The organism is Flavobacterium soyae, assembly GCF_045348165.1.
Classification (GTDB): domain Bacteria; phylum Bacteroidota; class Bacteroidia; order Flavobacteriales; family Flavobacteriaceae; genus Flavobacterium; species Flavobacterium soyae.
In genome coordinates, this window is record NZ_CP150845.1 from 4498376 (window position 1) to 4556046 (window position 57671).

Annotated in this window: 30 protein-coding genes (1 of these 30 cut by a window edge); 6 read left to right on the plus strand and 24 right to left on the minus strand. The window is 35.9% G+C overall.

What is annotated here, in order from left to right; genetic code table 11:
- Positions 1-46: 46 nt before the first annotated feature.
- Entirely contained in the window at positions 47-4222 is a 4176-nt protein-coding gene (locus AABD74_RS18800; protein ID WP_406843917.1) for a two-component regulator propeller domain-containing protein, read from the minus strand.
- A 573-nt stretch (positions 4223-4795) separates the two neighbouring features.
- On the opposite strand from AABD74_RS18800, the gene AABD74_RS18805 reads away from it, so the two are divergent.
- From AABD74_RS18805 to AABD74_RS18815, 3 genes are all read left to right on the plus strand, one after another.
- A complete protein-coding gene (locus tag AABD74_RS18805; RefSeq protein WP_406843918.1) occupies positions 4796-7882 on the plus strand; it encodes a SusC/RagA family TonB-linked outer membrane protein in 3087 nt (1028 codons plus the stop codon).
- Positions 7883-7905: 23 nt separating this feature from the next.
- Positions 7906-9393 carry a RagB/SusD family nutrient uptake outer membrane protein gene (locus AABD74_RS18810; protein ID WP_232680299.1) on the plus strand — a complete coding sequence of 496 codons (1488 nt, stop codon included), beginning with the start codon at positions 7906-7908 and terminating at the stop codon, positions 9391-9393.
- Between the two features lie 654 nt (positions 9394-10047).
- On the plus strand, positions 10048-10647 hold the full coding sequence (locus tag AABD74_RS18815; protein ID WP_406843919.1) for a hypothetical protein: 600 nt from the start codon (positions 10048-10050) through the stop codon (positions 10645-10647).
- A gap of 291 nt (positions 10648-10938) precedes the next feature.
- Here the strand turns inward: AABD74_RS18815 and AABD74_RS18820 are convergent, their stop codons facing one another.
- On the minus strand, positions 10939-11670 hold the full coding sequence (locus AABD74_RS18820; protein ID WP_406843920.1) for a carbonic anhydrase family protein: 732 nt from the start codon (positions 11668-11670) through the stop codon (positions 10939-10941).
- 126 nt (positions 11671-11796) lie between these two features.
- Positions 11797-12624, minus strand: a complete 828-nt coding sequence (locus AABD74_RS18825; protein ID WP_232680293.1) for a Ca2+-dependent phosphoinositide-specific phospholipase C — start codon at positions 12622-12624, stop codon at positions 11797-11799.
- 447 nt (positions 12625-13071) lie between these two features.
- Here AABD74_RS18825 and AABD74_RS18830 point away from each other — a divergent pair, with 447 nt between their 5' ends.
- Both AABD74_RS18830 and AABD74_RS18835 read left to right on the plus strand, forming a co-directional pair.
- Positions 13072-14106 (plus strand): hypothetical protein, encoded by a 1035-nt coding sequence (locus AABD74_RS18830; RefSeq protein ID WP_406843921.1) that lies wholly within the window; start codon positions 13072-13074, stop codon positions 14104-14106.
- Positions 14107-14186: 80 nt separating this feature from the next.
- The gene (locus AABD74_RS18835; RefSeq protein ID WP_232680288.1) at positions 14187-15221 is read left to right on the plus strand and encodes a hypothetical protein; all 1035 of its coding nucleotides are present in this window, start codon (positions 14187-14189) and stop codon (positions 15219-15221) included.
- 25 nt (positions 15222-15246) lie between these two features.
- Here the strand turns inward: AABD74_RS18835 and AABD74_RS18840 are convergent, their stop codons facing one another.
- From AABD74_RS18840 to AABD74_RS18935, 20 genes are all read right to left on the minus strand, one after another.
- Positions 15247-16755, minus strand: a complete 1509-nt coding sequence (locus AABD74_RS18840) for a family 43 glycosylhydrolase (protein WP_406843922.1) — start codon at positions 16753-16755, stop codon at positions 15247-15249.
- A 188-nt stretch (positions 16756-16943) separates the two neighbouring features.
- Positions 16944-17408 carry a hypothetical protein gene (locus AABD74_RS18845; protein WP_232680284.1) on the minus strand — a complete coding sequence of 155 codons (465 nt, stop codon included), beginning with the start codon at positions 17406-17408 and terminating at the stop codon, positions 16944-16946.
- 8 nt (positions 17409-17416) lie between these two features.
- The gene (locus tag AABD74_RS18850; RefSeq protein ID WP_406843923.1) at positions 17417-19501 is read right to left on the minus strand and encodes a beta-galactosidase; all 2085 of its coding nucleotides are present in this window, start codon (positions 19499-19501) and stop codon (positions 17417-17419) included.
- 21 nt (positions 19502-19522) lie between these two features.
- Positions 19523-20293: an SGNH/GDSL hydrolase family protein gene (locus tag AABD74_RS18855; protein ID WP_406843924.1), complete on the minus strand. Its 771-nt coding sequence runs from the start codon at positions 20291-20293 to the stop codon at positions 19523-19525.
- A 33-nt stretch (positions 20294-20326) separates the two neighbouring features.
- Complete coding sequence (locus AABD74_RS18860; RefSeq protein ID WP_406843925.1) at positions 20327-22120, minus strand: alpha/beta hydrolase-fold protein; 1794 nt, start codon at positions 22118-22120, stop codon at positions 20327-20329.
- Positions 22117-23919, minus strand: a complete 1803-nt coding sequence (locus AABD74_RS18865; RefSeq protein WP_406843926.1) for a glycoside hydrolase family 2 protein — start codon at positions 23917-23919, stop codon at positions 22117-22119. The genes AABD74_RS18860 and AABD74_RS18865 overlap by 4 nt, the downstream gene beginning before the upstream one ends.
- A 903-nt stretch (positions 23920-24822) precedes the next feature.
- A complete protein-coding gene (locus tag AABD74_RS18870) occupies positions 24823-26742 on the minus strand; it encodes a glycoside hydrolase family 97 protein (RefSeq protein WP_232680273.1) in 1920 nt (639 codons plus the stop codon).
- Positions 26743-26993: 251 nt separating this feature from the next.
- Positions 26994-29417 carry a glycoside hydrolase family 2 TIM barrel-domain containing protein gene (locus AABD74_RS18875; RefSeq protein ID WP_406843927.1) on the minus strand — a complete coding sequence of 808 codons (2424 nt, stop codon included), beginning with the start codon at positions 29415-29417 and terminating at the stop codon, positions 26994-26996.
- A gap of 326 nt (positions 29418-29743) precedes the next feature.
- Positions 29744-31552 carry an alpha-L-fucosidase gene (locus tag AABD74_RS18880; protein WP_406843928.1) on the minus strand — a complete coding sequence of 603 codons (1809 nt, stop codon included), beginning with the start codon at positions 31550-31552 and terminating at the stop codon, positions 29744-29746.
- Between the two features lie 42 nt (positions 31553-31594).
- Entirely contained in the window at positions 31595-34753 is a 3159-nt protein-coding gene (locus AABD74_RS18885; RefSeq protein WP_406843929.1) for a glycoside hydrolase family 2 TIM barrel-domain containing protein, read from the minus strand.
- 338 nt (positions 34754-35091) lie between these two features.
- Positions 35092-36987 (minus strand): glycoside hydrolase family 44 protein, encoded by a 1896-nt coding sequence (locus AABD74_RS18890; protein ID WP_406843930.1) that lies wholly within the window; start codon positions 36985-36987, stop codon positions 35092-35094.
- Positions 36988-37042: 55 nt separating this feature from the next.
- A complete protein-coding gene (locus AABD74_RS18895; RefSeq protein WP_406843931.1) occupies positions 37043-37396 on the minus strand; it encodes an L-rhamnose mutarotase in 354 nt (117 codons plus the stop codon).
- Between the two features lie 74 nt (positions 37397-37470).
- Positions 37471-39123, minus strand: coding sequence for an alpha-L-fucosidase (locus AABD74_RS18900; protein ID WP_406843932.1), 1653 nt, complete (start codon positions 39121-39123; stop codon positions 37471-37473).
- 237 nt (positions 39124-39360) lie between these two features.
- Complete coding sequence (locus AABD74_RS18905; protein ID WP_406843933.1) at positions 39361-40563, minus strand: glycan-binding surface protein; 1203 nt, start codon at positions 40561-40563, stop codon at positions 39361-39363.
- Positions 40564-40581: 18 nt separating this feature from the next.
- Positions 40582-42156 (minus strand): RagB/SusD family nutrient uptake outer membrane protein, encoded by a 1575-nt coding sequence (locus AABD74_RS18910; protein ID WP_406843934.1) that lies wholly within the window; start codon positions 42154-42156, stop codon positions 40582-40584.
- A gap of 19 nt (positions 42157-42175) precedes the next feature.
- Positions 42176-45391 (minus strand): SusC/RagA family TonB-linked outer membrane protein, encoded by a 3216-nt coding sequence (locus tag AABD74_RS18915; RefSeq protein ID WP_406843935.1) that lies wholly within the window; start codon positions 45389-45391, stop codon positions 42176-42178.
- A gap of 577 nt (positions 45392-45968) precedes the next feature.
- A complete protein-coding gene (locus AABD74_RS18920) occupies positions 45969-50006 on the minus strand; it encodes a two-component regulator propeller domain-containing protein (protein WP_406843936.1) in 4038 nt (1345 codons plus the stop codon).
- A gap of 184 nt (positions 50007-50190) precedes the next feature.
- Entirely contained in the window at positions 50191-51729 is a 1539-nt protein-coding gene (locus AABD74_RS18925) for an alpha-N-arabinofuranosidase (protein WP_406843937.1), read from the minus strand.
- 86 nt (positions 51730-51815) lie between these two features.
- Entirely contained in the window at positions 51816-53411 is a 1596-nt protein-coding gene (locus AABD74_RS18930; RefSeq protein WP_232680248.1) for a GH39 family glycosyl hydrolase, read from the minus strand.
- Between the two features lie 563 nt (positions 53412-53974).
- Positions 53975-55255 carry a glycosyl hydrolase family 8 gene (locus AABD74_RS18935; protein ID WP_406843938.1) on the minus strand — a complete coding sequence of 427 codons (1281 nt, stop codon included), beginning with the start codon at positions 55253-55255 and terminating at the stop codon, positions 53975-53977.
- A 386-nt stretch (positions 55256-55641) separates the two neighbouring features.
- Here AABD74_RS18935 and AABD74_RS18940 point away from each other — a divergent pair, with 386 nt between their 5' ends.
- Entirely contained in the window at positions 55642-57111 is a 1470-nt protein-coding gene (locus AABD74_RS18940; protein ID WP_406843939.1) for an MFS transporter, read from the plus strand.
- Positions 57112-57362: 251 nt separating this feature from the next.
- On the opposite strand, the gene AABD74_RS18945 is transcribed toward AABD74_RS18940, so the two are convergent.
- Positions 57363-57671 carry the end of a RagB/SusD family nutrient uptake outer membrane protein gene (locus AABD74_RS18945; RefSeq protein WP_406843940.1) on the minus strand. 1185 nt of this gene lie beyond the right edge of the window, so the window shows 309 of its 1494 coding nt (coding positions 1186-1494); its start codon lies off the right edge, out of view; the stop codon is at positions 57363-57365.

The window sequence follows — 57671 nt, forward strand, 5'->3', positions numbered from 1 at the left end:
TTTTTTAATTAAATCAGGTTCTCAAAACATTGTTATTTTTCTCCCCCTATTTCTCAGGTTTACCTTCTACAAATTGTGTAGGAGTTAAACCAAAGAGCTCCCTAAAGGTTTTAGTAAAATAAGCCGAAGAGTTAAAACCGCACATATGGGTAATTTCTTTAACCGAATACTGTTTGCTTAATAATAATTCTGAAGCATATTTGAGTCTTATCGTTCTTATAAAATTACTTGGGTTCTGCCCTGTAATAGAACTTATCTTTCTATAGAACTGTGACCTTCCAATGCTTAGTTCCTTAATTATATCCTCTAATGCAAAGTCTGGATCTGAAATATGATGCAGCACAATTTTGGTTGTTTTATCTAAAAAAGCCTCATCTAGTGAATTAGTAGCAATTTCGCTGGAAGGCAGTATACTGCCAATAGAAGCAAACCTTTCCTTTGCTCTTTTTCTTGCTTCGAGTAAATTTTTAATTCTTGCCTTTAATACATTTATATTAAATGGTTTTGAAAGATATTCATCTGCACCTGTATCATAACCTTCAATCCTGTCTTCTTCAAGACTTCTTGCCGTAAGCAGTATAACAGGAATATGACTGGTTTCTAAGTCATTTTTTACCTGACGGCATAATTCAAAACCGTCCATCTCAGGCATCATAACATCACTGATAATAATATCAGGAAAATATTTTTTTACCTTCTCCAGTCCGATCAAACCATTAGAAGCCTCTTTAACCTGGAATTGATTGCTGAGTTCATTCTTTAAATGGCTTCTCAGCTCTTTATTATCCTCTACAATTAAAACCACCGACCTGTTACCTTCTTTATCAATATCTACCGAAACAAACGCTTCATCTTCATTAGATATGGCAATTTCATATTCAGCCGAGATTAAAGAATTTCTATCAATTTCATAGTTACCTGCCTGATGCGAATTAACTAAAGACTTTTTATTAACCTGAAGATCCGCAGGTATTCTAACAATAAATGTGGTTCCAACCTCGTATTCGCTTTCTACTAAAATTTCACCTTTATGCAATTCGACTAAACTTTTAATAAAATTTAATCCAATTCCTGTTCCCGTTTTAGTACTATCAGGATGAAAAAATCGCTGAAACACTTTATTAATTTCTTCTTTTCTGAGTCCAATTCCTGTATCTTTAACTTTCATTTCCAAAACTCTTTCCATTTTTGATTTTTTAAAAAACCATAATAAAGAAGTTGTTTTCTCTTGCATTGATTCTGAAAGGGACAATGTTATTGTACCTCCTTTATCAGTAAACTTAATAGCATTTGAAAGTAAATTACTTAGAATTTTTTCAATTTTATCAGGATCAAACATTCCGTAGAATTCTTTTTTTGGAGAATCAAACACAAACTGAATTCCTTTAGCCTTGGCCAAATCTTCAAATAACAAGAAAACATCTTTGCTAAACTTGACAATATTTATCCTGCTGATTTCTAATGGTGTTTTACCCAGATCCATTTTCCTTAAATCCAGAAGCTGATTTACCAGATGCAGCAGGCGCCTGCTGCTTCTTTGAATAATCAACGCCGACTTTTTAACTTCTTCCGGATCATTAAACGAAGAGAGAATCTTATCAACAGGGTTTAAAATTAAAGTAAGAGGTGTTCTGAATTCATGAGATACATTGATAAAAAAGTTCAATTTCATCTGATCCAGTTCCTGTTCTTTTTCTTCCCGGATTTTTCTGGTATAATAATTCACCCCAAAATATAAAAGCGAGCTAAATGCTAAAATATAAAAACAATAGGCCCACCAGGTTTTCCAAGGCGGTGAATCAACTTTTAGACGGATAGCCGTTTTTTTTGCCTGATCCCACTGCCCATCAATAGCTGCGATGACTTCAAAAGTATAATCGCCCGGTTCCAGGTTAGAATAATTAGCAATCCTGCCAGAACCTGCATTAATATATCCCTGATCCAATCCATCAAGTTTATAGGCATACTTAACTCTCTCAGGATTCTGGTAATTGAGTGCCACGAAACCAAACGAAATATAACCCTGATTATATTTGAGTTCTATTTCTTTAATTTTTGTTATTGCCCTGTCTAACAATACCCTGCCATGAATAACTTCTCCCGGACTCACTTTTTTATTAAACAGCCGGATTTCGGTTATTACAGGATTCACAACATTTGATTTTAACGAAATATCATTAGGATTAAAAATATTAAATCCATTTATTCCCCCTACTATAATACGCCCGTCCTGCGTTTTATCAATAGATTTACTCTGAAATTCAGTACCTTGTAATCCATCATGGGTATTAAAATTTTTAAAAACCCCTGTTTTAGGATTAAAGTATGACAATCCGCCTTTGGTGGTAATCCATAAATTTTTATTATTATCTTCCTCTACACCTACAACTAAGTTATTTGGTAAACCATTTAATGAAGAATAAGAATGTTGTAAATTTAATGCAGTATCCAATTCATACAATCCCATATCAGTCCCTACCCATATGTTCTTTTTGTAATCTTCAGTGATATAGTTAATACGATTTCCCTGAATATTTTTAATTTTAATTTCATTAAAATTAATTTTATCAGGAATCCGACCTTTTATAGTATTCAGACTCATAACACATAAGCCCTGGGAAGTCCCTACAAAAAGCCTGTTTTTAGAATCAATAAAAAGTGAAAACACAAAATTACTTATCAGACTTCTGAAATCTCCCGGCTGATTCTTGTAGTGATAGAATTTTTCAGATACAGGGTCAAACAAATTTAATCCGCCAGTGGAAGTTCCCAGCCATAAATAACCATTTAAATCTTTTTTGGCACACCAAACCGTATTTTGTCCAATGGAAAAAGGATTCGTTTTACTGTATTGATACGGTTTGACCTTACCTGAATCTGTATAAAACTTATTGAGTCCGCCATCCCAGGTACAAACCCACAAAACACCATTATCTCCTTCGACTAAATTTACAATTTTATCTGAACTTAGCGCATTTGGATCACCTGCCCTGGCTCTGTAATGCCTGAAAGTTCCTTTTTTTTCATCAAAAAGATTCAATCCGCCGCCATCAGTACCTATCCAAATTCTTTTTTTACTGTCCTGAAGAACAGATTGTGCTATCTTAGCGCTCAAACCTTCATTGCTCTCTGACTTATAAAAATAATGTCCGAAAGAAGTTTTAGAAATAGCCAGCTTGTTAAGTCCTGTGTTATAAGTAGCAATCCAGTAAATTCCATTTTTATCCTCTAAAACTTCAGAAGCCTGATTATTAGACAAAGAAAAAGGATTAAAAGGATTGTGCAGTAAATGCTGCAGTAAACCTTTGTTTTTATCCAGAAGAAAAATACCATCTCCGTCTGTTGAAGCCCAGACAACACCTTTTTTATCCTGATAAAGATGAAAAATCGGAACACTTTTATTTAAAGGAGAAACATTCTTAAAAGTCCCTGCATGTACATTAAAGAGAAACAAACTCGAAATATCATTGCCTATCCAAAAATCCCCGTCTTTGTCAATTAGAATTCGCTTTGGAAGATGATTCAAATATTGGCTTCCTTTAAAATCAATAGGAAACCTTGTAAAATTATTGGTCTGAGGATTATATCTGTGCAGATGATTTCCTTTCGTTCCTAACCAAATATTTCCTTTCCTGTCTTCAATAACACTCGTTACATCATTGCTGTCCAGTGATTGCGGATCTTTTGAATTATAACTGTAATGAGTAAACTTAATCTTATCATAAGTCCCGCTCTGGGTATCATCTAACAATAATTTGGTAACACCATTTTTGGCGGCAACCCAAAGTGAATTATCAATCTTATGATACAAAAGCCCGTTGATTTCTTCTCTAAAATTTGCGCTTTCTTTCTTTTTTTGATCTAAATTAATCTTATAAAATTTCTCTGTATCCCTGTCAAAAACATTTAAACCATTACTGGTCCCAATCCAAAGGCGTCCCTTGTTGTCTTCTGTTATTACCGTTATTCTATTATTGCTAATAGAATTGGGATCATCAAGGATATTACGATAAATTTCGAAATCATATCCATTATACTTGTTCAGTCCATCTATAGTTCCAAACCATAAAAATCCTTCATGATCCTGAAAAATATCAACACAGGTACTACTGGAGAGTCCTTTTGAAGTATCAAAGTTCTCAAACTTAAGATTTGAATACTGAGCATGTGATATGAAGGCTGTCAGTAAAAAAAGGCATCCTGTAATTATTTTGCGTTTCATAGCATATGCTATCAATTCATTAAAATTTAATTTTATTTTTTATCAAAGTCTTCAAAAATAAGGAATAAAAAAAGAAATATGAAAACTCAAAAAATTTAATTTTACTATTCAATACCGCTTTTCACTAAAAAATACAATGGCGCTGTCGCATCTAAAGTTAAATTATTTCTTTGCTTTTTTTAAATTCTTAAAATTAATGGATACAAAAAGGAAAGGAGGAACGATTATTTCAACAACGGGATAGGATTTTTTATCTATAACTAAAAATAAAACAATGCTTTAGGATGTCTTTAATTCTTTTTTACTATGCCTGACAAACCTAATGATTACTTTAGGCCGAAAAGAATGAGGCTGTCTCAAAAGTCGAGACAACCTCTTTTTTATTCGGATACCTATCGGAGAAATTTTCCATTTACGCGATTCTCAACAGCTTGATTTTACTTTTGAGACAGCCTCTTATTTTCTACAGCAGTATGAAACACTCTTTAACAAACAGTTCATAACAGCTCTTAATAAAATTATACATACGTTTGAAGAACTAAAGCAGATTGAAAAACTAACTAAACTAAAACCATGAAAAAAGAAAATGAAAACAACCTTATTCCAAATCGGTTGAGCAGAAAATGGTACCTGGCCATACTAGCAATGACCGCAGCATCAACAAATTTTATTCAGGCAGAAGGCCGATTAATCAAATCTTCGTTTGAAATTACTAAAATAATACAGCAGGAAAAAACAGTAACCGGGAAAGTAGTCTCGGCAGAAGATAATATTGGAATTCCCGGTGTAAATATTATGATAAAAGGAACTACTAAAGTTGTCACAACAGATTTAGACGGTAACTTCAGTATTAAAGTAGAATCAGATCAGGATATATTAGTTTTTACCTCTGTAGGACTGGCATCGCAAGAAATAAAAATAAATGGCAGATCTGTAATTGATATTGTCATGGTTTCAAGTGCAGAGAACCTTGAACAGGTAATTATTATAGGATATGGTTCACAGAAAAAAGCGGACCTAACAGGAGCTGTTACAACTATAAAAGCAAAAGATATTAACGGTATCAGAGCAGGAAATGCTGCTGAAGCGCTTCAAGGCAAAAGCGGTCTGACTGTTGTATCAGCAGGTGCACCTGGATCTAGTCCAACGGTAAGGATTCGCGGAATAGGAACCAACAGTGATTCTTCACCTCTATATGTTGTAGACGGAATGATGACAAATGATATAACCTGGCTGAATCCGAAAGACATTGAAACAATGAGTGTTCTAAAAGATGCATCTGCAACTGCCATATATGGTTCCCGAGGAGCAAACGGTGTAATCGTTGTTACCACTAAAAAAGGCAGGCTCGGAAAAAGCAGTATTACTTACTCAGGAAATGTTGGGCATCAATACGTTATAAACAACTATAAAACAGCCAATGGGTCACAATATGCTTCACTGATGAATACTGTGGCAGCAACAGCCGGGCAGCCTGCTCCCTATACAAATCCTTCGCAGTTTGGAAAAGGAACAGACTGGATGGATGAAATCAGCAGGACCGGCCTTATGTCTGATCACCAGATTTCTGCCTCAGGAAGCACCGAAACTGTAAGCTATAATATAAGTTTAGGTTATTTCGAACAGGAAGGCGTATGGAACAATACCGATTATAACCGCTGGACGCTGCGTATAAATAACGATTATAAACTGAACAGTAAAATAAAAATCGGGCATAATTTCAACCTAAGCAATTCTAACACAGGCCAGGCACTGACTTATAGAACTGTACGTTCAGTACTTTCAGGTTCTCCTCTGATAACTCCAAAAAATGATCAGGGAGAATGGAATCCAATGCAGAACAATGATCTTATAAACCCCGCAGCCGAGCTTGAGTTTAATAAAGATGCTAATACAAACGATCTGCGCTTTGTAGGTGACCTATGGGGAACATGGGATATTGTGCCGGGACTTCAATTCAAGACTTCATTTGGAGAAGACTGGATGCTTACACGCTTTGACCAATTTCTGCCAAAGTACAGTATTAACCCTTCTTTCCAATTTAACAACCCAAGCAGTTATACTGAAAATTACAGTACTAATAACACCTGGCTGTGGACCAACACCCTTACCTATGATAAAACCTTCAAAGAAATCCACCGGGTAAACCTGCTGGCTGGACAAAGTTCTGAATCTTCTCAATGGCGTGGGCTTGGTGCCACAGGAAGAAACTACGCAGTTGACAATTTAGATTATGTTTCTATATATTCTGCAAGTATTAACAATAGAACTGTAAATGCATTTCTTCCGGCAAAATCATCCAGGGCCTCTTTTTGGTTCAGAACAAATTATGCTTTAAAAGACCGTTATCTACTTACGGCTACAATCCGCGCCGACGGTTCCTCAAAATTCGGTCCTAACAACCGATGGGGGTATTTTCCTTCTGCAGCACTAGGATGGAGAATCAGCGAAGAAAATTTCTTAAAACATCTAAGCTGGCTTAATAATCTAAAAGTAAGAGGAAGCTGGGGTATGACCGGAAATGATAAGATTTTTAACAATGTTGCCTATTCACTGGTAACACAGAGTGATGAATTTCATGCCGTATTTAACAATCAGGTAAATCCAGGTGCAGGTATTGTAAACGCTAACAATCCTAATGTTAAATGGGAAAACAATGTTCAGGCAGATTTTGGACTTGAAATGAGCGCACTAGACAGCAGACTAACATTTGAATTTGATTATTTTAACCGCAAAACGAAAGACTTATTGATGATTCTTCCTATTCAGGGAGGATCAGTTGGTATAGCGCCTACATACAGCAATGCCGGTTCTGTACAAAACAAGGGGTATGAAGTGATGCTGGGATGGCAGGATAATAAAAATGATTTTAAATATGGCATCAGCTTTACAGGGAGTTCTTTTAAAAATAAAGTGATAGACTGGAACGGCCTGACCACAACCAATACGACATTCTCTACCAATCTTCAGACCCGCATACAGGAAGGCAAACCTTTCAATTACTTTTATGGATATAAAACTCAGGGAATATATCGTACTCAGGCAGATATTGACTCTTGGAATGCATATGCTGTAAGTAAAGGAAAAGCCGCTTATCATACTGCTGCAAAATTAGGCGATATGATATACACAGATACAAATGGAGACGGACAAATTACTGCTGATGACCAAACTAATATAGGAAATCCATTTCCTAAATTTACAGGCAGTATAGCTTTAAATGCAGAATACATGAATTTTGATTTTAACCTTGATTTTACAGGAAGTTTCGGTGCAAATGTCATGAATAATTCATACAACGATTTTACATCTCCAAACAACAATATGCATACTGACTGGCTTGATTCATGGACACCTTCAAATACAGAAGCTTCAATGCCACGTCTGGCAGCAGGCTCAGTAAATACGAACAGAACTATTGATATTATGGTCTTCAGCGGAGATTATGTAAAATTAAGAACAGCAACACTGGGCTATACCCTACCGGATAGTATTATTGAAAAAACAGGAATCAGCCGTCTGCGTTTTTATTTGACAGGTGCTAATCTTCTATATTTCACTAAATATAAAGGTTTCACTCCAGAGTTAGCTGACGGACTTGATTACAACTCTTTTCCAATCTCTGGAAGTATTCAATTTGGTGTAAACCTTAATTTTTAAATAATTATTAAACCTTATTAAGCATGAAAAAGCTAAAATATATATTAATTATAGGAGGGTTCAGCCTTTTAGTATCGTGTGACGACTTCCTTGATGTAACACCTCAGGCACAGCTAACCACGGATGTTTATTTTTCCGACGAAGAAAGCATAAATGATGCTGTAAACAGAGTATACTCTTCTGTAAACTGGCGTTTTTTCAGACTTGGGACAATGTATTTTACTTCCCATGAGTTCTCCTCCGATGATGTAAAGATGAATACTGCCGATGTTAACTTTACCTCAGCGTACACCTTTACCAATAGTCCGTCAAACATTTACATAGAACGCCTTTGGGAAAGATGGTACCAGTACCTTAACGACTGCAATCAGGTATTAAAGCTCACAAGCAAATACAGTGGCCCAAAAGCCACCCAGTATAATGCACAGGCACGCTATTTCAGAGCGTACTGGCATTTTGATCTGGTAAATGTATTTGGGGATGTAGTAATAAGAGATCATGTCCCTGCAAATGAGGAATTCAATATTCCTAAAAGTCCTCAGGAAGATGTCTACAAACTTATCATAAGTGATCTGGAATTCGCAGCTGACAACTTGCCGACCCGTCAGCAGTGGGGAGCAGCAAATCTTGGACGTGTGACTAAAGGTACAGCTCTGGGGCTTTTGGCTAAAGTATATTTATACAGACAGGACTATGCCAACGCTTATAAATATGCAAAACTTGTAATTCAGAGCGGTGAATATCAGCTTGATCCTGTTTTTAGAAATCTCTTCGCAATAGAGGGCAAATATTCAGTTGAAAGTATGATGCCGGGGCATTATATCTATCAAAATATAGCTGGAAGAACTAGAAATCCATATGTAGAATTTCAAGGCATACCAGGGTCAGGATTAGGAAGCGCCTTTTTTGCCCCTTCTGATGAACTTGTCAACAGCTTTGAAGCTAATGATCCGCGTAAAGCAGCATCCATTTTTACAAAAGGTGAAACAATAGAAGGCTACACCGGTACTTTAAACTGGGCAGCCGGATTTCAATATGCTAATAAAAAAGTAATCTGGCCTACTGCACAGTGGCCTGATACTGATTTTTTTAAACAACAGCTTAATCTTCCTTTCCTTCGTTATGCTGACTTACTGCTTATATATGCAGAAGCCGCAAACGAAACTGGAAACAGTACAGACGCCCTAAATGCATTGGAACAAGTCCGCTATAGAGCACGCGGTAATAAAACTTTTGATGAGGCTGGGGTTCTTCCACAAATTACTGTAACTGACAAAGCACAGTTACGTCTTCTTATATGGAAAGAAAGAAGAGTTGAACTTGCCATTGAAGGTAACCGCTGGTTTGATCTTATACGTTATGAGAAAGTGGTTCCTGGTTATACAACCAATATCATGAATAACTTAGGACGAACAAACTTCAGTTATCAAAAAAACAGCAAATTTCCAATTCCTTCCACTTACATTACAAATTCAAACGGGGTATTGACACAAAATCCTAATTGGCAGTAATTAATCATCTATCCGTTTTTTCTGGGCAGTTGTCTGCAATGCAGCGACTGCCTTTTTATAGATTATTTAAAATTGAATTTAAACACACTATTCATAACAGGTACTCAATATATCTGAGCAAAGCAGTAACTAGTTTGAGTCTGAAAATTCAGTTATTTTTTGATTACCTGTACTTGAATATACTACTCTTTCAATTTTAATTCTGATAAACCTACTTACGAATTAAAATATTTTTTTATACACTTTAAATATCTAAATACTTCCCAGATAAATGAAAAGCTTCAGAGAAATCTGAGGCTTTTTTATGAAATAAATCTGCTTCTTACACTCCATTTATAATAAGTGAATTTGAGAAACCTCAACAACAATTACACAACATAAATTTTGCATTTTTAACAAAGGATTAATCTCCACAGATAAGTCTCCTCCTGCATATTAACCTTACGCTATTTCAAAACCCTTTTTTAGAATAATTCTTAAGAATCAAAAAACTTTTATTAGATTTATAAGAATAAAAACTGCACGGGGTCAGAGGCATTTACACAGCTTTTATAAGAATTCTTCAGGCTGCAAGGAAACATTACCTGTAAATGCTGCTTTAAACTGAAAAAGTACCTCATTTTTTGAATGCCGTAAACATAAATTAAAAAAATTATGACACTAGCAAAACCTATCATCCGGCTGAAACTAAATTTTATAGTCAGCTGCTTTGTGCTGACTTTATTCCCAGCTTTTATAATTGCACAACAAAACTCAAATCCCGGGCTGAAAAGTATCTCAGATCAAAATGGACAAAAAGATTTTGATTTTGAAATTGGGAAGTGGAACACAAAACTTAAAGTTCTTAAAAATCCCCTTTCTGGATCTACAACCTGGAATGAATACGAAGGGACAACAAATGTCATAGGAGTTTGTGATAATCGTTCTAATCTGGTTGAACTCAACGTTAAAGGTCCGGCGGGACAAATTGCTGGCGTGAGTCTGCGTCTTTTTAACCCCAAAACAAACCAATGGAGTCTCAATTTTGCAAACATCAGAGACGGAAATTTAGTTATACCATCAATTGGCAGCTTTAAAAATGGACGCGGAGAATTCTTTAATGAAGATATTTTTGATGGAAAGAAAATTCTTGTTCGTTTTATTATCTCAGCAATCACACCTAATTCTTGCCATTTTGAACAAGCATTTTCGACTGATGGAGGAAAAACATGGGAAGTAAACTGGATTGCTGATGATACAAGAATAAAATCTTAAAAAAAACTAACTATTTTCCTGTTAGGGTTCTAAAAAAAAGCTCCTGATTTCTCTGGAGCTTTTTCTATATATTTATTTCTTTGAAGACACAAGTGCAAATTTGTGCAGCCACGTCTAAATTTAAAATCATTTTACTCAATTAAAGCTATATTCTCCCTAGTTTTTGACTAAGATCATACCCGAAATACTTGATTTCCTGTAAATACTTTATGAACTAATTAGTCCTCAGCACATCTGGAATATTATCTAAAAATTAAAGATGATATAAAATAAAAGGTTTTGTATTAATATTTATAAAAATACTACAATACCAGTATGAATATCATAATATCCCCCTATAATTTTTATATCTCCCTTTGATTCCATTTCTTTCAGAATAGGGCTTTTGGATTTAATAGTTTCAATGGTATTCAGAACATTTTCTTTTGTAACCGCTTCTACATATGCATCATTTTTAGAAGTGGTTTCGCCTGTAAAATCTTTCACCCTTTTTATTGCCGGTTTTATATTAGCCAGCATTGGTGTAATATTCCCAAGCTGTACATTATCAATAGCACTTTTTACCGCTCCGCACGATCCATGTCCCAGAACCAATATTACTTTCGCCCCCGATACCTTACAACTATACTCAAGGCTTCCTAATATATCAGTATTAGAAAAGTTCCCTGCAACACGAGCCACAAACAAATCACCAATGCCTCTATCAAATACATCTTCAACCGGTACCCGGCTATCTATACATGATAATACTACAGCTTTTGGAAATTGTCCTTCTGAGGCATTTCTTACCATAGCTGAATGATCTCTCAATGTCAGATTATTGCTTGTAAAACGTTTGTTCCCTTCTTTTAAAGCAGTAATTACATCATTAGGTTTCAAAGCTGCCTGTTCTGCTGCGGTCAATACTCTTTCACGCAATATGGGCTGGTTAACAGGTACTTTATTGGCAGTATCCGAGGCCGCTGTTTCTGATTCTACAGTCTTAGTGGTTTTCTCTTTACAAGAAAACAGTGTTATCGCCATAGCGAAGTAAAGGATAGTTTTTTTCATGGTTTAGAAATTAAATTTGTAATAAAGATAGTTCAAATTCAACATACTGAAAACAATCATTAAGCTAAAACATTTTATGCCTTATAATAATTTAGATGATTATACCCCGCCTTTAATTTTAATTGGAGCCGAATCACTAACTTTTGCCCAAGTAGTACCTTCTACTTTATCTGTGGATATTACGGAATGATTATTCTTTAAAATAGTATCCCAATCTTCTTTTTTATTGACACCGTATACTCTGCTAATGCGTACTGTTGGGGTCGTATAGGCATATTTTAAACCTTCAGATTTCGTCATATTGACAACAACAATGTTATTGATATCTTTATTGTCATTGTAGTCCATATCGCTAAAACAGCGGCGATCGAGGATATCGGTGTTGGAATATTTTTTTCTCCAGCTTTTTCTGCCGCTCAGGCAAAAAATAAATTTGCCGGGCATATTTTCAATTTTTGGCCATCCGTATACTCTGGCATTATCATATAATCCGGCATTTTTATCGGGCATCATAGCATTTGGCATAAAGATTTTGTCATCACCGAAATACTGCTGGAGATAGGTATCAATTTCTTCATGAAACTGGTCATATTTTCCTTCGTAGCTTTTTATATCCAATGTTATAAATACAGGATAGTGCAGTTTGTCTACTTCGTGCCAGATTTTGAGAATGTCAAGAAAATACTTTAATTTAATCTGGCGTCCGTTAGAGTGGCTTACAGTAAAGTACCCTTCATTAATAGACTTATAAGGAGTATATTTTGTGGAATGTCTCCAAATATCCAATTCCAGTCCCAGACACCCATCTTTAGCCGGATCGCTGGCATTAAATGATAACTGCGTCGACAGGAGAGGCAATGCATCAACATAACTGTTGTGAGAAGCTTTAATCTGAATTTGATTGTAAAGGCGGTCTTTAATTTCCATAGTTCTTGATTTAGGGTTTAATAAAAAGGTTCAATGCCAATAAATAGACCTGGTTTAAATTTCTAAATCATTGGTACCAGGATTTGGTGTGCGGTAAGTTTTTATTTAAAGAAAATTCTTTAAATAAATCATTACGAATGTAGAAAACTTAATAAACAACCAGCACAGTAGAAATACGTGTTTATTAATTAGCAACTTAAATTAAATAAAAAAATAGACTTAAAAATTCTATTATTTCTGATGATTTTTTTGCGAACTGTCAGGAATCACAGCCAGACATCTAATACCGATTTTGTTTTTTTTTGACGACTTAAAATAAGCTGTCTATTGGTTCGGATCCTATTATTGGTGACTTGATAATTATAAACATCTAATTTACAACGATAAACTAAAAAATATTATCTTTATAAATTTTAATAAAAAAATTAATAATTAAAGACGGTTAAAATGAAAAATAATATTCTTTTTCTGTTTTTTATTCCTTATTTATCTTTTGCCCAAATCGGAATAAACACCACTGATCCCAGAACAACATTAGATGTCAATGGAGCAGTTACAAGTAGAGAAGTAAGCTTTACAGTGGCTTCTAACGCGGCGAACATTAACACAGAAACTTCACTGGCCAATATTACAGGTACTGCTACGGGGACAGTTACAGTAACGGCATATACCCCGACTATTAATGGCCACATGTTAATTATTTCAAACAATACTACAGGTGGTTTTGGTGCAGCATTTGCAGGAACAACTATTCCTAATGGTCAGGCCATCGCTTTTGTTTATACCAATAGTGCATGGAAAACTACAATGGGATCATCGACTATATCGACAAACAATCTGTACAATAGTGATGGTTCCCTGACCGGTAATCGTACGGTAACTCTGGGTTCAAACACCCTTACTTTTACCGGTACAGGAAGGGCTGAATTTCTCAATTGGTTCGGATATGCCAGAGATTCCCGAATGGGGATTTCGGCAATATATAATACATCTGTTGGTGATGTATACGGTATGGAGCAGGTTTCGACTGCCCAAAGCGGTACAACTCCGGCACTGCGTTTATATACAGCAAATGCAGCATCAGCGCATCTTGCTTTTGGCAAATATACTACTGCAACTGCTTTTACTGAATTTGCCAGATTCACCAACGGGGGCAATTTTGGTATTGGTACTGCTGCGCCAACATCTACCTTTCAGGTAAACGGCAGTATTGCTAATAGTATCACGGTTATTTCAGGAAATTTAACATTAGATCAGAGCCATAAAACAGTAATTATTCCGCTTGGGTCTGCATTTACCGTTACGCTGCCTGCAGCAGCAGGAATATCTGGGAGAGTTTATACCATTGTCAATAATACAGCCAGTTCAAAATCGCTGACCGTAAATTATTCTGATTTAACCGGAACTTCTGTAAATACAATCAATGCAGCAAGCAGTATAGAAGTACAGAGTGATGGTACAAACTGGCATCAGATACAATAAGGCAGAAAGAGTTTTGACAGACTTATCAATGTGAAATTGAAGGCCGAAACTTTATTACATAATCTTAAAGGACAATTAAAATGAAAAATAAAATTCTGCTCTTGTTTTTTATTCCCTTCTTATCCTTTGCTCAAATTGGGATGAATACTACTGATCCCCGAACAATGCTGGATATTAACGGAGCGGTCACACTTAGGCAGGCAAATTTTACGGTGGCTTCTAATGCGGCCAGTATTAATACTGATACTTCGCTGGCCAGTATTACAGGCACCGCTACAGGCACTGTAACTGTAACAGCATTTGTCCCGACTATTGATGGTCATTTATTAACTATTTCAAATAATACTACCGGCGGTTTTAATGCAGCGTTTTCAGGTACTACTATTCTCAATGGCCAGGCCGTGACTTTTGTCTATATCAGCGGTGTATGGAAAACTACATTAGGAACATCAGTAACCGCAACTGAGATTTATAACAGTAATGGTACGCTTACTGGCAATCGTACAGTCACTTTGGGATCTAATAATCTTATTTTTTCGGGCGGAAGGACTGAATTTCAGGCTCCAGTCGAATTAGATTTTGCAAAAGACACACGAATGGGAATTTCGGCAGTATATAATACATCTATAGGTGATGCTTATGGTATGGAGAAAGTTTCAGCTGCTCAGACTGGTACAACAGATGCACTGCGTTTTTTTACAGCGAATGCTGCAACAGCGCATCTCGCTTTTGGTAAATATACTAATACAACGGCTTTTACTACCTTTGCCAGGTTTACCAATACGGGGAGTTTTGGAGTCGGAATTTCACCAGCATCTACTTTTCAGGTAAATGGCAGTATTGCCAATAGTATTACAGTTATTTCAGCAGATTTAACATTAGATCAGACCCATAAAACAGTAATCATTCCGCTTGGATCTGCATTTACTGTTACGCTGCCCGCCGCTTCGTCTGGAATAACGGGTCGAATATATAATATTATTAATAATTCAGCCTCATCAAAATCCCTCACAGTAAATTATATTAATTTAGCAGGAAGTTCCGTAAATACAATCAATGCCTCAAGCTGTATTGAAGTACAGAGTGATGGCATTAATTGGTATCAGATACGATAGACTATTTTATTCCTATTTGCTTTAATTAAAGATTCGAATATTTAAAATTTTTAAAAGTAACATTACCTTCCCCTATAGAACAAAGCGCTATTCTAAGACCTAGAAATCCGCTTAAAGCATTATGATTATAAGAAGAAACTTCGGCAGAATTTTCAATTTTAATCCATTGCCTGCCATCAAGACTATAAAACATATCTACATTATTTTTTATGTTTTTCAGTCGAAGATATACATGTCTTTTATGTACATTTTTCTCTGTCTCAAACTGCCATCCTCTAAGGTTTGCCAGGATATTTTCCTTATCTGCCAAAATACCAGAATAATGACTATTGTCATAAAAAAGTACCAGCCCGCCAATGGCATCACCTTCAATTTCCATTTCAACATCGGCTGTATAAGAATGACCAGATGGTACACAAACCATAGGAGAACTGTTACCTACTCCATTGCCTTTACCTTTTATGACAATACTATTATTAGTTATCTTAAAACGTGAATTATCAACTCCATTAAAAAATTTCCACTGTGGTTGAAGCTGTGTGCCTGAAAAATTATCACTCTGTGAAAAACGCGAAACTGCTGTACCCTGCGGCCTGCTAATAGGCTTATCTGTCTGTATTTTATCTGGAACTTTATACCAGCCGTCCTTTGTCCATTCTACAGGCTGTAGGAGTGTCTGACGTCCCAAATTATAGTATCCTTTTTCGTAAGCATGAAACATCATCCACCATTTACCATTATAATCCTCAAAAATGGTGCTGTGTCCTTTTGACCACCATCTCTCATCGCTGTTTTGAGTTCTCATTATTGGATTATACGGAGAATTTTCCCAAGGACCAAATGGAGTTTTGGAACGCGCTGAAATTACCATATGGCTCGTAGATGGTCCCGCAGTTCCTCCTTCTGCAACTGTCAAATAATAATATTCCCCTTTTTTAAAAAGTTTTGGTCCCTCCATACAAAAACATTCAATTGACCATTCTCTGGGAATAACCCAGCCATCGTAAGCATGTTTAGCTTCACCAATCGTTTTAAGTCCATCTTTGGATAAACCAATATAATCGCCATTACTGAAGTACAGATAACGGCCGCCCTTGTCATCTGTAATATGTCCGGGGTCGATATTGCCAATTTTGAGGTCTACAGGATCGCTCCAGGGGCCATTTATATTATCAGCACTAACTACAAAATTGGTTTTATTGGCAGGGAAATAAATATAATATTTGCCATTATACTTTACAAGATCGGGAGCCCACACATCACCCACATATTTCTGCAAAGCACTTGTAACTGGCTCCCAGTTAATTAAATCCTGTGAATGCCATATCGTAAGCCCAGGATAATAATCAAAGGACGAATGCACCATATAGTAATCTTTACCTTCACGCAGCAAACTCGGGTCAGGATAATCTCCTCCGAAGATTGGGTTTTGATAGGTTGGTTTATTGTCTATAGCTTCTGGCTGGTTTTGCGCAGTTATCGCAGAAACGAAAAAAAGCATGAATAAAAATACTTGTATTGTTCTTAGTGTCATTTTCTTTTTAATAAATTAATAGTGAAATTGTAAATATACTATTTAAAACTATACTTATAGTCTGTTTAACCATAAGTTGTAAAATTTCATAAAAATGTATAAATGCTTAGTATAGTTTTTAGGTTTCCCTATACTTTTATATCTCCTTTTATTTTCTCAACCAACAAATATGATATAATATTAAAGTCTCATATTTTTTTCTCCACAAAGCGGTTTAAATCATCCAAACAAAAATCTAAGGCTGCATTATGATTGTATACTAAATCCGGTACATCATTTAACCTAAACCACCTTGGAATTACATCAGAGCCAAAATTGATTCTGTAATGCTCAATATCTATTAAAGCATAATATCGTAAACGTGCCTCAGACGTATTATAGCAAATCGAACAATTAATTTGTTTGAAAAGAATAGTAGAATGAATTTTGAATTTCTTCAACAAACCGTGTACAACATCATCAGTATTATTTCTATTTTCGACTATACTCGACAAGAGCCCCCATTTTACAAGGCCAATTCCTTTTTCTTCTTTTACAAGAAGAACTTTGAGGTCATCTTCATCATAACAAAAAACAACACAATCTACTGAAATCTTATCTATAACCGACTGATTATCTGATCTCCCTAAATTTACCTCTCTTATTGTTTCCACAGAATTCATTATTCGCTCCAAACCAGAACACCAGCAGGTTTTAGTGTTTTCTCCCCTATAAGTACTTTAGCATTTGCTGGTACAGTCATTGTATAATCGCTTGAAGAATAATTTACGGCTATGTAAAATCCATCACGCCAGTAAACATATATTCCTTCCGGATAATCCTCAGTAGCAGTGCCGGCTTTTGTGTAGGTCTCACGCAAAATATCTTTCTCCAGTTTTGAATCATCGGTATCTACACCAATGTAGGTAACAGTCCCTTTTCCTAATTTACGTTTTACCACTGCAGCTTTACCTTTATAGAACTGATTATTGTAAGTTGCAAGTATTTCGGTGTCTTTATCGGCTTCAAGCAAATCAGCCCAATTGTTCCAGTTGTAATGGGACGATTTCATCAAAATGTCTCCTTTGGCATAACCAGAAAGCATATCAGCCGCTTTAACATGCGCACCAATAAGGTCAGAAACAGGAGCTGCCCATTCTCCTTCCCAAAAATGTCCTGCACGATCTTTAGTGGCCGTACGACACGTGATAATTAGATGCCCGCCGTTTGTTACATAATCGTTCCATTTCTTTATTAATGCAGCATCAGCCAGCTCATAAGCCGGAACAATAAGAAATTTATATTTAGAAAAATCTGCTGTTTCAGAAATCACATCTGCAGGTGCACCTAAAGATTTTGTCATTTCAAGGAATTTAATCGGATAGTTCCAGGTATCCCATTGAAAAGTTTGTTTTTGTCTGTCGATAGACCAGAAATTTTCAAGATTCCAAAGAATAGCAGTTGATCTTTCTGCCAGCTTTTGTGGCAACTTTGCATTGGGTTTGTATTGTTTTCTAAGCTCTTTTATTTCTTTTATAAATTGAATATAATCCTCTCCTCCTTGCGATGGCGTTACGCCGTCTGTTTGAATTACACCGGCATGGTACTGCTCAGAGCTGTACAAAACCTGACGGAAACGGTAGGAACAAGCAAGTCTGCCTCCTGCAGCAAAGCTGTGATACAGCCACAAACGCACCGTACCGGGCAATAGAAGCGGGTTATAAGATCCCCAGTTTACAGGTCCGGGCTGCATTTCCATCACTCCTGAAACGCCTCCAACCGATTTATAATATTCAGACGCAAAAAGAACTACTTTACTATTACCCAAACGAAAACCTGATTCTCCAATATTATCGCTGCCTCCATTAGGATAAGCAGTATAAGAAGCAAAATCCATTTTCTTAGTTCGCCTTGGATCAGATCCGGTGCAAATAGCAGTATAGTTTGTAGTAATGTACTGCCCCTTCGAAATAGAATTTCGCAAAATATCTGCCTGAAAATCTAAAAACTCAGCCTGCATATCAGCCAGATAACGTTTAAAATCGAGCAATGCATGGGGATTATTCCCCCACCAGCCAACCAAATCAGGGTTGGGAATAATAACCTGATCGAAGCTGTTAAACCATTGGCTCCAAAAAGCTGCTCCCCATGCAATATTCAAAGTGTCAACGGTTTTATATTTACTTTTCAGCCATTGCCTGAAAGCTTCCTGAGAAGAAGGGCTGTAATCAGAAATTGCCGGAGGTTCATTATCAAGCTGCCATCCAATTACATTTTTATTCTGTCCATAACGTTTGGCCATTTCACTCACAATTTTTTCAACAAACTTGCGGTATTTGGCATTAGTAATCGAACCTAATCCTCTTGTACCATTCTCGGCACGAGTGTAGTGGCTGTACATAATGAAAGTTTCGGGATAATTTACACGCATCCATGTAGGAGTAGTTGCCGAAGGTGTACACATCAGCACTTTCAGGTTGTTCTTTACACATAAATCAACCACTTTATCCAGCCATGCAAAATCGAATTTCCCTTCTTCGGGTTCCATTTTATACCAGGCAAACTCTGCCAGATGGACAAATTCGAAACCCATATCGGCAATTTTCTTTATATCTCGTTCCCACTGGTTTTCATTCCACTGCTCAGGATAATAATAGATTCCGGTTGTTACCAGATTTTTATCTGGAAAATACGAATTGGCATTTTGTGATTTCACGGTAATTCCGGAGATCATTATTACTATTAATGCCATTAAATACTTCTTCATAATTTTATACTTATTGTTATATTACTTTAAAAAAGTTAAACGATTACTAACTCGTTTGATCCACTCACGAGCCATTAATTCATGGCCAAATACAGTTGGATGTATACCATCCCAAATCCAATAATCAATTGGGGCAAACTGTTGTGCATCTTCAAAAACCTTAGGATAATCAATTAAAACTGCATTAAAATCTGCAGCAATCTTTCTTATAACAGCAGCTCTTTCTATTGTCAATGGATGCCACTTCGCATACTGATCTTTACGCCAGCCCGAAGCAAAAAAGAACGGTAATCCCAATACGATCAAAATATTTGGGTTTTGCTGTACCACTGAAGTTAATAACTTACGATAAGTACTTTCAAACATTTTTACATCCAGTGCATCTTGTTTTCCCTCTATCAAAGCATTTACGTCATTTATACCAATTAATAAACTTAAAACATCAGGTTTAAAATCTAAGGTATCTGTCTGCCACCTTTTTTCGAGATCACTAATTGTGTTGCCGCTTATACCCCTATTAATAAATTTAAAACCGTATTGCGGAAAATCAGTGCCAATTCTACTGCAGACAGAGAAACAGTAACCATGTCCCAAAATATGATTTGGGTCTTCATTTCGTCCCCGGTTACCATCTGTTATAGAATCGCCCTGAAACAAGAATACCAGGTTTTCCTCTTTTGGTTTTGCCAGTACTGATTTTGCATTTGAACAAGCAATTGGCAGTCCGGTTATAGCAATTCCAGCCACTGACATGAGCTTAATAAAATCTCTTCTGGAAGAATCTTTTGTCATTCTATTTATTTTTTCTCTTATTCTTTATTATCATTATTTGAAAATGTGCTGAACAAAAAGGTACAGATTATTGGCCCACTCGGTATCATCGTGACCATTGCTGTCTACGTGCCATATATGTGGTACTCCCTGTTCTTTAAGATACTGGTGTACGCGCTGACTAACGCTGAACAGACCATCCTTGCTGCCACAGGCAAGCCATAATACTTTAAGCTGTTTTTTAGCTGCTGTTAAATCAGGTAAAAGTTTAGTATTTGAAAGTCCTCCGAATTCATTGGTGTTTGGAGCCGAAGAAAACCCGCCAACATAGGCGAAAGTATTGATATGAGAAAGTCCAATATTCAGGGATTGACCACCGCCCATAGACAACCCGGCGAGCGCACGCTGTTTACGATCCGTGTAAACTGAATAATGAGATTCAATGAAGGGAACAATGTCGTTGAGCAAATCGTTTTCAAAAGATTTACCATAACCTTTATATCCATCTTTTCGATCCTCTTGTTCATCAATTTTAGGATTTTCTACAGTCACCTTTGTATTGGTATTAGGGAAAACCATAATCATTGGCTTGATTTTACCATCGGCTAACAAGTTATCTATAATGTAATCGGCACGAACCCAATACGGCCATTGACCATTACCGGAATTAAGTCCGTGCAGTAAATAAATCACCGGATATTTTTTATCAGGAGAATAACCCGGAGGAGTATAAACCATCATTTCGCGACGTGTACCAAGTGTTTTAGAGTCATATTGAACCGTCGTAATAGTGCCGTGTGAAATATTATTACGCTTATCTCTAAAACCAACCGGCGGATCGTTGAATGCAGGTTTGTCGTCAGGATTTAGTTTCGCTGGTTCACCAAAACCTACTTTGGGTGTTTCCTTCTCGCCTATATATCCCCTTGCCTCCAGCCATTTACGACAGGCTTCAGGCCATGAAGATTCTGTATTTTTTGATCTTCCAAGTCCGTAGCCATGCCCTCCCGATTGATAAATATGAAGTTCACAGAGAACATTGTGCTTTTCCATGGCCAGTGCATAATTAATACTGTTTTGTACCAAAACTGCTTTGTCGTCGATAGAATGAACCAGAAAAGCCGGCGGGGTTTCATTATTTACCTGCAGCTCATTCGAAAAATGTTTTACCTTTTCTAAGGATGGATTATCTCCCAATAAATTCACTTTTGATCCTTTGTTTGTAATACTTTCTTCCATTGAGATTACCGGATAAATCAATAATGAAAAATCAGGGCGGGCACTAACAGAATCTGATGTATCATATACCTTTTCATTAAAATGAGTTGATATTGTAGAAGCAAGATGTCCTCCGGCAGAAAAACCCATTATTCCTATTTTAGCAGGATCAATTCCCCATTCCTTGGCGTGACGTCTAACGAGACGAATGGCTTCCTGCCCATCTTGTAATGGTCCAATAGATTTATCGACCATAATTGCATCACTCGGCAGCCTGTATTTTAATACAAAAGCGGTAACTCCAAGATTGTTGAGCCATTTGGCAACTTCCTCTCCCTCGTGAGCAATAGCCAGCCCCCAGTAAGCTCCACCCGGACAGATGATCACTGCTGTACCGGCTGCTTTTTCTTTGGGAGCTGGATACATATCAAGTACAGGGTTTGTAACAAACCTCATCTTAGTCCAGTTATCTTCTGAATCTACTGTTTGTTTATAATTGACATTTGGAATCGCTCCAGGGATTTTTCCGTTCCAAAGATTGATCTGCGTACTTTGACCAAAAAAATTAAAGGTGACCATTGTCAAACAGACAAAAGTCAATACGGTTTGTTTTATACTTCTAACTTTCATTTTCTTTTATAATATTGTTCCATAATATACCAGGCTTTCTTTTTTTCTCCTTTTTCAGATAACAATCCTTTTCTGTTATATCCTTTTTGATACACCTGGTTCATTCTTCCCAATGACTTATAATCAAATAACAGCCAGGGAGATATTCCGCATAAGTTTGGAATAGTCTTAAATAATTCTATCTGATCCTTGTAAATTTGTTCCTGATATCCTTCTGTCCAATAAGCCGCTTCATCACTTGGTCCGGCATTATTTCCATAGACCGCTTCACCTCCAAACTCAGAAATAAATACCGGTTTATCGGGATAAGCAAAGTCCCATTTTACCTCTGATGGTTTGCCCTGCCACGGATCATACCATCCAATATACTCGTTAATGCAAATCAGGTCAGAATACTCATAAATTGTGTCCCACACCTTAAAGAAATTATCCTTGTAGGATTGTGTATTGACCACATGGGTAATCAATCGGGTTGAATCTAATGCCCTACATTTTTGAGTTAACGCAATAAGAGCATTATTCCGATTTGATGTTCCTGGGTATGTTTCATTTGAAAGACTCCAGATTACAACTCCACAGCGATTTTTGTCTCTATGAACCATTTCTTTCAGCATAGTCTCCATTTTTATTTGAACAAGGCTGTCTGAAAACTGAATATGCTGATAAATGGGAAGTTCACTCCATACCATTAAACCCATTTTTTCGGCTTCCTTAATTATGTTTTCATTGTGCGGGTAATGGGCAAGACGAACAAGGTTACAGCCTAATTCTTTTGCTGCATTCAACAATACTAAAGCATCTTGTTTTGAATAAGCCCGGGTTCCTTTGTATGGATTTTCTTCGTGAATATTCACTCCTTTAAAAAAGATTTCTTTTTTATTGAGCAGCACTTTATTTCCTTGCACTTCAATAGATCTAAAGCCAATAGTATCGGTAACAGTATCTGTTTCGCTTTCAATTATTATTTTATAAAGCTTAGGATTTTCAGGAGACCAAAGCTTTAAATTTGAATCGAACTCAACATTGGCATATCCAATATCGTTTGATTCCGTTTTATAAGATTTGTTGAGTTCCGGAATCTTTATTTTAAGCTTTTGTTTTTTATTTGTTCCATTTAACTGTATCCATCCCGAAACTTTTTTCAGGCTTCCTTTTTTAAATTGAACAGAATAGTCTTCGATAAACGTTTTATTCGTTTCAATCAAATTAACATCTCGGGTTATACCGCCATAGTTTAACCAATCATAGCCCGTACCCGGCAAACCGTTCTCCAACCGCTTGTTATCTACTTTTACGATTAGAGAATTCGCTCCATTTTTTACCTTATTGGTAATTTCGAATTCAAATGGAGTAAAGCCGCCTTCGTGACTGCCTATTTTTTCTCCATTAAGATATACAGCAGCTGAATAATTTACTGCACCAAAATGAAGAAACAACCTTTTCTCATTATTGGGATTGTAATTAAATACTTTCTTGTACCAAACAACTCCTTCAAAATAAGTTAGTTCTCTTAATTGTGAATTAAAATCACCCGGAACTTTTAAAACTGGCCCGCCATCAAAGGAATACTCAACAAAATCAGTTTTCTTTTGCGTTTTTTTCTCTAACCAGACTTGTTTCCACTCGCCTATATTTGTTGGATCAAGAATAACCTGCCAGTCACCGTTTAAACTCAACGAGTTTCTGGACTCAACATTGATTATAGAAGTTTGTGCCTGTAAATAATTCCCAAAAAAAAGAATGATCAAAACAGCCAGTTTCTCTATTTTCAATACTATTTTTTCCGTTCTTTTTTGCATTCCTTTTGGGTTATTTCTATTAATTTTATCTTCTATTGTATGCTAATTTTGGAAAAATAACCTGTTAGGGTAATTCCTTCCTCTATTCTTTTTGTTCGGGTCATGAAAACTCAATTAAACACATAGATTCTGTGTTGATTTCCAAATTAAATTTATATGTTAAATATTTTTTCACGCAGATTTTGCAGATTTTATTTTTTAATTTTTATAATCCTTTAATCTGTGGCTTATTTTTAAACACATAGAAACATAGATTTTATTTGTAAAAAAGAATACAAAAAGAAACATATTTCTTTCACATAGCTAGTGTCCCGAAGCTTCGGGATGTATTAAAACAAGTGAAACGCCTTATTTTTAGCAAAGAAATCTATATTTCTATGTGTTAAAATTTATTTCAGCAACTGTTTTTTATAATTATTTCAAGTTCCTAGTTTAATAATTCAATAAATAAATTGGCTCTAAAAAAGTTTAATCCCTACGGGATATTTTTCTGGCAGATTTTATTATTCTGCTACCAATATGTAACTCCTAACGGAGTAACAAAATAATATCCCGGAGGGATTACATATTGGTAGAAATCAATTTATTTATGTCAATTTTTGTCCCGTAGGGCAATGTCATTAAGTTAAGAGGAAATCTATAATTTCATGTCAAATAAACCTCTCGCGAAGGTGCAAAATCGCAAAGGTTCTGTCATTTCGACCAAAGGGAGAAATCACACTAGAAACTCCGCATGCATAATCGCCAATCTTTGTCGAATCTCGAATGTGATTTCTCCCTTTGGTCGAAATGACAATATTGTGTTTAAGCTTTGCGAGATTAATTTTATTTTCTAAAAGCTTAACTTAATGACATTGCCCGTAGGGACTACACTTTATTAACTAGCAACTTGAATTAATTACTTTATTTTATCACGCCAACAAATCCTCCTCTTGAAAGACACTCCACTTTAACAATGCTTCCTTTTTTGATTTTTATTATTTCTGAAGAAAAAGACTTATCATCCTTCCCGTCTTTAATCAAATGCAAATCATGGATTCCTTTGTCCAGAAAATCAAATTTTATTAGTAAAGTCTGAGGCGTATCTTTTCCATTCAATCCGCCGATATACCATTGATTTCCTTTTTTGCGGGCAATAATGACTTTTTCTGTCGGCACACCGTCAATTAGCTTTGTATCATCCCACGCAGCTGGAACCTCTTTCAAAAAGTTTTTTGGTTCTTCAGGTAAAGATTTATATGCAGATGGGCTGTCTGCAAAATGCTGAAATCCTGATTCAAATACAACTGATAAAGCCAGTTCATGGGCATAAGATGTTATATGCGGATGCTGCGAATTTGAAAAGGTAACAGGTGTGTAATCCATCGACCCGACTACGTTACGTGTAAACGGAAGTGTCGCATTATGAGCTGCTGCTTTATCTGTCAATATCTCATTATTGTTATACCATTCTGCACCGTACACGGCCTCTGTTGTCATCAGGTTTGGGTAAGTTCGCGCCCAGCCGCGGGGAACCGTTGCGCCATGAAAATTTACCATTAAATGATGTTTTGCCGCATCTTTTAAAATATCAATATAATAAGCCATCATATCCTGCTGGTCGCCGGCAAAAAAATCGACTTTGATTCCATACACACCAATTTTATTCAGCCATGAAAATTCTTTGGCACGTTTTTCTGCTGTAAGTAAGCGGTCATTAGGTGTTGGATCAAGCCAGCTTGTACCGGAATTGTACCACATCATTGGTTTTATTCCTTTGCTTCTTGCATAATCTACTGCTTTATTTATATCGCCCCCATTGGCCATCACATCCCATTCCCAGTCGATCAATACATAAGGCCAGTTCATTTCGACAGCTAAATCAACATACTCAACTACCTTTTGGTAATCTTTAGAACCATGATTATTTGCCCAATAAATCCATGAAACTGCACCCGGTTTAATCCACTCAGTATCTTTTATTTGGTTTGGTTCGCTGACATCTGTAATCAAAGTAGATTCGACAATATCTGATAATTTTCCAATGATAAGCGTGTGCCATTGAGAATGCCACGGTAATGTAGTTATAACTCCTTCCTGCTTAAAATTATCACGGGCAGAAGGATATGTAACCTTATATTCGTTAGCATTTTTTAAATTACTCAGCTTTGCAGCACAATTATTTTCTGTTACATCTGCCTCCGAAATTAATGCCCAGACTGGCTGATTATTTACTTTGTACAAAGCCGGAAAACCCCATTCCTGTTCTTTATTAGCAGATAAACCTGTTTTGCTTAGCGGATAAAATTTTTCATACGAAAGATCGTAAGGCTGCATCCAGCGAAATGTTTTTTCAGGTAAAACATACGTTGTAGCCTCACTTGTGATATTAATTTTTATGTCTGATTGATTTGGGAAAACATAACGAAAGGCAACACCATCATTATATACCCTAAAAACAATATCTAATGGCTGATGATCGGAATTCTCGAAACTGAATGTTTTTTCAGTAGCGAAATTTTCACATTCATGGCGTTTACCACAAATCATTTCATATTTATCATGTATTGCAGCAGGTTTTGATGCCGCAATAAAACGCAGGTTATCTGCAAACTGTTCCTCGGCGCGATTAATACCTAGTTTCGAATATGGTAATACTTCTACAAACTTGCTGCCTATTTTATACAATGCCTTATAAGAAAGATTGTGTGCTGCATTTTTTTCAGGCAGATTCAAAACAACTTTTACTTTCCCGTTTGGCGAAACTATTTCCTGTGCATTTATGCTAATTGAACTTAAAATAACAAATAGTGCGGCAATACTATATTTCATTGATATTCTCATATATTAATTATTCTGCTTTTATTAATCAATTCAAGCTGCTAGTTAATAAAGGTAGTCCCTACGGAACAAAATTTGACATGAATAAATTGAATTCTACCAATATGTAATCTCTCCGAGATATTTTTTTGTTACTCCGTTAGGAGTTAAATATTGACAGTGGAATAATAAAATCTACCCGAAAAAATATCCCGTAGGGATTAAACTTTTTTATAGCCAATTTATTTATTGAATTATTAAACCAGCAGCTTGAATTAATTATTCTGTATTGATTTGACAATTATATTTTTTCCTTCTAATCCATTGGAGGTTACTGATAATTTAATTTCATCTGCCTGATGATTGCTTTTTATCACGACCAAAGCCCTTCCGTGCCATGCTTTACGTGTATTGCCTACATATTGCTCAGTGTCTTTTATATCAGCATTATCAACTCCAGCAATAACACCTGGGCCTTCAATTTTAAAATCAAGACGGTTAGCTGCATTTGGCTGAAATATTCCATCTTTATCTGTTATCTCAATAGTTATGTATGATAAATCCTGACCGTTGGCCAGTATTTCCTTTCTATCGGCTGTAAGTTTTATTTTTGCGACATCACCTGCAGTTTGTAAAATGGCTGATTCTACTTCTTTATCATTTTCTACTCCAACAGCTTTAAGCACACCCGGAGAATATGGAATTGAAAATGTAGCCTTAAATTGCTGTTCACGAGCAGTTGGCTGTTCACCAATCAGTTTGTCGTTCAGGTATAATCTTACTTTTGGATATTTGGAATATACTTCGACCTGAACCGTTTTGCCTTCAAAAACAGGCCATGTCCAGCTTTCCCATGTTGGCCAGACTGACCACCATGTTTCTTTAATTTCTAATGGTTCCGGTGCTGGTTCACGAACCGCTATATAGAGTTTTTCATTAGTATTATACAGCATGCTTCGGTAATGCGAGATGGGTTTTCTCCAGCCAATCAAATCTATATCACCGCAGTAAGCGCCATGATAAGGAAAGAAATCATGTTCCCAGTGTTCACCGGGTACGTCACCCGAATAATACCAGCGCCCAATTCCTGATTCACCTAAATAATCCATGGCTGTCCAGACAAAATCTCCAATTACATAGTTGTTCTCCTGAACCAGTTTCCAATTATTAAAAGCATCTTTTGGATACGATTCGGTTTGAACTATTATTCGCGAAGGCACTCTTTTATGATCATCCGGAGCCCTATGCAAATTGTAATTATAACCTGCAGCATCATGTACTGCCATTAACGGATCAAACACATCCCAATTCTTGTCGTTGTTTACTATTGCAGATGTAACAGGACGTGTTTTATCTATTTTCTTTACTGCATCTAAAAGCATTTGGGCTGTTTTTACAGCGTCAGGATCTGACCTCTCCGGTATTTCATTGCCTATGCTCCACATGAAAACCGAAGGGTGATTACGATCGCGTAATACCATTGCTTCTAAATCGCGCTGCCACCACTGGTTGAAATATTTAGAATAATCGTTGCTGTTTTTTCCAATTTTCCAGCAGTCAAAAGATTCATCCATTACTAATAAACCTAATTTATCACAGGCTTCAAGAAATGCTTCTGAAGGCGGATTATGAGAAGTTCTCACTGCATTAAATCCGCCGGCTTTAAGCAGTTCAACTTTGCGTTCTTCGGCACGGTCAAAAGCTGCGGCTCCTAAACAGCCATTATCATGGTGTACGCAGCCGCCGTTTATTTTCACAGTTTTTCCGTTTAACTGAAATCCATTTTCTGTCGTAAATTTTATAGAACGAATACCAAAATCTGTCTTTGTATCGTCTACCACTTTTTTATCTTTTAGAACCTGAATCTGAGCCTGATATAAATAAGGTGTTTCCGGTGTCCACAGTTTAGGGTTCGACACATGTATCGTTTGGGTTAATTCCTTTTCACTATGAGCCGGAAGCTCCACTTGCGTCTGGTCGTTTCCGGCATTTTTAGAATTATTTGAAAGAAGTGTTTTTACAACAATACTCTGTGCAGATTCTGTTTCATTTTTTACCTTGGTTTTTACCAATACAACTGCCTTTTTTGAAGACACCTCGGGAGTTGAAATGTCAATACCCCAATGCGCGACATGTACAGGATCAGTAACAACCATCCAAACATGACGATAAATTCCCGAACCTGAGTACCAGCGGCTGTTCATTTGCTGTGAATTATCGACACGTACTGCAATAGTGTTTTCTTTTCCAAAGTTCAAATATGGTGTAAGGTCGTAACTGAATGACGAGTAGCCATAAGGATAAACGCCCAGCGATTTTCCGTTGATAAAAACTTCAGAATTCATATAAACTCCTTCAAAATAAACAGCTGTTTTTTTTGTTTTCCATTCATCAGGCACCTGAAAGGTTTTACGATACCAGCCAATTCCTGCCGGAAAATATCCGCCGCCGCCGCCTGTTGTATTTTTAGGATGAATTTTTCCTTCAATACTCCAGTCGTGAGGCAAATCGAGTTTACGCCAGCCTGTATCATTGAAACTGTTTGTTTTGGCTTCAGAATCATCTCCTAAAAAGAATTTCCAGTTATAATCAAATAACTGTTTTCTTTCAGGTCCATTTTGTGCATATCCTGAAAAAATACCTATAAGTATGATGAATACAAATAGTACTTGTTTTATGTATGAATTTAAGTTGAACATCTTGTTATTGTTATATTTCTAAATACTTTATAATAGCATTATTAACCCGTTGGATGTGATTATTTTAACACATAGAAACATAGCTTTTGTTTACTTAAAAAAGGCGTTTCACTTATTTAAAATACACATAGCTATCTATGTGAAAGAAATGTGTTTCTTTTTGTCTCCTTTTTTACACCTAAAATCTATGTTTCTATGTGTTTAATATTTTTTTTAATTACAACCAACGAGTTTTTATTATTCACATAATTGAATACAATTTTAAAACACCGGATCTAAATTAATTAAGCGAATAATGAACAAATTCCTTGTAACTATCGAAGTTCTTATTCGATCTTGAATACGACAGCTGTTTCAAAAGGCATTTTTGCCGGACAAGTAACAACTAGACCATCACCTTCCTGTTTCCATTGTAATTTGCCATTATATCCAAGCAGTTTCACCTCTTTAATAGGTTTGCTAAACAACTTTGCTTCTGTACCAAGAGATTTGATTTTTAATTGTGCTCCCGGAGCAGGTACATTCATACAAAATGCGTAGAATTCACCCTTCTTACCAACAGTAAAACGAATGTCCTGAGCATCGAACTTGAACTCTGCTTGTATATGATCTAACTTACCGCCAGGAAGCATTTTCAACTTGCCGTTAATTTGTTCTCCTTCACCGGGAATAGTCCATGCATGACTTCCGTAAACGGCTTCTCCATTTCGTTTCATCCAGACACCAACTTCTTTCAACATTTTTGTACTGCCATTGTCTAATGAACCATCAGGCAAAAGCGAAATACATATAGCGGCATTACCATCGCGGGCAATAGCTTCGATAATATAACGAATCATCATTCCCGAATCGTAAGTAAAGCCGGGAGCATAAAACCAGTCGCCAACCGGAATTTCTGCAATCCATGGCTGATCGGTTTTGATCTCTGCCGGAACACCAAATTCTTCGGTATTTACTGTACCATTAGTCTTTTTTCGGAATTTCACTATGCTAAAAGTATTTACCTTACCACGATTTTTGAGTGTACGGTTATAATAATCGGCTATGACCGTTTGCATAGCGTCTACTTTGAGACCAGTTCCTGTTAAATTGCCTGTAAAAGGCCCTTGTACTATTCCATCAGTATAAATGAAATCAGGATCATAATGCTCCACAACATCCATCATTCGTAGTGCCCACTTTGTTGTGTACCATTTTGCATAATCAAGATGATTAGTGAATATTCCTCCCGATGGAGATCTCCATTCTATTCGGGCAGCCTCAGCTACCCCCTTATACTCTCGCAAATTAATACCATAAAGCAGCTTAGGATCATATCCTTCCCACCATTTACCTTTACCATCAGCAAGGGTCAGGTTTCCATCATATGGAATACCTTTTTTGGCACCTTCTTTGTCGCTGCCAAAAGCTGTCTGCCACCACCACCATGTATATTCGTGGTGAAATGTTACACCATAATGCATTCCATTGGCACGACAAGCTTTTGTCCATTCATCAAGTAAATCACGTTTTGGACCGATATTTACAGAATTCCACGGTTGATATTTTGAGTTCCACATATCGTAATTATCGTGATGCACTCCCTGAATCATCAAAAAACGAGCACCAGCATCATGATAAATTTTTGTAAGCGCAGCCGGATTAAGTTTTGTTGGATTCCAGTCACGAAGTATTTCTTTATACCCAGATTCAGATGGATGACCAAATTTCGCGAGGTGGTTTTTGTAGGCATCTGTACCTTCTGTGTAAAGTTTTCGTGCATACCAGTCACCGCTTTCACCTGCCGCTTGTGGGCCAAAGTGAACCCAAATACCAAATTTAGCCTCACGAAGCCAAGCCGGCTCACCAGGATAATTCTTCTCTATTGATTCCCAGGTTGGTTCAAACGGTCCTGATGCGATAGGAAGATTCAGCTTCATTTCGGGAAACGATTGCCAGTCACCCATGGAGACGCTGTCTTCTGGTAATATTGCTGGTACCGAAGGAAATGCTGGCAGTAAATAAGGTTCATCACTCGATTTTGTCTTCTTTTTTTTATTTTGGGTATATCCTGAAAAAATACCTATAAGTATGATGAATACAAATAGTACTTGTTTTATGAAGAATTGTTTTTTGTATGAATTTAAACCGGTCATTTTATTGCTTTGTTTCTAGTTAGTTCATTCGTTTTGAAAAACTTATTGTTTCCCAATATATTCCATGATAAATCCAAAATGATAGGGTTTATTACCTGAATTGGTATATTTTTCCATTGTTTTGGCTCCCCATGTATCATCGCCGCCAACCCCATGAATATTCAAATCAATATTCAGGTTAATAAAATCGCGTTTCGGCAGCTGGTAATCATGTGTCGTGTTCTCTAAATCATCTTCTGTATAAGGCCATGCACGAAAATTAAGAGGCTGTAAACCTGTTATTTTTATGGTTTCATTATTTTGAGCCTGTAAAGAAAACCAGCGAACATCACCGCGATTTGCATTGTCTTGCGGCACCGGATATGGAACCACAAAATTTTCCAGTTCTGAATGATACAAACCAATCAGCGAACCTGTTTTTCTGTCCGGATAATTTTCATTTGGCCCTCTTCCATACCAGTCAATTGTACTATAGTTATCCGGAATACGAACTCTCATTCCGAATTTAGGAATCAGCGGAATAGTATCGCTCTGAGGTGTGTATTGTGCTTCAACTTGTAATTTCCCTTCGCCGTTTAATTGATAATTCAGTGTATAATTGGCACCAATAGCCGGCAGGCTCATATCGAACTTAACGGTTGTTATGTTACTGTTTTTTAAAACACTAACATTTTTAACTATTCTGGTTTCTGCTGCTTTTTTCCATTTGCCCAGTTCTTTTACATAACCGCTCTGCTTTTGATTGTCGTTTGGCGTTTTCCAGAAATAAGGCTCAAGTCCGCCCTTTAACAGCTCCTTCCCATTAGCTTTCCAACTTACCAATGAACCATTTTTTCGGTCAAGGATAAAAGACATTTTTTCGGCTTTTAGCTCAATTTGCGAAGCTGATTCTGTTACAATTACCTTTTTTTCAGTTGCCGTTATATTGGTCCAGTTGTAAGGTTTGATAACAAATTGTTCGCGGGCAATGCAAAACCCTTCTTCTGCCCAAAGGGCTGCAGATTTGAGTTTAGCATAGACATTTAAAGTTATTTCCGAAGGAATTGTACCTGTAAGCTGCGGTGAAGGAATTTTTATATCTGAAAATGTCCCCGGCAAAATGTTATCACTGCTAAACTTACCTTTTTGCAGTGATTTGCCATTGGATGTATATTCATATTCAAAATCAAAATTACCAAGCTGCAGAAAATCAAAATGATTTGTAACTCTTAGTGTTACATCCTTATCATCTAAAAGCTGAAATACCACCTGCTGATACACTTTTTGTACTTCAAAATAATGAGGGTGAGGCGTTCTGTCTGATGAAATCAAACCTTTTATTGAAAAAGTTCCATCATTTGGCTGATCTCCAAAATCACCTCCGTAAGCCCAAAATTCATCATCTTTCAATTGATAATCATCCGGGTGTTCGGTGAGTTTTAGAGAAGAGTTATCTTTTTTCTTTGCCAAGCCCTGATCTACCCATTCCCAAATAGCGGCACCGGTAAGGCTTGGGTCATTATAAATTACATCCCAGTATTCCTGAAGATTTCCTCCCGAATTACCCATTACATGCGCATACTCACGCATAAATACCGGCCTGTCTGTTATTTTTTCTCCTAATTTTTTCAGGTCTTCAGGATGCAGATAACCTTCATCGTAAATATCTGATACACTACGATCTGTATCCGAATAGACCTGTCGGCTTGGATCAAGTTTCTTTACAGTATCAGCCATAGCCACAAAGTTTTGTCCGCTGCCGCCTTCATTTCCTAATGACCAGAAAGTAACACAAGCGTGGTTTTTATCTCGCTGAACAAGGGCAGCAGCTCTCTCGACATGCTGCTTTTTCCACATCGGGTTATCACCCATTTCTTTATTTCCGAGGCCAAAACCATGAGATTCCTGATTTGCTTCGTCCATTACGTAGAAACCGTATTTATCGCAAAGTTCATAAAACAAAGGATCATCAGGATAATGACAGGTACGTATCATGTTGATATTGGCCTGTTTCATCAGTTCAATATCCCTAATCATGGTATTACGACTTACATGCTTACCTGTGCGCGGGTGCTGTTCGTGGCGGTTTACACCTTTGAGTTTAACTGCTTTATTGTTGACATAGAATACATCTCCGCGAATTTCAATTTTACGAACGCCGAAATAACACTCGGCTTTATCTACAATTTCGTTTTTATTGTTTTTGAGTTTCAGTTTAAGATGATATAAATCCGGAGTTTCGGCAGACCATAGCTTGGGATTTTTCATCAATGAATTTATTCCGATTGACAGCTGTTTTGACTTTTGAACCACAGCTGCTTTCTTAGAAAAAGTGAGATCAATCCATTCGCCTTGAGCAGAAAAACCAGAAACCTCAGCATCTATATACAATCCTTTACTATCCTGATCTGATCGATTATCAATATTTAGATCGATAGAAATACTGGCATTGTTAAATGAATTATCAGGTACAGCTTTAACAAAAAAATCGCTGATATAAGTTTTTGGGCGGGCAATTAAATCTACATCCCTAAAAATACCGCTTAATCGCCACATATCCTGATCTTCAAGATAACTGCCATCGCACCAGCGGTATACTTCAACTGATAGTTTATTTTCTCCTTTATGGATGTATTTTGTGATATCAAATTCTGCCGGACACATAGAATTTTCGCTGTACCCCACCTTTTGTCCGTTTACCCATATATACATTGCTGAAAGTACTCCTCCAAAATTAATGAATACCTGTTTATTGTTCCAGTTTTCAGCAATGGTAAAAGTTGTACTATAACTTCCTACCGGATTTCGCTGCAGATAACTTGTAAAATATTTTTCAGGTTCACTTGTTACTTTGGGAGGATTACGCTTAAACGGATAAGTCGAGTTCGTATATATTGGGGTTCCGAATCCCTGGAGTTCCCAGTTTCCGGGAACCAGAATGTTGTCCCAATTTTTTGTTGAATAATTCTCTGTATAAAAATCAGCCGGTCGTGATTGCGGATCTGGCGACCACTTAAATTTCCAGATGCCGTTAAGCGACTTAATCATCGCATTATTCATTTTCTCTTCAGACAAAAAACCATACGCATGCGGTTTTTCCTTGTTTATGCCATTAATATCCGGATTCTCCCAATCGGGAACATTTTGAGCATGAAGGATATGTATGGAGAAAAACAGAATTCCTAAAAAGAGTTTTTTTATTATAGTAATTGATTTATTCATACTTGTTATATTAACAATCTTATCTGGCTTAAGAAAATGGTTTCCGTTTTTAAGTGATTCAAAATACTGCCTTTATTTTTAATTATATCAACCCGCTGGATTTAACTACGTCGTCTGTTCGCCTCGATCGAGTTCATAAATATTTTATTTAAACACATAGAAACATAGATTTTATACCTAAAAAAGAATACTAAAAGAAACATATTTCTTTCACATAACTAGTCCCGAAGCTTCGGGATACATTTCAATTAAGTGAAACGCCTTTTTTGAGAGATTATAGTCTATCTTTCTATGTGTTAAAATAAAATGTCATGAGCTGGCTAACTTTTAAATTGATTTTATCGCGCAATAATAAAAGGGATGCTTTTTTTATAGCTGTTGTTTTTTACTGATAAAAAATACGAGCCGGCAGAAAGTCCACTCACATCCAGCGTATGCAGCTCTTGCCCGCTATTTACAGTAAAAACTTTTAGTTTTTGTCCTGCAATATTATATATAGCTATTTGGGTTGGTTCAGTAATCGCCGAATCAAATTTTATATTCAGTTTATCGTTTACCGGATTAGGGTAAATCATTACTCCTCCGCTGCCTGGCAGTGCGCTTACTTTATCAACCGACAATGTGGATGTTTTAATCAAAACAGCTGTAGTTGACAAAGCGGGTACCGTAACTGTAAATGAATTTGAATTAACATTTACGGTGTTCTTTTTTAATGCATTAGTCGTATGAGATACGAAAGTTTCCGCTGCCGGAAGCCCGGAAATCTGTAATGTTTCAAAATTTCCATTTTCGACAGCAAAGTTGTTAAGGTTTACTGTTACAGTGCGTGATGCATTCATATCTTTATTCACAATAATTACAGTCATCGCATCTGCTGCCTGGTTTACTGTAGTGTAAGCCGAAACCGTGTTTTCAAGTGAAGAAGTACTTGAAACACTATAATCTTTTGCATAACGGCTAAAAAGGTGCAGCGTTTCCCACATACCTACAGACCAGTTCCATGGGCTGAACAATTCAACGCCATTGTTGGCAAATGTCCCTAAATGTGAAGCATATATAACAGATTCAAGGCTTGGGTTGCTACTTGACATTGTACCCCATTCGCTTACTCCTGTAGTGATGCCATGGTTTGCGCCAAAATGTTCTGTCAGCCAGTCCTCAACACGCTTGAAAATGTATTGTTTTGTAAGTGAGGTATCCCATCCGCCAGTACTTGTTTTAACACCATTTGAACCCGGATAATCATAATTTGTATCATAATAAATTCGGTGCCCCTGCAAAGCTGCGGCATCATCACCGTTATACGAAGGGTAATTGTGAATATCTAATACGTCTACCAGTTTAATACCCGTTGCTTTATATTCGTCGCCAAGGCGTTTTATGAAATACTCAATCCATGGATAATATCTGCCATTGACGTATATACTTTCATTTGACCATTTGTACCATTGCCATTCAGAGGTTGTAACAGGTCCGCAAAGTTTAATACCAGGGTATATCGCTTTTGCTTTCTTGGCTAATTCTATATAACGATCCATAAAAGCAGAAGCCGATAACTGAGTTGGCATAGCCCAGTCGTGCGTTCCGTTCCATATATCTACCTCATTGTCCATGTTCCAGTATACAAACTGATCTTTGTTATAGCCTTTCCCATTAGCTCCAAACCAATCATTAAGAATTCCTACCGAAGAATCAGCTGGCCATGGCTTGCTGAACAACTCGGGATTTCCATCGACTAAGGCAGTACCTCCTCCGCTTGTATTAGGAGTTCCTCCTCCGGCCAAATTCTGATGAACACCAGACCAATACTGTGCCTGGTTATATCCCCAGTCATTGAAATTATTATTGGCATTGGATGCAACCCTGCCTAACAGCTGAAAGGCAAACATGCCCTGCATATCAGGAAAATTATTAGTAATATTCTGTGCAGGTGCATCCCAATCAGCAGCATAAACGTTGTTATACCAGTCAGGATGAACAGCCAGTTTTGCCTGCCAGTTATAGGCTGATGCATTATTACCTCCATTCAGACGGGAAAAACGTAAACCTGCATCTTTGTAAAATTGGGCTGGTTTGTCTAAAAAATCATTTTTTCCGTAAATGTATGGCGATACCTTTTTTTTGTTTACAGCAGCATCTACCGTAATCTGAACATTCTGAGCTAAAGTTACTGTACTAGCAAGGCCGCAAAAGCTTACTACAAAAAAACACTTTTTTAAAAACGTAAATTTCATATCCATATCTAATTTTATTTATTACTATTATAACTTTTTTTAGGCGTATAGTTTATTATTTGTCCATTTCGTAAATTCGTTCCATCAACTGCCATTTCTGGTTTGCTGTTGCCTCGGCAGACGTGTCCTGAAATTGTGCCATATGCGCTTCCCATTCGCTTTGTCTCGGTTTTGCGGCCAGTTCCTGCATTGCCTTGTCGTGATTGAAATCGGCTACAGTGTCCATAATCATGAAAAGCCTTGTTCCCATAAGATAGATTTCCATATCGATAATTCCCACTTCTTTCATTCCCTGGGTTATTTCCGGCCACGCTGCCCCTTTTGCATGCGCCTTTTTATATGTTTCAATTAATGCAGCATCATTAAGCAGTTCCATGGTTTTGCAATAACGTTTAAATGAGATTGGCATTTTTTATAATTATTAATTTGTTATTAAGTAAAAGTGATTTTGTTATTTGCCGGCTATAGCCAATTCGTATATTATTATTTTATTTTTAATACTATGGCAATATCGTTCGGGATCACTTTTGGTTTTGTAATTACCAATGAATCGCCCGATTGTTTCCAGGAAAGTTTCTCTTTACTTCCAAGGATTTCAATACTCTTAATTTTACCGTTATATTTATTCTTACCAAGCAGTTTCAAACTAATATTATCAGAAGGCACTCCTAAAAGGGTTGCATAAAGAATATTCCCTTTTTGATTATAACGGATATCATTAGCCGACAATTTTACTTTTCCCTCACTAAAGCTTTGGTCTTTATCAGGTTTTATGGCATCTGAAACAGGGCCTTCTCCATATTGTTTCCACGGACGTGTATCAAAAATACTTTCTTTGTTTACATCCATCCAGGCTGCTATTTTTTCAAGAATTGCAACTTCCTTATCATCAATAGTACCGTCTCCCTTAACAGGAATATTAAGCAGCAGATTTCCATTTTTACTAACAATGTCAACCAGCATGTGAATTACTGTAGCGGCAGATTTGTACCCATTGTTATCATAAACTGATTTACTGTAGTGCCAGTCTCCGATACACGTACAGGTTTGCCATGGCAAATCTTCGATTTTATCCGGAGCACCTCTCTCTACATCCCATACCATACACTTTTTTTGTTCATTAGTCAGCATTTTTCCAAACAGTACAGCCTCCAGCTTATCGTTGTGAGCAGCCATATTACGGTTATAGAAATCAGCCGCAATTTTTAATCCCGCATCACTTACAGGGTAAAGCGGCAGGGCGGTATCATCAAAATAAAGCAAATCGGGATTGTACTTATTAATAAGATCTATTGTCCTATTATAGAATTTTTCGCAGTAAGCCTGTGAAGGTATTGACGCACCATTGTCCCAATTCCACTGACCCCACAGCGCAAATAAATCTTTATCACTGTTTAAACTGAAAGGATGATTTTGGGCATAAAGTTCCTGCGGATCAAGTCCTTCCCACCATTTTCCTTTACCATCGGCTTTTGTAAGTTTTCCATCATACGGAATTCCCGCAAATGGTCCGCTGGTATCTGATCTCTGCGATGTCTCAAACCATGTCCATGCATGAGTAGCATGAACGCTTATCCCGAATGGAAGTCCGTATTTTTTTGCTGCTTTTGACCAGCCAGTCATAATATCTTTTTTAGGCCCTACACGTACCGAGTTCCACTCCTGATATTTACTGTCCCACAAATCCAGGTTGTCATGATGATTTGCCATGGCAAAGAAATACTGAGCTCCTGCCCTTTTGTAAAGTGCTACCAGTTTTTCAGGGTCCCAGTTTTGGGCTTTCCAGTCATTAATAATTTCTTTAAACCCAACTTTTGATGGATGTCCGTAATGTTCAACAAACCATTTGTATTGGTCACCGCCTTCGTTATACATAAATCTCCCAAACCAGTCACCTTGTTCAGGCTGGCACTGCGGCCCCCAATGAGCCCAAATACCAAACTTGGCATTACGGAACCACTCAGGAGTTTTATATTGCTGCAATGACTGCCAGGTTGGGGCAAATTTCCCAGCTGTAACCGGTTCGTTACCTTCCCTAACGGGTGATACATAATTTTCCTGAGCCATCAGACAAGATGAAAATAGTATATAGAATACTATAGACAAACTGAGTTTCACTGAAATTTTTATATTCATTTTTTTGTTTTTAGGATAAATAAATTTTAATGTAAGACCTGCGGAAAAACTCAGTTTTTATTGAATCATCGCAGGCCTTAGTTTTTTTTAACTATTAATGCTAAATCAAGGGTTAAAAACATAGGTATGCAATAGTTGTCTTTTTGTTGCGTACCTACGGCACGCCAACGAATTTCAAACCTAATTGCTACCAATATTTAGTGCCTAAAGGCACATTTCAACTCTTGATTTGCATTATTAATTGATTTTTACAACTCTAATATTATCAACAGCAGCACGCAGACCAGTTACAGTTGCTTTAGAACCTGAAACTGCCTGAATATGAAATTCGCCAGATCCGGAAGCCCCTAATAACTCTGTTAAACTCGATGCCTGAGCTCCGTCTTTTTTGAAATCTGATAATGGAATCGTAACCGTAACCCATTTTCCTTTAGTAGTGTACGAAACAATTTTATCATTAGCTTTCCAAGGCTCATACTTTGCATAGAAATCATAATTTCTTGTTATCTGAATCGTAGTTCCATTCCATTCACCAGGAACATTGATTTCAAATTTTACTGCATAATCTGCAACTGGGTCTGCAAGATCCTGTGCTGAAACCCACTGACCGGAATTGACGTTAATACTGCGTCCCCATTCCCACCATGTACCATTATTAGGACCTAGTGTACCATGATCCAGAACTGCAAAATATCCATGATTTCCGGGGAAATCAACATTGCTGTTACTTGTAGCGCAGCCCCAGCTAAAAGTATTTACATTATCAAAATTACATAAAGATTTTGTAGTTACATCATTCACATTGAATGTTGTAGTAACTGTGCCTGAAGCTGTAATTATATTTAAAGGTGCACTTGTTGTGACATTAGGCATTACGAAACTAATGCTCTTTCCATCAACTGCAGCTGTGTAATCAGTAATTATTTTTCCTCCAAAACTAATTTCGTTTATAAGGAATAAATTTGATCCAGATAGGGTAACCAGATCTCCTTCAACCGGATTTTCGTTTGAAATACTAACAAGCGCAGGCGGTCCGGCAACAATGCTGAAAGCAAAAGTTGTTGTTCCTACTGATGTAGTGTATTGAATAGTATTAAGTTTATTTGCAGGAACTGACGGGAATGGTATTACCGCCGGCACCTGAACAGCTGCATAAGTATTTGAAAACAAACCAGCATTAAAATCTGCAGGTATACCATTAAAAGTGATTTTTGTAGCGCTCTTTAAATTTTTACCTGTGATTACGATCCATTGACCAGGGACTATTTTATCAACCAGGGTATCATTTGGCGAAGCGGCATAATTTCTTATCTCTGTAATAACAGGACCTGTTCCAGATGCATTATCATCATCATTATTACAAGAAGTCATCGAAGTAATAATTAAGATTATGCTGAGCGTCGATAATAGACGGATGTGTTTATAAATTATATTTTTCATCTTGATTCTTTCTTTATATTAATAATAAGGAACTGCAGGTTCAGCTAATTTAGGGTTAGCAACTATCTCTGAAGCTGGCAATTGTAACCTGAAAGTAGATTGAGTAGCGGGAGAAATATTTCCAACAGGATCGTTGGGCGTGGCTTCTCCATTTGAATAATTAAACAATACTCTTTTTTGATTGTTAAGAATATCTATCGCTTTTACAGGATTGTAGTAAGAGAGTCTTACCAAATCATACCAAAATTGTCCTTCACAGGCAAATTCGATTCTTCTTTCTTTAAAAATAATATCGGCATCAAGAACGGTTACCGGGTCAACTCCGGCACGGTTCCTTACCTTATTAAAATACAATAATGCATTAGGGTCGCTTGTAGCGGCATTATTACCAAGGATGGCATCAGCATATATTAAGTAAACATCTGCCAATCTTAATATATAATTATGTTCTATCGAACCTAAGTATGTCATTGCCGGCGTATTGTTATCTGCTCCGTTTCCTATAATGTGTTTTTTCATAGCCGCAGATGTAGCGTTATAACCACCGCCTGCAGCATTTAACTCTGCATAATGATCTCCCGGCAGCATAAAAGTCGTTTTTCGTCTTATTGAATCCTGTGCGGTATACTGATTATATAAATCATAAGTAGGCCCCAGCGGAGTCCAGGCTCCTTCTTTTCCCGGGTTGATATCATTACTTGGTGAGTGTGTCAATAATTGGTTTCCTATACCCCATCCTGAAGTGGCAGCCCATTGCAGGGCAAATAATGATTCTTTATTATCATTAAATTTCGTTTTAAAAAGATCTGAATAACTTGGAAGTAAGGTTAAACCACTGTTTTCGACTACATCTTTTGCATATTTTTTGGCAAGGTCTAAATATGCCTGATTACGATTACCTCCTGATTGTCCTAATCCCGCCATTGTTAAATACACCTTACTTAACATACTTTTTGCTGACCAGGATGTAACTCTTCCCGGTACATCAGAAGCAGGAAGGTTTTCTGCAGCAAAAGTTAAATCGTTTACTACAAATTTGTAAACATCTTCTACCTTATTTCTATTTACTAATGGCGATTTTACTAACTTGATGTTATCTTCAATAATTGGCACATCACCCCATAGTATGGCAAGATGGTAATAAGCCATAGCGCGGATAAATCTCGCTTCGGCTATTGCTGCATTTTTATCAGCCTGAGATACTGATGCCGGAGTGTTTTTATTTATAGCTTCAATTGTAACATTACAATGTGCACCTATAATGTATAATCCTGTCCAGCCCCCTACTAAGATACCATTAGACCCTGAAAGCGTAAAAGTATTTAGCTGTACTGCATCATTATACCAGGCGGCCAGTAAGTTACCACTCAATATATCGCCAAGCATAAGGTATGGATTTGTATTCCACTGAAACCATGCTTTACCTCCGTAAAGTCCAGCTGTGGCTAATCTAAGTTCATCTTTTGTTTTGTAAAAATTCTCTGTGCTTGTCTCTGATTGAGAAGGTCGGTCAAGAAAATCATCCTGGCAGCTGCTTACTATAAAAAATATAGCAAACACCATATAAATCGGTTTTATATTTATTAGTTTCATAATACGTAAGTTTTATTAGTTATTTGGTTAAACCCAGGGTAAGTCCAAAAGTGAATACTCTTGGTTGTGGATAAAAACCATTATCAATTCCTGTTTGTAATGGATTCCATGAACCAACTTCGGGATCTAAACCTTTGTATTTTGTAACAAGAAAGGCATTGGTAACATTAAAGTACAATCGTAAAGAGCTTATGTACATCTTTTTTAATGCATTTTCGGGAACTGTATAACCTAAAGTAATATTCTTGCATCTAATAAAAGAGCCGTCTTCAAGATATCTGTCAGAGAAACGATTGTTACGGTTACTGTCATTATTTTTAACTCCAACTATTGTAGTATTAGGATTGGTAACATATACGTTATTGACATCACTGGCCGAACCATTAGGATCTATTAAAGCTAATCTTGCGTGATCGTTTAATGATTTTAGGTAACCGTATTGTGCTAAAGGATTATCTCCGTTAACCCTCATTCCGTTTAATACTTTGTTTCCATAATTACCACTAAAGAATATATTTAAATCGAAGCCCAGATATTTAAATGTATTACCAAAACCGAACTGGAATTTAGGAATAGAAGAACCTAGAAATGTCTGGTCTTTTTCAGTAATAATACCATCTCCGTTTATGTCTTTAAATTTAAGGTCACCATACCATACCCCTCCGGAATTTGGTGTAACCGGTAAACGGCTGCCATCAGTATTTGTAGGCATACCATGGGTGTGGCCAAGCGCATTGTTATTGGTAAAATCAAAATCTGATGCGTTTGCAAATACACCTTCAACCTGATAGCCGTAAAAATTCCCCATAGATCTTCCTACTACAGTGTTAGTAACCACATCACCTCCATTGTATCCTGGTAATGATGCTCCATCGGTATTTAACTTTAATACTTTGTTCTCATTATGAGACAGCGTAAAGTCTGTATTCCAGCTAAAGCTCTTGGTAGATATATTTGTTGTGTTTATTCCAAAATCAAATCCTCTGTTTCTAACAGAACCTATATTAACATCTGGGGCATCAATTGCTCCCGGAGAATATCCAACGTTTGTTCCGGAATAAAGTGGTAACGGAATTTTCATTAACAATCCGTCTGTTAAACGATTATAAACATCAAAAGAAAAATTAAGTTTCCATCCAAAAAATCTTCCATCAATTCCGGCATTACTATATTCTGTTTTTTCCCATTCAACTAAAGGATTTCCTAAACTGGCTGTCAGCTGTGATACACCAGATAAAGAAGTTGCAACTGAACCTAATGTAGATAAATAAGCATTGTTTCTAATATTTTGATTATTAGTAAAACCATAACTTACCCTTAATTTTAATTCATTGACAATTTTTGAATTCTTTAAAAAATTCTCATTATTTAATTTCCACGAAAGGGCTCCTGAATAAGTAGTTACCCAGCGGTTTTCAGGAGAGAACTTCGAAGAACCATCTGCACGGATATTACCGGTAAACAAATATTTATCGTTATAAATAAAATTAACACGTCCGAAATAAGATTCCTGTGCTCCATCTCCTCTGGTTCCGCTATTGGTAGCAGTACCAATGTCACCACTGCTTATGTTAGTAACACTATTTGAAATGAAATTTTTTCTTGTTGCCGAAACATTTTCATACTCTGACCATTGAGCCTCATGTCCTGCCAAAACATTGACATTATATTTGCTTTTAAATACTTTAGCGTAAGTTAAAAAGCTTCTAAAAGTGGTATAATAGTTTTGATCGTAACCATAAGTTGCCTCATTCTCTAGTCTCTCCGTATTTCCAAACTTATATTTAGGGCTAAATCTGTCTGTCGTGTTATAAGAATAACTTCCTGATATTTCATTTCTAAAAGATAAATCTTTTGTAAATGCTATATCAGCATAGAAATTTGCAAACAACTGATTTCTTCTAAGGTCGTTTTTGTTCATTGCTGCCAGGGCAACCGGGTTAACTAAATTTCTAACCCATCCGTTTGTACTTTCTCCTCCTGCAAAAGAACCGTCAGGATTTTTTAAGGGAATATCCGGAGTTTGTCCTAATGCTTGTGAAATAACACCTGTATTAGTTGAATTTACATTCTCATTAATACGCGTTAGTTGTATACTAGTTCCAATTTTTAACCAGTTGGTTGTCTTGTTATCTAGGTTTAACCTTACGGAACCTCTGGCAAATTCAGACCCAAGAGATATCCCTTCCTGATCGAAATAAGATCCAGACAGCAAATACTGTGTTTTCTCATTCCCTCCGCTTAAAGTTAGTACATAATTGGTGATTGGAGCGACTCTGAATAATTCGTCCTGCCAGTCTGTTCCTTTACCTAAATACTGTGGGTTCGCTAATTCAGGTCTTGCGTCAAAACCCCAGCCAATACCTTGATTTCGATCATTAATAAAAGTGGCATATTCCTGTAAATTCATTGTAGGATACTTCTTCATTAACGATTGAAACCCCGTACTATAATCAAAGGTTATTTTTGGAGCACCTTCTTTACCTCTTTTTGTAGATATAACAATTACACCGTTAGTAGCCTGCGAACCATAAATAGCAGTTGCCGATGCATCTTTTAGGACATCGATAGATTCAACATCCGAAGGGTTAATGGTTGCCAGCGGGTTAGTTCCATCTACACCTGCAAAGCCCTGCCCAATAATAACACCGTCTATAACATACAGTGGTGAATTATTTCCAAAAGAGGATAAACCGCGTATTTGCACGCTGACACCTCCTCCAGGCTGACCAGATGTTTGCTGTACCACAACACCAGGCACTTTACCCTGCAGTGCCTGATCGATTGTTACAGGCTGTGTTCGACGAAGCTCATCTCCTGATATTGATGATATTGCTCCGGTAAGATCTTTTCTTTTTGCTTTACCGTAACCAATTACTACTACTTCTTCTAAAGACCTTACATCTACCTTTAAATGAATTGTTAGTTTGCTTCCGGTTATTTTTGCTTTTTGAGTTACATATCCAATGTAACTAATCTCTAGTGTTTCCCCTATTTTTGCGTCAATAGCAAATTGACCATTTTGGTCAGCTATTATACTTTTCCTGGATGCTGGTACATAAATATTAGCCCCTAAAACAGGCTGGTTTAATTCGTCCAGGACAATACCGGTAATTTTTCCGTCATTATTTTGAGCCGATACTGCTCCAAACGAAAAAAGCATTACCAAAAGGAGGTACTTACTAAAGAGCTTCTTGTCTTTTACAAAACGCTGAATCACGTGTTTTTTGTTCATAATAAATTTTGGTTAGGTTAGTTTAAAGTGGTTTACTCGAAAAAGCATTTTATCATGAAATATTTTCAACTTTTTACCTCGTGAGTAAATGCTTTTTTTTGTCATATTTAAGAACAAATTAACAATAAAGTAACATTAAACTATGGTGCATTATGTATCAAAAGACTGTATCAATTGTTGCAATTACTGCAATTATCATAAAAAAACTACAAAATTTATTTCATTAACTCATTTAATATTATAATAAATTGCTATTTTAATAATGATAATTTATTATATCCAAAAAACAGGGTTGTGAAGACAAAAAGACGTGTGTTATATTTAACAGAATACATTTAAATTTTTAAAAAAGATTTGATGTATTCTAAGAAGGGATTATTAGCTGGTTTGCAGATCAATTCCAGCGAAAAAACTCAATTATAATTAAAGACTAAATTGAAGTTGAAAAACAGTATTTGTATTTCCTGAGTTTTCCTGCAACGTATTTTTTTAACCTTGAGTTTTTGAAGTGCAAAAGATTAAACCTGCAAAGTTTTAAAAAATCCTGCAGGAACTAAAACATTCTATAAATCAACAATTATAGATTATTCTTGTGGCTATTTTTGTAGATACGTAAATACTCCGAAGGTAAAGAACCAAATTCTTCGCGAAAATACTTCGCAAATCTTTTTGGGGAATTAAATCCAACTTCATACGCTATTTCGGCAATCTGCAGCTGGCTTTTTTCAAGAAGCTGGCGTCCGCGTTTCAATCGAATTGTTCGAATAAATTCAGTTGGGCCTTTGCCTGTAATAGCCATTAATTTTTTATATAAATGGCCACGGCTTAAACCTAAAGCCGTACTCAGGGTTTCAACAGAAAATTCAATGTTATTTATATTTTCTTCTACAATTCTAATAGCATTTTCTATAAGAGTCTCATCCAGCGAAGTAATAGTAATTTCTGCCGGTGACACATCTAGTTTTTGACTAAACGAGACATGGCTTTTCTCCGTCCATTCGACAAATTTTTGAATGCGCAGTTTTAGCAGGTTAAAATTAAAAGGTTTAGTAATATAATCATCAGCGCCAAGCTCCAGCCCTTCCTCTATATGTTCATCGGCAGTACGGGCTGTTAATAGAATCACCGGAATATGAGACCAATGAATATTGGATTTTACCTTTTTACAAAGTTCTATTCCATTCATAATAGGCATCATTACATCACTTACAATAATTGTTACATTAAACTTATGCAGTAATTCTATTGCCTCTTCTCCATTATTAGCCGTTATTACAGTATATACCTCTTTAAGGTTATCTTGAATAAACTCACAAAAATCATTGTTATCATCTACAAATAATAATACTTTTTTACTTGCAGGCATATTGTTTTGTTCCTCTTCTTCCTCTTCGAATTCCTTTAATAGATTTTGTGCCGAATATTTTTCTTCAGTATCATCTTCAACTACTTTAATTGGAATTTTAAAAGTAAAAATACTGCCTTGCGGTACATTATCTGTAACGGTTATTGTACCTCCATGAAGATTGATATATTCGTTTACAATATGTAATCCGATACCTGCCCCTGTTTTTTCCTGTTCTTGCTGTGCTTGGTAAAATCGTTCAAAAATATATTTCTTTTCTTCATCACTAATTCCGGAACCGGAGTCAGAAACACTAACGCAGACATTACCATTCTCCTGCTTTATGTGAATACTAATTGTACCTCCGTCTAAAGTATATTTGAATGCATTTGAAAGTATATTGATCAATATTTTTTGAATTTTATCCTGATCAAACTGCATTGTTAAACTTTTCAAATCATTGAAAAAGAGAAAGCTGATATTACGCTCTTCTGCATAAACACAAAATGATGTATAAATTTCACTAATAAAATTAACAAAATCACCCGGCTTTAAATTCAATCTTTCTACACCAACATCCAGTTTATGAAAATCAAGCAGTGAATTTATTAATGTCATCAGCTGTTGTGCATTTTTATACATAACACTCAGCTTTTTCTTCATATTTTCATTTGCCGTATCTTTCAATAATATCTGCAAAGGTGTAATAATGAGCGTAAGGGGCGTGCGTAAATCGTGGCTGATATTGGTAAAGAATTTCAGCTTTATTTCATTAATGTGTATTTCTTTCTCATGATCCATTTGAACACGCTGCTGTTCCATATTTATAAGATGGCGTTCTTTTGTTTTACGAACTAAGAATATCAGCATACCAATAATTAAGATTGCATATATAATAAAAGCCCAAATTGAAAAATAAAAAGGAGGCATTACAGTTATAGATAATTCAGTAGGAACGTTATTCCAGACGCCATCACTGTTACGGGCTTTTATCAAAAGTTTGTAATGCCCTGTTGGAAGAGAGGATATAACTATTTTATTTCTTTGAGTCGGCATCCATTGTGTATCAAAGCCCTCAATTTGATAAACATATTTTACCTTATCTGCACTTAATAAATCTCCTGTAGTAAATTGTAAAGAAATAAGTTTATCATCATGCTTAAAATTTAACTGGTTGGTTAACTGTATTGTCCTATCAAGTAATTTTCTTCCGTCATAAAATGAATCTACCTGAATCGTATTGTTTCCTACAGTAAGCCCGGTAAAAATTACTTTTGCCCTGGATTGGTCTTTTTCAGACATTTTATTTGGATTCAAAATAGTGTATCCTACTGCATTGCCCAGCAGGATATCTCCATTTTGTAATTTGCAAATGGCATGGCTGTTAAAATAATTATCCATAAGACCATCCTTAACAGAATAATTTTTACTTGAAAAAGTAAATTCTCCGTTTGTTGCAGAAGTAACTGTCAGTATCGAAAGACCATTACTTGTAGTTACCCAAATATTATTAAGATTATCTTCAATTATACCTTTTATTGAATTATCACATAGTCCTTTCTCTTTGTTAATGTAATAAAGCTTATCTTTTGTTTTATTCCAAATGGTGAGCCCTTCGTTACTGCCTAACCATAAAAGGCCTCGTTTATCTTTATAAATATTTGAAACTTGATTATTTTGGGCAAAAGACTGATTTCCTTTTTTATTCCCTTGATAGAAGGTGTCTTTGTAATTTAGGATATCGATGACTATAATACCATATACAGTACCAATATACATTTTATCGCCGCCATCATAAAACATATCCTGAACATAAACTGTATAATCAAATGGTGTAATTACAGAACTAAAATTATCAGAGCCGGATTGCAGCACCTGAATTTTACCGCCTAATGATCCTATCCATACATTTCCATTTCTGTCTTCTTTTAAACTCCAAATATTGTTACTGGTTAATTTACTGTTCTTGGTTGTATATTGGGTTATTTTGCCATTTTCATAACAAAATAGCCCTTTTTGATAAGTCCCAAACCAAATACGTTTTTTCTTGTCTTCGAGTATGGAAATTATTGCCATGTTTGGAAGAGGGAGCTTCCTAACGATTTCTGAGTTTTTTTCTTTTATATATAATCCATTTCCATCTGTTCCTAACCAAATGTTTCCATGATAATCTTCCATCATAGAGCTGACATCCGAGCATTCAGGGTGTCTGAAATTGATGAAATTCCGGAAACTTTCATGATAAAACGAAAGCCCTTTTTTATTATACCCCACCCATATGGTTTCATTATTATCCTTGTAAAGACACGACACACTGTTTGAGGCCAAACCTGTCTCTATCCACGGATTGTATACTACATTTTTAAACAAGTCTTGTTCTTTATCGTACACAAACAATCCTTTGTGATCTGTTCCTATCCAGATTTGTCCAAATTGATTTTCGCTGATACTGCTTATAGCATTGCTTACCGTTTTTAATCCTGAAATTAATTTATAACTTTTCCACTCTTCATCTGCGTTTTTTTTATAGAAAACTTGTTCGTTTTTATAAGAATAAAGCCATAAACCTTTTTTACTGTCACTATAAATTGTACCATTCGCATTAGCAACGTCTTGCTTTATAAAATTAGGTAAAGCTACAAATGTAAAAACTCCTGTCTTTCTATTCAATTTCAAACAGGTACCTGAATCATCAATTGCATAAAGAAACTCACCATTATCAGTAATAGAAATATCTTTATTTAAAGAGATTTTTGATTTGAATACAGCTGTTGTTTTTTTCTTGATATTATGAAAAAAAACTTTCTTTTTGTTAAATATCCACAGATTTTTATCTTTATCAACAAAAATTTTAGCGCTATTATCTGACTTTATTCCCAGAGTTAACAACAACTCTTTGGTTCCTGATAAAAAAGAATCTTTATCTCTTTTATATACCATATAGGCATATCCTAAATCAATCCATATATTTCCTAAGCCATCCTCCTGCAATCCTAGTATATCATCAGTAGGCAAAGCATTGGAGACACTGGGATGCATTGCAAAAACCTTAAATTCATATCCGTCATATCGATTTAACCCAGACTCTGTACCTACCCAAAGAAACCCGTAACTATCCCTTAGAATTGTTCTTACATTATTATTTGAAAGACCTTCACTGGTCTCTAAATGATGAAAAACATAAGAGGACTGTCCTATAATACTTTGGAAAGAAAAAATCCAAAATATTACAAAAATATAGGCGTACAGCTTTCTTGTGTGTTTTTTCATTTTAAAATGATTAGCAGAATTTTCATCTCAGTATCCCACGGTTGAAATCGCGGGTTATAATTCAAATATAATAAATGTTTAGTCTATCTATAATCTCTTTAATGAATTATGGTATCGCTATACTTCATTTCATTGTGAAAGTATAGCGATACCATAATTGCAATTTATTCATCAATCGGCACTTTTATTTCCCTTCTAAAACTACAACAGAAAAAGGCGGAATCGTGACTTCTAAAATATCATTCTTTATAGAAAATTTATTAAAAACAACCGGAGCGATCTTGTCTGGATTCTCAAAAGTATTATAATCCTGAACTTTTGAAGAAGACAGTACTAATCCTTTAATGTTTTTGATTCCTAGTTCTTTTAAATCAATTTTAACTTTGTTTTCTTTCTTTAAATCAATATTCACAAGTGAAATATGAGTTAAACCTGCTTTATCTTTTGAAGCTGAAACAGAAACCGCCGGTAATTCTTTATTATCAAAAACATACTTTGGAGATTCAATTTTTAAAGGAATCAGCTGGGCATCCTGATGTACATTATACATTTTCATTACGTGATAAGTAGGCGTAAGTACCATTTTTTCTTTATCAGTCAAAATTACTGCCTGTAAAACGTTTACTATTTGAGCCAAATTTGCTCCCTTTACTCTATCGGCATGATTGTTAAACACATTAAGGGTTACACCAGCAATCATAGCATCTCTCATAGTATTTTGCTGATATAATGCGCTTGCTCCTTCCTCGGTATCATACCATCCTCCCCACTCATCAACTATCAAGGCAACTTTCTTTTCCGGATCGTATTTATCCATAATTTCAGTATGTTTTTGAACCAGCTCTTCCATTTTAATGGCCGCTTTCATGGTCTCAAAATACTGGTTTTCATCAAATTTTACAGATGATCCTTTCTTTTCCCAATTGCTAACCGAGTACCAATGTAATGCGACAGCTTCTACTAATCCTTTAGGAATGTCACGCATTAAAACTTCTGTCCAGTGATAATCGTCGCCATTTGCACCCGAGGCTATCCTAAATAGCTTTTTATCCCCTTTTCCATCTGGCATAAAAGTAGCATACTGTCTGTATAAATTAGCATAAAATTCTGCCGTCATATTTCCGCCGCATCCCCACATTTCATTTCCAACTCCCCAAAGAGTGACTTTCCAAGGCTTTTCTCTGCCGTTTTTCTTTCTTAATTCTGACATTGGAGAGCCTGATTCATAATTTACGTACTGAACCCATTCTTCTAGTTCACGAGGAGATCCGCTGCCAACATTTCCTGCCAAATAAGGTTCTGCTCCCAGAACTTCGCACATATCTAAAAATTCATTAGTTCCAAAACTATTGTCTTCTACAGTTCCTCCCCACCAGCGATTTACAATACTTGGTCTGTCTTTTTTAGGGCCAATTCCATCTTTCCAATGATAAGTATCGGCAAAACATCCTCCAGGCCAGCGAAGATTAGGAACTTTTAAGTCTTTCAATGCTTTAATGATATCGTTACGAACACCTTTTGTATTCGAAATATTACTGTCTTCTCCCACAAAAAGCCCTCCGTAGATGCATTTTCCCAAATGTTCTGCAAAATGACCATAAATATGTTTATTGATGATGGTTTTATTTTCTGTTTTGACGATGGTTACCTCTACAACTTTATTTTGCGAAGAAACATTCTGGAAAATAAAAGATATAAAGGTTAATAAAAAGAGCTTTTTCATATCTGAATTATTGGTTATTGGTTAGTATTTTGTAAAGTTTAAGAGCAAAATATTTTCTTTTTTAATATCTCTCGACAGAAGCTGTCTTATTGTTTCACAAGATTTAATAGGAAAACATCATTTTCATTTATGTCAAAATCTTTGCTGTAACTTCCGTTTGAACCAATTGTTATTTTTTCTGCTGTAATTGGTGAGCCGTCATTTAATTTTTTAAGCTTTTCAGCCTGTTCTCTGGTTAACTGGTTTGGTTTGCCCATAACCAGATAGTCTGCGTAAACATCATTTACTTTGTAACCTACTTTGTAAATTTCTAAATTATAATTTCCCTGCAGAAGATTTGTGATTTCGATTTTAACCCTGCCTTTTGGTTTTGACGGCAGATCTTTCAAATAGTACGTTTGATTAAGTTCTTTATCACCAGGATGTGTATTAGTAAAATCCCAAAACAACACCTGAGTATCTCCGTTTGCCTTTTTACTTGCCCATGACATCGGGTCTGTATTTTTAAGTTCGGTCTCTCCTAATTTGTTCATTAAATAATAAGAGAAATAAGCCGGTTTTTTAATTCCCTGCGTATTTACCAATCCAAAACCTCCGTGAAAAGGTGTAAACCTGGGTCCGGCTTCTTCAAAAATATCTGTAAAAACCCAATATGACATAGAATTGGCAGCTGTTCCAATTTGTTTCATTTTTTGAAGAATATAGGCTGCAGAATGATAACTGTCGTGAATTGGGTCAGCAGGTGTATAAGATGTACTCCATTCTGTATAATGCAATTCCAGATTTGGTTTTGTTGAATTTGATATTTGTTTACGGGAATTTAAAACCTCACCGCTAACACTCCATTCATCCTTACTTAAAATTGTACCAGATGTTCCATATTCATCTAAATAACCATGTTTAACACCATAACTATGGGTTGAAATAAAGTCTATTGGAACATTATTTTTTTCGCAAAACTCAATTGTTTCAGGAACCCAGGCCGCACCGGCAGTTGCGGGTCCTCCAACTTTAAAATCTTTGTTTACACTTTTAATACCTTGTGCAGCATATTTATAAAGTTTAAAATAGTCTTCCTGAGTACCTGTCCAGAATCCTGGCGATAAATTTGGTTCGTTCCAAACTTCAAAATACCATGATTTAACTTCATCAATACCATAACGTTCTGCAAAATGCAACGTTAAATTATGAATTAAATCTTCCCATTTTTTATAATCTTTTGGAGGTGTTACATTTCCTCTCCACCAAAAAATAGTTTTATCACCGCTGGCAAGTCTTGACGGCATAAAACCCAGCTCTACAAAAGGTTTCATTTTAATACTTACAAGATAATCAAACAATACATCAATATATTGATAATTATAAATTGGATTTCCCTTGTCATCTTCGCTGTAAACAGCCATATCATCTGTTAATAAACCATGCATCCTAATGTACTTAAAATCACAATCTTTCTTAACCATGGCTAGTTGCTGCTGCCAATCGGCACGCAGTCCTTCATTTGCTCTTCCGGCACCAATACACTCCTTAAACATGGTATTTAATGCCCCTGCTTCATTCTTATAATCTATTTTTATAGTGCGGGTATCAGAAGTATTTTTTTTAGGCTTTGAATTTTGTCCAAACAATACAGCATTATTGAGAGACAACAGAATAATAAGTAGTAAAAAGGTTCTTTTCATTTTGTTTTTGGTTTAATAGTTAGGATTTTTTCAATCGCACAAAAAAATACTCTGAGAATAACATTTACATTTTTTTTTTAGAATTGTTTTGCCTCCAAATCCTCTTAAACGCAATTTTAAACTATCAGCAGCATTTTAAATTACAACAGTTTATAGCAGTGTGCCTTGTTAAAAAAATTAAACTAGGGATATGCTGCCAGAGTTCCCTAGTTTAAAAGTAAAATTTAAATTAACCATCAATTTAAAAATTGCCATACTCAATATACATGCTCAGTGCATATTAAAGTTCTACCCTGTTTGTGCAATAAAAAAATATCATTGCAAATGTCCTTAAAACTTGATTTTAACATAGTTCCTATTTGTATCAAAGAACTAGCTCATTTGTTGCAATTGTCAAATTTAAATCTGGAGATACCTTTTATTTTTCCAAAAAAACCAGGGCAGCTTTGTAAAATACTGGAAGTTGTAACTGCCTTCTAATTTGCTGCAAAAAGTTAAAGCACCTTCTTGAAAACATCAAGAAAGTTAAAAAGGGGACTTGGTTATTTAATGGTTTTAAAAAACTATTTTATTTCCGGAACTATTATTTGATATTTTCCGCTGAGATGCATTAGACTAAAAAGATACATCAGCCCGTCATAGTAGGGATCAAAATAACCGTCTTCATAAGGCTCCAATTTGGCATTCCAGACAGCATGAACAAAATCCATACTTGCTTTATCTTTATTTACCAGCGATGCCGTAGCTGCAGTCGCCACTAACCCAATTGAATGTCTTAGTTTTTTTACCGAACCTGCCTGAAGAATAAAATCAGGAGTAGAACCATCCAGATTAAACTGATCTTGATAAGTATCTAATCCTTTTGATCTGAGGAAATTTTGAAATCTTTCAGTATAATCTTCCTGCCATTTTTTATCTTTTCCATACCACGTATAATCCATTGCAATATTCATAGGAACGCGCCAGGAATCATAACGAAATCCGGGCGGCATCCAGGGCGTTGGATGCGGTTCGCCGTTAAATTCGGTATAATCTGAATTTAACCCTGTTACAGGATGACAGGCTTTATGTAAAAAATTACGAGAAACATCTGCACATTCTTTATAAAACTGTTCATGGCCGTCTTTGGCATATAATGCCCAGATTTCGTAAAATGCAGGAACATGATAAGAAGGATCAGTCCAATTGTACCCTCCTCCTTCCGGTACAAAAGATATTTGCTTGTGTTCGGTATTTATAATATTATAGATATTTCCGGTACCATCTTTTTTCCACATGGCATCTAATATTCTTCTGGCTTCTTTGTAGTAATTTATTCCTGTATCATTGCCCCATTTGTTAGAAGCAAAAAGCAGACTGGTTATATAATATAATTCCCCATCTGAAGCAGAACCGGGAGAATTTTGTTTTTTGGTCTGCGGATTTACACTCCATGCAAAATAAGCTTCTCTTGATCCGTCCTGATGCTGCATGTATTTTACAGACCATCGCCAAAGACGATCAAAAACTTCTTTTTTATTGAGCTGAACAGCAGCCATCATTCCGTATGACATTCCTTCGGTACGGGCATCTTTATTTTTAACATCAGAAACATATCCTAACGAATCTCCTTCTTCAAAATATACTTTGTTTGGCCCTTCAAAAATATCATAGTAAGCTTTTGTTAATTTCTTATCAATATCAATTTGACTATAACCTGCTTCTTTGAAAAGATTGCGGTATTGAGGTTTATCTGCTTTCTTTTTGTTTTGACTAATAGCAAAAGCCGGAATAAGGGTAAAAACGATAATAAAAAGCCGGACTCTAACCAGATATTCATTTGTAATAATTTGATATACAGTCATATTTTCTGAGTTTATTTGTTAGTCTTTTATAATAATTTAAATATACGCAAAAACAACAAATACACAACTGGTTGCATAAAAATAATATCAATAAAAACAAGACATTAAAATAATATATACATTTTAATTTACAGTATTAAAACAACTGGTTGTGTTTTAAATTAATCATTTAATAGATTTACTGAAACTATCCCATGCTTCAAATATGTTAATATAGGCTTCAAAAATGATACACTTTTTTCAACTTTCAAGCTATTTTTACATTAAGCATTCTATATCAGATAGAATGAAAATGAAGTGTTGTTTTTTTATAGAAATACGCCTCAAAAATAATTTGCAATTAAATATGACAGGGTATAAACCCATTAAAGCAACCATTATAATTTATGAGCAATACATCGCAAAAGCTTTCTATACTAGAAAAAATGGGTTACGGTTTAGGTGATTTTGCAGCGAATTTGATTTTTCAGACTCTGCTGACTTTTTTAGCTTTCTTTTACACAGATGTTTATAAAATTCCTGCCGGAACAGCAAGCGTTATTATCTTTACCGGAGGTTTTATTGGTGCTTTTTTTAATATTATCATGGGAGTTATTGCTGACCGTACTCAAACCCGATGGGGAAAGTTTAGGCCTTGGATATTATGGACTGCCTTGCCTTTTGGAATTGCTGCTGTGCTTTCTTTTTTGACTCCGGATTTTGGAATAACAGGTAAGATAACTTATGCATTGCTGACTTACTTTTTTTTAGTGCTGCTTTATTCTGCAAATAATTTGCCGTATGTTGCTTTAAGCGGTGTTTTAACAGGTGATATGAAAGAACGAAACAGTCTTTCCTCCTATCGTTTTGTTGCTGTTATGATAGCACAATTTATAGTTCAGTCGCTTTTACTTCCATTTGTTTTAATTTTAGGAAATGGTGATAAAGCAGTTGGTTTTAAAAACACGATGTTACTATTTGCTTTTATTGGGGTAATTTGTCTTTTAGTTACTTTTTTTACTACCAAAGAAAGAATCATTCCTGCAAAAAATCAGGAATCTTCTGTAAAGCAGGATTTTATTGATTTATGCAAAAACGGCCCCTGGCTGGTTATGTTACTGGTTACTATTCTGGTATTTATAACTTTGTCTTTAAAGGGCGGTATGTACGTTTTTTACTTTAAATATTACTTAGATCCTGCGGCTCAGACCGTTTTTTTGAATGATATTGGTTTCACAGCCTTTATTGAAAGAATAAATAATTCATTAACAGCAATGGGATTTGTAGATTTTCAATGGCCTAAAGATGCTCCAACTTCTGCTTTTAGTCTTTTTAATGGCGGAGGGATTATTTTTATGATATTCGGAATCATATTTTCAAAATCTCTTGCAGATTCATTTGGCAAAAGAAATATTTATATCACTTTCATTTTTTTATCTGCTCTGAGTTTACTGCTTTTTAATTTTTATAGCAGAACCGCAATTGCAATGGTTTTTTTAACTCAATTACTGCATGGATTTATTTACGGAGTAACTATTCCTTTATTGTGGGCTATGATTGCGGATGTGGCTGATTACAGTGAATGGAAAAACAACCGAAGAGCAACTGCTACTGTTTTTTCAGCTATGATTTTTGGATTAAAAATTGGCATAAGTATAGGCAGTGCCTTAGGCGCAGCTTTTTTATCTAAGTATGGTTATATTGCCGAAGAAGTCAATCAGGTTCCGGCTGCTGTTGAAGGGATTAAACTTTCAATAAGTATTTATCCGGGCTTTATATTTATTATAAGCGCCATTCTATTATGTTTTAATGTAATAGATAAGAAAATGGAAATTCAAATTGAAACAGATTTGAAGGAAAGAAGAGATGGATTTTAGATTGTAGATTGCAGATTTTAGATTTTAGATTGTAGATTGTAGATTGTAGATTGTGGATTGCAGATTGTAGATTTTAGAATTCAGGTTTCAGGTTTCAAGTTTCAAAATCTAAAATCTGCAATCTAAAATCTGCAATCTAAAATCTAAAATTAATTCTGTTCTTGCCAAAAAAATAAACAGCGCATTATAAATGCACTGTTTATCAAAAAAAATACTAACTTAACTTAACTCAAACTAACATAATTTAATCATTAATAACCCGGATTATTATCGCTTGGTTTTATATTGGGATTAGAAGATGTTTCTCTGTTAGGTATTGGCCATAACTCGCTCTTACCAGTGGTAAAGCCTGTTCCCTGCAATTCGGTATTTGCAATACCCCATCTTATAATATCATCAAAACGGCTTTGCTCACCTGCGAATTCTACTTTACGTTCGTGAATAATTGCAGTGAAAACAGCCTCTTTTGTCGGAGCAATTGCAGTTGTTAAACCTGCACGATCCCTAACTTCTTTTATAAAGGCTATAGCTGCTGTTTGTGAACCGCCTGCCCTTTGGTT

Coding starts and splice junctions, on each gene's coding strand:
- AABD74_RS18800 (WP_406843917.1), bottom strand. CDS start 4,222: ATGAAACGCAAAATAATTACAGGATGCCTTTTTTTACTGACAGCCTTC.
- AABD74_RS18805 (WP_406843918.1), top strand. CDS start 4,796: ATGAAAAAAGAAAATGAAAACAACCTTATTCCAAATCGGTTGAGCAGA.
- AABD74_RS18810 (WP_232680299.1), top strand. CDS start 7,906: ATGAAAAAGCTAAAATATATATTAATTATAGGAGGGTTCAGCCTTTTA.
- AABD74_RS18815 (WP_406843919.1), top strand. CDS start 10,048: ATGACACTAGCAAAACCTATCATCCGGCTGAAACTAAATTTTATAGTC.
- AABD74_RS18820 (WP_406843920.1), bottom strand. CDS start 11,670: ATGGCGATAACACTGTTTTCTTGTAAAGAGAAAACCACTAAGACTGTA.
- AABD74_RS18825 (WP_232680293.1), bottom strand. CDS start 12,624: ATGGAAATTAAAGACCGCCTTTACAATCAAATTCAGATTAAAGCTTCT.
- AABD74_RS18830 (WP_406843921.1), top strand. CDS start 13,072: ATGAAAAATAATATTCTTTTTCTGTTTTTTATTCCTTATTTATCTTTT.
- AABD74_RS18835 (WP_232680288.1), top strand. CDS start 14,187: ATGAAAAATAAAATTCTGCTCTTGTTTTTTATTCCCTTCTTATCCTTT.
- AABD74_RS18840 (WP_406843922.1), bottom strand. CDS start 16,755: ATGACACTAAGAACAATACAAGTATTTTTATTCATGCTTTTTTTCGTT.
- AABD74_RS18850 (WP_406843923.1), bottom strand. CDS start 19,501: ATGAAGAAGTATTTAATGGCATTAATAGTAATAATGATCTCCGGAATT.
- AABD74_RS18855 (WP_406843924.1), bottom strand. CDS start 20,293: ATGACAAAAGATTCTTCCAGAAGAGATTTTATTAAGCTCATGTCAGTG.
- AABD74_RS18860 (WP_406843925.1), bottom strand. CDS start 22,120: ATGAAAGTTAGAAGTATAAAACAAACCGTATTGACTTTTGTCTGTTTG.
- AABD74_RS18865 (WP_406843926.1), bottom strand. CDS start 23,919: ATGCAAAAAAGAACGGAAAAAATAGTATTGAAAATAGAGAAACTGGCT.
- AABD74_RS18870 (WP_232680273.1), bottom strand. CDS start 26,742: ATGAGAATATCAATGAAATATAGTATTGCCGCACTATTTGTTATTTTA.
- AABD74_RS18875 (WP_406843927.1), bottom strand. CDS start 29,417: ATGTTCAACTTAAATTCATACATAAAACAAGTACTATTTGTATTCATC.
- AABD74_RS18880 (WP_406843928.1), bottom strand. CDS start 31,552: ATGACCGGTTTAAATTCATACAAAAAACAATTCTTCATAAAACAAGTA.
- AABD74_RS18885 (WP_406843929.1), bottom strand. CDS start 34,753: ATGAATAAATCAATTACTATAATAAAAAAACTCTTTTTAGGAATTCTG.
- AABD74_RS18890 (WP_406843930.1), bottom strand. CDS start 36,987: ATGAAATTTACGTTTTTAAAAAAGTGTTTTTTTGTAGTAAGCTTTTGC.
- AABD74_RS18895 (WP_406843931.1), bottom strand. CDS start 37,396: ATGCCAATCTCATTTAAACGTTATTGCAAAACCATGGAACTGCTTAAT.
- AABD74_RS18900 (WP_406843932.1), bottom strand. CDS start 39,123: ATGAATATAAAAATTTCAGTGAAACTCAGTTTGTCTATAGTATTCTAT.
- AABD74_RS18905 (WP_406843933.1), bottom strand. CDS start 40,563: ATGAAAAATATAATTTATAAACACATCCGTCTATTATCGACGCTCAGC.
- AABD74_RS18910 (WP_406843934.1), bottom strand. CDS start 42,156: ATGAAACTAATAAATATAAAACCGATTTATATGGTGTTTGCTATATTT.
- AABD74_RS18915 (WP_406843935.1), bottom strand. CDS start 45,391: ATGAACAAAAAACACGTGATTCAGCGTTTTGTAAAAGACAAGAAGCTC.
- AABD74_RS18920 (WP_406843936.1), bottom strand. CDS start 50,006: ATGAAAAAACACACAAGAAAGCTGTACGCCTATATTTTTGTAATATTT.
- AABD74_RS18925 (WP_406843937.1), bottom strand. CDS start 51,729: ATGAAAAAGCTCTTTTTATTAACCTTTATATCTTTTATTTTCCAGAAT.
- AABD74_RS18930 (WP_232680248.1), bottom strand. CDS start 53,411: ATGAAAAGAACCTTTTTACTACTTATTATTCTGTTGTCTCTCAATAAT.
- AABD74_RS18935 (WP_406843938.1), bottom strand. CDS start 55,255: ATGACTGTATATCAAATTATTACAAATGAATATCTGGTTAGAGTCCGG.
- AABD74_RS18940 (WP_406843939.1), top strand. CDS start 55,642: ATGAGCAATACATCGCAAAAGCTTTCTATACTAGAAAAAATGGGTTAC.